Origin of the sequence: Pseudomonas indica NBRC 103045, from assembly GCF_002091635.1 — a bacterium.
GTDB lineage: Bacteria > Pseudomonadota > Gammaproteobacteria > Pseudomonadales > Pseudomonadaceae > Pseudomonas_M > Pseudomonas_M indica.
The window spans coordinates 1-57033 of sequence record NZ_BDAC01000011.1; the positions used below are offsets into that span (position 1 = coordinate 1).

The 57033-nt window shown below is 61.8% G+C and carries 52 protein-coding genes; 33 read left to right on the plus strand and 19 right to left on the minus strand.

Annotated elements, in window-relative coordinates; translation table 11 throughout:
* Window positions 1-224: 224 nt before the first annotated feature.
* Window positions 225-1832, minus strand: coding sequence for an ATP-binding protein (locus PIN01S_RS14120; RefSeq protein WP_084336324.1), 1608 nt, complete (start codon window positions 1830-1832; stop codon window positions 225-227).
* Window positions 1829-2548 carry a response regulator gene (locus PIN01S_RS14125; RefSeq protein ID WP_084336325.1) on the minus strand — a complete coding sequence of 240 codons (720 nt, stop codon included), beginning with the start codon at window positions 2546-2548 and terminating at the stop codon, window positions 1829-1831. Before PIN01S_RS14125 ends, PIN01S_RS14120 begins: the two co-directional genes overlap by 4 nt.
* 801 nt (window positions 2549-3349) lie before the next feature.
* Between PIN01S_RS14125 and PIN01S_RS14130 the strand changes: the two genes are divergently transcribed.
* From PIN01S_RS14130 to PIN01S_RS14160, 11 genes are all read left to right on the plus strand, one after another.
* Window positions 3350-6238: a ribonucleoside-diphosphate reductase subunit alpha gene (locus tag PIN01S_RS14130; RefSeq protein WP_084336326.1), complete on the plus strand. Its 2889-nt coding sequence runs from the start codon at window positions 3350-3352 to the stop codon at window positions 6236-6238.
* Between the two features lie 436 nt (window positions 6239-6674).
* Window positions 6675-7922 (plus strand): ribonucleotide-diphosphate reductase subunit beta, encoded by a 1248-nt coding sequence (locus tag PIN01S_RS14135; RefSeq protein ID WP_084336327.1) that lies wholly within the window; start codon window positions 6675-6677, stop codon window positions 7920-7922.
* A gap of 446 nt (window positions 7923-8368) precedes the next feature.
* Window positions 8369-8659 (plus strand): WYL domain-containing protein, encoded by a 291-nt coding sequence (locus tag PIN01S_RS14140; protein ID WP_084336328.1) that lies wholly within the window; start codon window positions 8369-8371, stop codon window positions 8657-8659.
* 149 nt (window positions 8660-8808) lie between these two features.
* A complete protein-coding gene (locus tag PIN01S_RS14145) occupies window positions 8809-9804 on the plus strand; it encodes an HNH endonuclease (RefSeq protein ID WP_084336329.1) in 996 nt (331 codons plus the stop codon).
* 37 nt (window positions 9805-9841) lie between these two features.
* Window positions 9842-10525, plus strand: coding sequence for a hypothetical protein (locus PIN01S_RS26380; RefSeq protein WP_139198588.1), 684 nt, complete (start codon window positions 9842-9844; stop codon window positions 10523-10525).
* Between the two features lie 188 nt (window positions 10526-10713).
* Window positions 10714-11541 (plus strand): hypothetical protein, encoded by an 828-nt coding sequence (locus PIN01S_RS26385; RefSeq protein ID WP_139198589.1) that lies wholly within the window; start codon window positions 10714-10716, stop codon window positions 11539-11541.
* Between the two features lie 157 nt (window positions 11542-11698).
* The gene (locus PIN01S_RS26390) at window positions 11699-12052 is read left to right on the plus strand and encodes a hypothetical protein (RefSeq protein WP_139198590.1); all 354 of its coding nucleotides are present in this window, start codon (window positions 11699-11701) and stop codon (window positions 12050-12052) included.
* 450 nt (window positions 12053-12502) lie between these two features.
* On the plus strand, window positions 12503-12955 hold the full coding sequence (locus tag PIN01S_RS14150) for a BRO-N domain-containing protein (protein ID WP_084336330.1): 453 nt from the start codon (window positions 12503-12505) through the stop codon (window positions 12953-12955).
* Window positions 12956-13041: 86 nt separating this feature from the next.
* Complete coding sequence (locus tag PIN01S_RS14155) at window positions 13042-13578, plus strand: REP-associated tyrosine transposase (RefSeq protein WP_084336331.1); 537 nt, start codon at window positions 13042-13044, stop codon at window positions 13576-13578.
* A gap of 11 nt (window positions 13579-13589) precedes the next feature.
* The gene (locus PIN01S_RS26395) at window positions 13590-14504 is read left to right on the plus strand and encodes a hypothetical protein (RefSeq protein WP_139198591.1); all 915 of its coding nucleotides are present in this window, start codon (window positions 13590-13592) and stop codon (window positions 14502-14504) included.
* Window positions 14505-14669: 165 nt separating this feature from the next.
* Window positions 14670-15014: a cupin domain-containing protein gene (locus tag PIN01S_RS14160; protein ID WP_084336332.1), complete on the plus strand. Its 345-nt coding sequence runs from the start codon at window positions 14670-14672 to the stop codon at window positions 15012-15014.
* 176 nt (window positions 15015-15190) lie between these two features.
* Here PIN01S_RS14160 and PIN01S_RS14165 read toward each other — a convergent pair whose 3' ends face one another.
* The gene (locus PIN01S_RS14165) at window positions 15191-15496 is read right to left on the minus strand and encodes a hypothetical protein (protein WP_084336333.1); all 306 of its coding nucleotides are present in this window, start codon (window positions 15494-15496) and stop codon (window positions 15191-15193) included.
* Window positions 15497-15632: 136 nt separating this feature from the next.
* Here PIN01S_RS14165 and PIN01S_RS14170 point away from each other — a divergent pair, with 136 nt between their 5' ends.
* Together PIN01S_RS14170 and PIN01S_RS26400 are read left to right on the plus strand one after the other, a co-directional pair.
* Entirely contained in the window at window positions 15633-16757 is a 1125-nt protein-coding gene (locus PIN01S_RS14170; protein ID WP_139198592.1) for a hypothetical protein, read from the plus strand.
* Between the two features lie 52 nt (window positions 16758-16809).
* The gene (locus tag PIN01S_RS26400; RefSeq protein ID WP_139198593.1) at window positions 16810-18357 is read left to right on the plus strand and encodes a hypothetical protein; all 1548 of its coding nucleotides are present in this window, start codon (window positions 16810-16812) and stop codon (window positions 18355-18357) included.
* Between the two features lie 19 nt (window positions 18358-18376).
* On the opposite strand, the gene PIN01S_RS14175 is transcribed toward PIN01S_RS26400, so the two are convergent.
* Window positions 18377-19408 (minus strand): sterol desaturase family protein, encoded by a 1032-nt coding sequence (locus PIN01S_RS14175; RefSeq protein ID WP_084336335.1) that lies wholly within the window; start codon window positions 19406-19408, stop codon window positions 18377-18379.
* A 198-nt stretch (window positions 19409-19606) separates the two neighbouring features.
* Between PIN01S_RS14175 and PIN01S_RS14180 the strand changes: the two genes are divergently transcribed.
* Window positions 19607-21613: a peptidase U32 family protein gene (locus tag PIN01S_RS14180; protein WP_084336336.1), complete on the plus strand. Its 2007-nt coding sequence runs from the start codon at window positions 19607-19609 to the stop codon at window positions 21611-21613.
* Between the two features lie 194 nt (window positions 21614-21807).
* Here PIN01S_RS14180 and PIN01S_RS14185 read toward each other — a convergent pair whose 3' ends face one another.
* Window positions 21808-22650, minus strand: coding sequence for a CAP domain-containing protein (locus PIN01S_RS14185; RefSeq protein ID WP_425287686.1), 843 nt, complete (start codon window positions 22648-22650; stop codon window positions 21808-21810).
* Window positions 22651-22788: 138 nt separating this feature from the next.
* On the opposite strand from PIN01S_RS14185, the gene PIN01S_RS14190 reads away from it, so the two are divergent.
* The gene (locus tag PIN01S_RS14190) at window positions 22789-23190 is read left to right on the plus strand and encodes a hypothetical protein (RefSeq protein WP_084336338.1); all 402 of its coding nucleotides are present in this window, start codon (window positions 22789-22791) and stop codon (window positions 23188-23190) included.
* A gap of 127 nt (window positions 23191-23317) precedes the next feature.
* Window positions 23318-23866, plus strand: a complete 549-nt coding sequence (locus PIN01S_RS14195; protein ID WP_084336339.1) for a hypothetical protein — start codon at window positions 23318-23320, stop codon at window positions 23864-23866.
* A 42-nt stretch (window positions 23867-23908) separates the two neighbouring features.
* Here the strand turns inward: PIN01S_RS14195 and PIN01S_RS14200 are convergent, their stop codons facing one another.
* Entirely contained in the window at window positions 23909-24538 is a 630-nt protein-coding gene (locus PIN01S_RS14200; protein ID WP_084336340.1) for a hypothetical protein, read from the minus strand.
* 305 nt (window positions 24539-24843) lie between these two features.
* On the opposite strand from PIN01S_RS14200, the gene PIN01S_RS14205 reads away from it, so the two are divergent.
* From PIN01S_RS14205 to PIN01S_RS14240, 8 genes are all read left to right on the plus strand, one after another.
* Complete coding sequence (locus PIN01S_RS14205) at window positions 24844-26196, plus strand: CSLREA domain-containing protein (RefSeq protein WP_169715830.1); 1353 nt, start codon at window positions 24844-24846, stop codon at window positions 26194-26196.
* 72 nt (window positions 26197-26268) lie between these two features.
* Entirely contained in the window at window positions 26269-27627 is a 1359-nt protein-coding gene (locus PIN01S_RS14210) for a choice-of-anchor Q domain-containing protein (RefSeq protein ID WP_084336342.1), read from the plus strand.
* Between the two features lie 138 nt (window positions 27628-27765).
* The gene (locus PIN01S_RS14215; protein ID WP_169715831.1) at window positions 27766-29121 is read left to right on the plus strand and encodes an arylsulfotransferase family protein; all 1356 of its coding nucleotides are present in this window, start codon (window positions 27766-27768) and stop codon (window positions 29119-29121) included.
* Window positions 29111-29437 (plus strand): hypothetical protein, encoded by a 327-nt coding sequence (locus tag PIN01S_RS14220; RefSeq protein WP_212633090.1) that lies wholly within the window; start codon window positions 29111-29113, stop codon window positions 29435-29437. Before PIN01S_RS14215 ends, PIN01S_RS14220 begins: the two co-directional genes overlap by 11 nt.
* Before the next feature lie 67 nt (window positions 29438-29504).
* Complete coding sequence (locus PIN01S_RS14225; RefSeq protein WP_084336344.1) at window positions 29505-30221, plus strand: hypothetical protein; 717 nt, start codon at window positions 29505-29507, stop codon at window positions 30219-30221.
* Window positions 30218-31354 (plus strand): sulfotransferase, encoded by a 1137-nt coding sequence (locus PIN01S_RS14230; protein WP_212633091.1) that lies wholly within the window; start codon window positions 30218-30220, stop codon window positions 31352-31354. Before PIN01S_RS14225 ends, PIN01S_RS14230 begins: the two co-directional genes overlap by 4 nt.
* Window positions 31355-31394: 40 nt before the next feature.
* A complete protein-coding gene (gene cysC / locus PIN01S_RS27135; protein WP_084336345.1) occupies window positions 31395-32882 on the plus strand; it encodes an adenylyl-sulfate kinase in 1488 nt (495 codons plus the stop codon).
* A gap of 104 nt (window positions 32883-32986) precedes the next feature.
* Window positions 32987-35422 (plus strand): helicase-related protein, encoded by a 2436-nt coding sequence (locus tag PIN01S_RS14240; RefSeq protein WP_084336346.1) that lies wholly within the window; start codon window positions 32987-32989, stop codon window positions 35420-35422.
* 7 nt (window positions 35423-35429) lie between these two features.
* Here PIN01S_RS14240 and fliB read toward each other — a convergent pair whose 3' ends face one another.
* On the minus strand, window positions 35430-36566 hold the full coding sequence (gene fliB / locus PIN01S_RS14245; protein WP_084336347.1) for a flagellin lysine-N-methylase: 1137 nt from the start codon (window positions 36564-36566) through the stop codon (window positions 35430-35432).
* Window positions 36567-36694: 128 nt separating this feature from the next.
* On the opposite strand from fliB, the gene PIN01S_RS14250 reads away from it, so the two are divergent.
* Together PIN01S_RS14250 and PIN01S_RS14255 are read left to right on the plus strand one after the other, a co-directional pair.
* A complete protein-coding gene (locus tag PIN01S_RS14250; RefSeq protein ID WP_084336348.1) occupies window positions 36695-36976 on the plus strand; it encodes a peptidylprolyl isomerase in 282 nt (93 codons plus the stop codon).
* A 260-nt stretch (window positions 36977-37236) separates the two neighbouring features.
* Window positions 37237-38898, plus strand: a complete 1662-nt coding sequence (locus tag PIN01S_RS14255) for a hypothetical protein (protein WP_084336349.1) — start codon at window positions 37237-37239, stop codon at window positions 38896-38898.
* A gap of 59 nt (window positions 38899-38957) precedes the next feature.
* Here PIN01S_RS14255 and PIN01S_RS14260 read toward each other — a convergent pair whose 3' ends face one another.
* Together PIN01S_RS14260 and PIN01S_RS14265 are read right to left on the minus strand one after the other, a co-directional pair.
* Complete coding sequence (locus PIN01S_RS14260) at window positions 38958-40079, minus strand: hypothetical protein (protein WP_084336350.1); 1122 nt, start codon at window positions 40077-40079, stop codon at window positions 38958-38960.
* A gap of 263 nt (window positions 40080-40342) precedes the next feature.
* Window positions 40343-40603 carry a hypothetical protein gene (locus PIN01S_RS14265; RefSeq protein ID WP_084336351.1) on the minus strand — a complete coding sequence of 87 codons (261 nt, stop codon included), beginning with the start codon at window positions 40601-40603 and terminating at the stop codon, window positions 40343-40345.
* Between the two features lie 273 nt (window positions 40604-40876).
* Here PIN01S_RS14265 and PIN01S_RS14270 point away from each other — a divergent pair, with 273 nt between their 5' ends.
* The gene (locus PIN01S_RS14270; protein WP_084336352.1) at window positions 40877-41278 is read left to right on the plus strand and encodes a VOC family protein; all 402 of its coding nucleotides are present in this window, start codon (window positions 40877-40879) and stop codon (window positions 41276-41278) included.
* Window positions 41279-41451: 173 nt separating this feature from the next.
* Window positions 41452-41787 carry a DUF2025 family protein gene (locus PIN01S_RS14275; RefSeq protein ID WP_084336353.1) on the plus strand — a complete coding sequence of 112 codons (336 nt, stop codon included), beginning with the start codon at window positions 41452-41454 and terminating at the stop codon, window positions 41785-41787.
* A gap of 8 nt (window positions 41788-41795) precedes the next feature.
* Here the strand turns inward: PIN01S_RS14275 and trhA are convergent, their stop codons facing one another.
* Window positions 41796-42413 (minus strand): PAQR family membrane homeostasis protein TrhA, encoded by a 618-nt coding sequence (gene trhA, locus PIN01S_RS14280; RefSeq protein WP_084336354.1) that lies wholly within the window; start codon window positions 42411-42413, stop codon window positions 41796-41798.
* Window positions 42414-42560: 147 nt separating this feature from the next.
* Here trhA and PIN01S_RS14285 point away from each other — a divergent pair, with 147 nt between their 5' ends.
* The gene (locus PIN01S_RS14285; RefSeq protein ID WP_084336355.1) at window positions 42561-42758 is read left to right on the plus strand and encodes a hypothetical protein; all 198 of its coding nucleotides are present in this window, start codon (window positions 42561-42563) and stop codon (window positions 42756-42758) included.
* A gap of 106 nt (window positions 42759-42864) precedes the next feature.
* Window positions 42865-43386 (plus strand): ankyrin repeat domain-containing protein, encoded by a 522-nt coding sequence (locus tag PIN01S_RS14290; RefSeq protein ID WP_084336356.1) that lies wholly within the window; start codon window positions 42865-42867, stop codon window positions 43384-43386.
* A gap of 11 nt (window positions 43387-43397) precedes the next feature.
* Here PIN01S_RS14290 and PIN01S_RS27140 read toward each other — a convergent pair whose 3' ends face one another.
* The 6 genes from PIN01S_RS27140 to moaA all read right to left on the minus strand — a co-directional run bounded on the left by PIN01S_RS27140 (window position 43398) and on the right by moaA (window position 50343).
* Window positions 43398-45341, minus strand: coding sequence for a serine/threonine-protein kinase (locus tag PIN01S_RS27140; protein ID WP_244506009.1), 1944 nt, complete (start codon window positions 45339-45341; stop codon window positions 43398-43400).
* Window positions 45342-45516: 175 nt separating this feature from the next.
* Window positions 45517-46863, minus strand: a complete 1347-nt coding sequence (locus PIN01S_RS14300) for a choice-of-anchor Q domain-containing protein (protein WP_084336357.1) — start codon at window positions 46861-46863, stop codon at window positions 45517-45519.
* Window positions 46864-47183: 320 nt separating this feature from the next.
* Entirely contained in the window at window positions 47184-47633 is a 450-nt protein-coding gene (locus tag PIN01S_RS14305; protein ID WP_084336358.1) for a ferritin-like domain-containing protein, read from the minus strand.
* A gap of 118 nt (window positions 47634-47751) precedes the next feature.
* On the minus strand, window positions 47752-48348 hold the full coding sequence (locus tag PIN01S_RS14310) for a hypothetical protein (RefSeq protein ID WP_084336359.1): 597 nt from the start codon (window positions 48346-48348) through the stop codon (window positions 47752-47754).
* 87 nt (window positions 48349-48435) lie between these two features.
* Complete coding sequence (locus PIN01S_RS14315) at window positions 48436-49263, minus strand: transporter substrate-binding domain-containing protein (protein ID WP_084336360.1); 828 nt, start codon at window positions 49261-49263, stop codon at window positions 48436-48438.
* Window positions 49264-49347: 84 nt separating this feature from the next.
* Window positions 49348-50343: a GTP 3',8-cyclase MoaA gene (gene moaA, locus PIN01S_RS14320; RefSeq protein ID WP_084336361.1), complete on the minus strand. Its 996-nt coding sequence runs from the start codon at window positions 50341-50343 to the stop codon at window positions 49348-49350.
* 222 nt (window positions 50344-50565) lie between these two features.
* Between moaA and PIN01S_RS14325 the strand changes: the two genes are divergently transcribed.
* Window positions 50566-51207 (plus strand): TetR/AcrR family transcriptional regulator, encoded by a 642-nt coding sequence (locus tag PIN01S_RS14325; protein WP_084336362.1) that lies wholly within the window; start codon window positions 50566-50568, stop codon window positions 51205-51207.
* A 419-nt stretch (window positions 51208-51626) separates the two neighbouring features.
* Here the strand turns inward: PIN01S_RS14325 and PIN01S_RS14330 are convergent, their stop codons facing one another.
* The 3 genes from PIN01S_RS14330 to PIN01S_RS14340 all read right to left on the minus strand — a co-directional run bounded on the left by PIN01S_RS14330 (window position 51627) and on the right by PIN01S_RS14340 (window position 54982).
* Window positions 51627-51944, minus strand: a complete 318-nt coding sequence (locus tag PIN01S_RS14330; RefSeq protein ID WP_084336363.1) for a hypothetical protein — start codon at window positions 51942-51944, stop codon at window positions 51627-51629.
* 329 nt (window positions 51945-52273) lie between these two features.
* Window positions 52274-53758, minus strand: coding sequence for a sodium/proline symporter PutP (gene putP / locus PIN01S_RS14335; protein ID WP_084336364.1), 1485 nt, complete (start codon window positions 53756-53758; stop codon window positions 52274-52276).
* A gap of 471 nt (window positions 53759-54229) precedes the next feature.
* Window positions 54230-54982, minus strand: a complete 753-nt coding sequence (locus tag PIN01S_RS14340) for an AraC family transcriptional regulator (protein ID WP_084336365.1) — start codon at window positions 54980-54982, stop codon at window positions 54230-54232.
* Window positions 54983-55663: 681 nt separating this feature from the next.
* Here PIN01S_RS14340 and PIN01S_RS27605 point away from each other — a divergent pair.
* Both PIN01S_RS27605 and PIN01S_RS14350 read left to right on the plus strand, forming a co-directional pair.
* Complete coding sequence (locus tag PIN01S_RS27605) at window positions 55664-56227, plus strand: methyl-accepting chemotaxis protein (RefSeq protein ID WP_423814487.1); 564 nt, start codon at window positions 55664-55666, stop codon at window positions 56225-56227.
* 3 nt (window positions 56228-56230) lie between these two features.
* Window positions 56231-56929 (plus strand): hypothetical protein, encoded by a 699-nt coding sequence (locus PIN01S_RS14350; RefSeq protein WP_084336366.1) that lies wholly within the window; start codon window positions 56231-56233, stop codon window positions 56927-56929.
* The last annotated feature ends 104 nt before the right edge of the window (window positions 56930-57033 follow it).

The window sequence follows — 57033 nt, forward strand, 5'->3', positions numbered from 1 at the left end:
GGTGCCGGCCTCACCCAGACCGCCCCTCTCCCCGCCGGGGAGAGGGGGGACGCCTAGTTGTGAGAGGGCGGAGCCGAGCCGGGCGCATTTTCTCAAGATAACCACCACCCGTAGGAGCCAGCTCTGCTGGCGAAACGTTGGCAGAACCTGTTCGCAAGCCGGCCCACTCAACAAAGGCAGGCCAGATTTCGTGGGACAAACCGTCCGCCCATCCCCCCTTCCGCCTACTCCTCCTCCCCCTGCCGACGCGGCCATACCAGGCTGAACTGCGCGCCGCCGAGGTCGCTGCGGCCGATCAGGGCGCGGCCGCCGTGCCAGTAGATGATCCGCCGCACGATGGAAAGCCCCAGCCCATGCCCACCGGAGGCCCGGGTGCGGCTGTCGTCCAGGCGCAGGAAGGGGCTGAAGATGCGCTCCCACGCCTCCTCCGGTACGCCCGGCCCGTCGTCTTCCACGTCCAGGCGGCAACGCCGTTGGCCAATCCGGTAGCTCACCCGCACCCGCGACTCGGCGTGGCGCATCGCGTTGGTCACCAGGTTCTGCAAGGCCCGGTGCAGGTAACGCGGCTCCGCCTCGACCCAGGCCCCGCCCTCCGGCGCATCCTGCGACGGCCCCTGCTCCACCCGCACGCTGGCACGCAGCGGCGCCAGCTCGGCGATCACCTGATCGAGCAGCGCATGCAGATCGACCTGCTGGAAGTTCAGCGCCGGCGAGCCCTGCTCCAGGCGCGCATAGACCAACATCTCGTCCACCAGCCGGTCGAGGTCCTGGATGTCGCTGTCCATGCCCTCCATGTACTTCTGCCGCGCCTTCTCCGTCTCGGCGTCGGCGATCATCTCCAGGCCGAAGCGCAGCCGCGCCACCGGCGTGCGCAACTCGTGGGACACCGCGCGGACCATCTCGCGCTGCACCGAGAGAAGCTGCTGCAGGTGCTCGGCCATGTGGTTGAAAGCCGCCGCCAGCCGCCCCACCGAATCCGCCCCGCTGGCCGGCACGCGCGCCTCCAGGCTGCCGCCGGCGATACGCGTGGCGGCGCTCTCCAGATCGGACAGACGACGCTCCAGGCGCCGCACCAGCAGGTAGACGATCAGCCCGATCAGGCTCAGGCCGAGCACGCCGATCAGCACCAGCAACTGCGGCGGGTAGGGATTCATCTGGTACAGCGGGCCGATTTCCAGCACCCAGGGCGTGTCGACGATGCCGGCGAAGACACGGATCGCATCGCCGCCCTTGTCCAGCGCCATCACCGTGTCGCCCTCGTCGATGCGGCGGCGCTGGTCCTGATCGAGATCGGCCTTATCCAGCGTCACCAGATGCAGCTCGAAGCCGAACTGCTTGGCCGCCTTCAGGTCGGCCAGCCGCGTGGGCTGCTCATCGACGGGGAAGCGCACCAACTCGTCGATCAACAGATAGATGGTGGCGCGGGCCAACTGCTCGCTGATCTGCTGCACCGAACCCACCAGCAGCAGGCCCTCGGCCTGGCTGACCAACGCGTAGACCTTGGCTGCATGCGGCCCGGTCTGCTCCACCAGAATCTGCCCCCGGAACAGCCGGGCGCGGGCACCGCTGTCGATGCCCTCCTCAGCCAGCGGCCGGACCTCCAGCGGAATGCCCAGCAAGCGTCCCCAGAGCGCCGTGGCCCGGCGTCGCTCCACGGCATTCATCGGCGCCAGATTGTCGGCCATCAGGCGGAAGGTCCCACGCGCCAGGCTCTCGCGGTACTGGTCCGAACGCACCTCGTTGACCAGATGCAGCGCGCCGACACCCAGCAACGCCACCAGCACCAGGGCGGCCAGCATGCCGCCGTAGATGCGCAGGAAGATGGAGTTCACAGCACCGCCGCTTCGCCGACGAACAGATAGCCCTTACTGCGCACCGTCTTGATCAGACGGGGATGCATCGGGTCGTCACCGATTTTCGGGCGGATGCGAGAAATGCGCACGTCGATGGAACGGTCTTGGCCGTCGTACTCGATTCCGCGCAGAGAATTGAAGATTTCCTCTCGGGAGAGAATGCGCCCGGCATTGGACGCCAGCAGCCAGAGCAGATCGAACTCGGCACTGGTCAGCTCGATGCTGCGCTCGGCCAGCCAGGCTTCGCGCATGGCGTTGTCGATCACCAGCGGGCCGAAGGTCAGGCGGCGCTGCGCGCCCTCGCCGGCCGACTCCGACGGCCCCTCGCTGCGCCGCAACAGGGCCCGGATGCGCGCCAGCAGCACACGCGGACGCACCGGCTTGCACACGTAGTCATCGGCGCCCATTTCCAGGCCGAGCACCTGGTCCATATCGTCGGTGCGCGCGGTGAGCATCAGGATCGGCCCGTCGTAGCCGTCGCGCACCTTGCGGCAGATGCTCAGGCCATCCTCGCCGGGCAGCATCAGGTCGAGCACCACCAGGTCCGGCTGCTCGCGCACGATGCGTTCGGCAGCCTTGGCGCCATCGGCCTCAATGGCCACCTTCAAGCCGTTGCTTTCGAGATATTCCCGCGTCAGCTCGGCCAGACGGCGGTCATCTTCGACGATCAGGATTTGCCAGCCTTCATGCTCCACCGCTGTCTCCCCATCAGGACTGCAAAGCGGCGGGCATTGTAGCAATGAGCGGGGCGCGGAGCCCGCCCGACGTTCGCCGGCCTCCTCCATTTTAGGAGAGCCGACGCTACTTCCAATGCCTCCTGCCTCCCTATAAATCGTGACAAACCGCACAAAGCACAGCCCATGCCAACAGGCAATCCCAAACACTATATGTAGTGGTAGCCTCTTGCAGCTGCGACATCCGCGCACGGGGCCGTCATCAGGACGTCAAACCACGACGAATGGCCAAGCCCAGCCACCACGCGGCCTCCACGGAGTTACCCCAAAAAGACCCACAATTCACCCACAAGATATCCACAGGCCCGCGTTGTGCCCTCACCTTGCAATACCCCGGATAGCGCATTATCTTGTATCGCTATTGCGATAGACCCCTACATCTTGGGTCTCACCTTAAAAAGAAGCACTAGACTGGATTCACACGAAAGGCCCCATGAAAAGGGCCTTTCGGCATATAAAGTGCAGCACATTTTCAACCCCGACGGCCCGCGTGCGCCGTCTCCGAGCCGGATGGCGCCGTGAGCGCCGGGCAGCCGGAAAGTGCATAGCCCGAAACAGGGCATACCACTAGGGGTAGTGGTCGCGAAGATGGTTTTCGCGGCCCGACGCTGGAGCCAGGAAGGCACTTGCGGTCCGTGCCTTCGCTCCACGTCGACGATTTGCATGCCCGGTCGGAGTACCGGCATGAGTCGTTTTGACCAAGGGAATGACGGCCGGCACGCCAGTGCCTCCGATACATAAATTAGAAACGTGGAGAACCCCATGCAGACAGACACTACTCGCGAGAACCCGCAGGCCATCGCGCCGCAGGCGGCCGATTCCAATCTGGATCTGGCGGCCACGGCACCGGGCCAGCTGCGCGTGATCAAGCGTAACGGCACCGTGGTGCCGTACACCGACGACAAGATCACCGTCGCCATCACCAAGGCGTTCCTCGCAGTAGAAGGCGGCACCGCCGCCGCCTCGTCGCGCATCCACGACACCGTGCGCCGCCTGACCGAGCAGGTCACCGCCACCTTCAAGCGCCGCATGCCCTCCGGCGGCACCATCCACATCGAAGAAATCCAGGACCAGGTCGAACTGGCCCTGATGCGCGCCGGCGAGCAGAAAGTCGCCCGCGACTACGTGCTCTACCGCGAAGCCCGCGCCCAAGAGCGCAAGCGCGGCAGCGCCGAGCAGCCGGCCCAGCCGCACCCGAGCATCCGCGTCACCCGTGCCGACGGCAGCCTGGTCGCCCTCGACCTGGGCCGCCTGCAGACCATCATCCGCGAAGCCTGCGAAGGCCTCGCCGAAGTGGACGGCGCGCTGATCGAACGCGAAACCCTGAAGAACCTCTACGACGGCGTCGCCGAGAAGGACGTCAACACCGCCCTGGTGATGACCGCCCGCACCCTGGTCGAGCGCGAGCCGAACTACTCCTACGTCACCGCCCGCCTGCTGATGGACACCCTGCGCGCCGAAGCGCTGGGCTTCCTCGGCATCGCCGAAGCCGCCACCCACCACGAAATGGCCGACCTCTACGCCAAGGCTCTGCCGGCCTACGTGGAAAAAGGCGTCGAGTTCGAGCTGATCGACCCGAAACTCAAGGAATACGACCTGGCCAAACTGGGCGCCGCGCTGAACCACGAGCGCGACCAGCAGTTCACCTACCTCGGCCTGCAGACCCTCTACGACCGCTACTTCCTGCACAAGGACGGCATCCGCTTCGAGCTGCCGCAGGTCTTCTTCATGCGCGTCGCCATGGGCCTGGCCATCGAAGAGCCGCAGAAGAACGAGCGCGCCATCGAGTTCTACAACCTGCTGTCGTCCTTCGACTACATGGCCTCCACCCCAACCCTGTTCAACGCCGGCACCCTGCGCCCGCAGCTCTCCAGCTGCTACCTGACCACCGTGCCGGACGACCTCTCGGGTATCTACAACGCCATCCACGACAACGCCATGCTGTCCAAATTCGCCGGCGGCCTGGGCAACGACTGGACCCCGGTGCGCGCGCTGGGCTCCTACATCAAGGGCACCAACGGCAAATCCCAGGGCGTCGTGCCCTTCCTGAAAGTGGTCAACGACACCGCCGTCGCCGTCAACCAGGGTGGCAAGCGCAAGGGCGCTGTCTGCGCCTACCTGGAAACCTGGCACCTGGACATCGAGGAATTCCTCGAACTGCGCAAGAACACCGGTGACGACCGCCGCCGCACCCACGACATGAACACCGCGAACTGGATTCCGGACCTGTTCATGAAGCGCGTGTTCGACGACGGCCAGTGGACCCTCTTCTCCCCGTCCGACGTGCCGGACCTGCACGACCTCACCGGCCGCGCCTTCGAAGAGCGCTACGAGTACTACGAAGAGCTGACCAAGTACGGCAAGATCAAGCTGTTCAAGACCATCGCCGCCAAAGACCTGTGGCGCAAGATGCTCTCCATGCTGTTCGAGACCGGCCACCCCTGGCTGACCTTCAAGGACCCGTGCAACCTGCGCAGCCCGCAGCAGCACGTAGGCGTGGTGCACAGCTCCAACCTCTGCACCGAGATCACCCTGAACACCAACAAGGACGAGATCGCCGTCTGCAACCTGGGCTCGATCAACCTGGTCAACCACATCGTCGACGGCAAGCTCGACGTCGAGAAGCTCGGCCGCACCGTGAAGACCGCCGTGCGCATGCTCGACAACGTCATCGACATCAACTACTACAGCGTGCCGCAGGCGCGTAACTCCAACCTCAAGCACCGTCCGGTCGGCCTCGGCCTGATGGGCTTCCAGGATGCCCTGTACCTGCAGCACATCGCCTATGGCTCCGACGCGGCCATTGAGTTCGCCGACAAGTCCATGGAAGCCATCAGCTACTACGCCATCCAGGCCTCCTGCGACCTGGCCGACGAGCGCGGCAGCTACTCCACCTTCGACGGCTCCCTGTGGTCCAAGGGCATCCTGCCGCTGGACTCCCAGCAAATCCTCATCGAAGCGCGCGGCCAGAAGTACATCGACGTCGACCTGTCCGAGTCGCTGGACTGGGCCCCGCTGCGCGAGCGCGTGAAGAAAGGCATCCGCAACTCCAACATCATGGCCATCGCCCCGACCGCGACCATCTCCAACATCATTGGCGTGTCGCAGTCCATCGAGCCGACCTACCAGAACCTCTACGTGAAGTCGAACCTCTCCGGCGAGTTCACCGTGATCAACCCCTACCTCGTCCGCGACCTCAAGAACCGCGGCCTGTGGGACCCGGTCATGGTCAACGACCTGAAGTACTACGACGGCTCCGTGCAGCAGATCGAGCGCATCCCGCAAGACCTGAAAGACCTGTATGCCACCGCCTTCGAAGTGGAGACCCGCTGGATCGTCGAAGCCGCCAGCCGCCGCCAGAAGTGGATCGACCAGGCCCAGTCACTGAACCTCTACATCGCCGGCGCCTCGGGCAAGAAGCTGGACGTGACCTACCGCATGGCGTGGTTCCGTGGCCTCAAGACCACCTACTACCTCCGTGCCCTGGCCGCCACCAGCACCGAGAAGTCCACCATCAACACCGGCAAGCTCAACGCCGTGTCCTCGGCCATCGACGAAACCCTGCAAGCCGCCCCGGCCGCCGAACCCGCCCCGGCCCCGGTACCCAAGGCCTGCAGCATCGACAACCCGGACTGCGAGGCGTGCCAGTAAGAGCAGCGGCAAGCTTTAAGCGGTAAGCCACAAGCAATGCGCCGTAACCGCCGCGCCCGACGCGGCATCCCCTCTCCCCCCTGGGGAGAGGGCCAGGGTGAGGGGACGGACCAAAAACCACCTCTAAAACCCAAAGCCGTACACGCAACACCGCCGCGCCCAGCGCGGCATCCCCTCGCCCCTCTGGGGAGAGGGTTAGGGTGAGGGGGCGGACCAAAAACCACCTCAAAAAACCAAAGCCGTACACGCAACACCGCCGCGCCCCAGCGCGGCATCCCCTCGCCCCTCTGGGGAGAGGGCTAGGGTGAGGGGGCGGACCAAAGCCCAACACAAAGACCTCACCCCACACAGAACTCCGCCTTTGCGTGCACAAACCCAAAGGCAACCGCAACAGTCCGACCGGCAACGCACCGGTCACCGACCAGGAGGAACCCACATGCTGAGCTGGGACGAATTCGACAAACCCGAAGAAGGCACCGCCGCCAAGCCGGCCGCTGCGCAAGCCACCGCCGAACTGAGCATCGAAAAACTCGACAGCGTTGGCGATGCCGCCGCCCATGAAGCCCGCGCCGTGGCCGCCGACGACTCCGACGCCGTGGCCCGCGCCAAGGCCGCACTGAACGAACTCGACGTACAGGAAGGCCTGGAAGACCTCGAAGGCGCCGCCGCCCGCGTACGCGTCGACGAAAAGCGCATGATCAACTGCCGCGCCGACCTCAACCAACTCGTCCCCTTCAAGTACGACTGGGCCTGGCAGAAATACCTGGATGGCTGCGCCAACCACTGGATGCCCCAGGAAGTGAACATGAACGCCGACATTGCCCTGTGGAAGAGCAAGGACGGCCTCACCGAAGACGAACGCCGCATCGTCAAGCGCAACCTCGGCTTCTTCTCCACCGCCGACTCCCTGGTCGCCAACAACCTGGTGCTGGCCGTCTACCGCCTCATCACCAACCCCGAGTGCCGCCAGTACATCCTGCGCCAGGCCTTCGAAGAAGCCATCCACACCCATGCCTACCAGTACTGCATCGAGTCCCTGGGCATGGACGAAGGCGAAATCTTCAACATGTACCACGAGATTCCCTCAGTCGCTAAGAAAGCCTCCTGGGGCCTCAAGTACACCCGCTCGATCTCCGACCCGAACTTCAACACCGGCACCGTCGAGACCGACAAGGAATTCCTGCGCAACCTCATCGCCTACTACTGCGTGCTGGAAGGCATCTTCTTCTACTGCGGCTTCACCCAGATCCTCTCCATGGGCCGCCGCAACAAAATGACCGGCACCGCCGAACAGTTCCAGTACATCCTCCGCGACGAGTCCATGCACCTGAACTTCGGCATCGACGTGATCAACCAGATCAAGATCGAAAACCCGCACCTGTGGGACGCCGCCATGAAGGACGAAGCGACCCAGATGATCCTCCAGGGCACCCAACTGGAAATCGAATACGCCCGCGACACCATGCCCCGCGGCGTACTCGGTATGAACGCCGCGATGATGGAGGACTACCTCAAATTCATCGCCAACCGCCGCCTGACCCAGATCGGCCTGAAAGAAGAATACCCGGGCACCACCAACCCGTTCCCGTGGATGAGCGAAATCATGGACCTGAAGAAGGAGAAGAACTTCTTCGAGACGCGGGTGATTGAGTATCAGACGGGTGGGGCGTTGAGCTGGGATTGATAGTCGCCTCATCCCACTAGAGGGGCGCAAGGAAGCGTTTCTCGGCTTCGAAATTACTCGGAGCCAAAAACAAGAAACCCACGGAGGCCCTCCTACAGGCCACCGTGGGTCTTGACCGTGCTGGTGAACAAAGCCCACCTGTACGGGCCGCGACTGACGTGAGGCATCAATCGCTTCGGCATTTAGGCAAATGCGCCGGGTGATTATGGTCAACGAACGGGCGGTGTCAACGGCTTCGGATGAGAGGTATTCGCCATGAGCGGAGCTCCCACCCCGCCGCCCGGCTTTAAGGCAGTGTTTTGCATGTCCTTTAAGCATTGGCGGAGCGGCAAAGAGGTGCGAAGAAAAGACGGAAAACCGTTTTGCTTCTTCGTAAAGCTGTAGCCCCTTTGGGGGGTAGCTAACGCTACCCCCCAACACCCGCCCTTAGAAAGAGGCCATTAGCCATGATCGATTTGATAACGAACGCTATCCGCAATCAACAAGTACTTTCCTTCACATACGATAGCCTGCCACGTATCGTTGAACCGCATGCCTTGGGAATCTCAAGAGCAGGGAATAATGTTCTTCGTTGTTATCAAACTCAAGGAAGGCATATAACCCCCGGCCATGACTGGGATTTGTGTGAGGTCGCCAAAATGAAAGATCTCCAGCTCACCGGAAATTGCTTTAATGGACCTCGTCCAGGTTACAAGCGCGGCGACAAGCACATGGCTCAAATCTTTGCCGAACTGTAACCTAGCAAACGAAGCACTCAAGGCGGAGACACTCTTCATCGTTCCCACACTCCGCGTGGGAATCCTACTGGGACGCTCCGCCCTCTCACTGAGTTCAAGGAAGAACTCATAGACCGTAGTCGCTACCTCACCGAATCGGGAGGCATAAAATGGCAGCTGCAGATAAATTCAAACAACCAGTAATTACTACTTTGGCCAAGCGCGCAGCAAACCGCTGCTCAAACCCAGAATGCGGTGCTATAACCAGTGGTCCGACAGACAACCCAGATGAGTCAATAAATATTGGTGAGGCAGCCCATATTTACGGTGCAAACCCTGGCTCAGCTCGCTATGATCCGAGCATGACAGGAGTAGAGCGCAGTGCCATTTCGAACGCTATTTGGTTATGCGGCAATTGCCACAAGCTAGTTGATGATGATCCGAACAAATATCCAGCCGGCCTTCTTTTTGAATGGCAACGTGAACATGAACGCCGCATCTCAGAGCAAGTTGAAAAATCTGGGAATGCATTAAGAGAACGCTATGAACAGCGCCATCTTGAAGAGTTTGGGCGCCTTAGCTATCTAGCCGAAAGACTTATACTCGAAAAAGGTGATTACTGGGAGTATCAGCTTACTGCTGAGGTCCTTCGTTACGAACTTGCACCCACAGTAAAACGGTGGACTGCACTTAAGCGGGGCCTCTACGTTAAACCAGTAATTCGTGTTGAAAACGAAAGCTTTATACATTGGCTTTCGGATCGAATGAATGAAATTCAAGGAATTACTCATGCTTTCAGCGAGCTAACCAACTCGGAACTTACCCGAGCATGGGGCGAGCCCGGAATACCTGGCAATGACATAAATATTGTTACGACATGTCGCTTATATGCAGAAATCTGCAATAGTACCCTTTCTTGGGAAGAGACGGTGCGTTTTGCCCGTACCAGCGAGGAATTTTCAAGCGTCCAAAATTTACTTATTGGAATTGCAGGCAAAATCATTGAAGAGTGCGCAAAAATACCTGAATTCCTCATTAATATGATTAATGAAAAGCCAACCACTGGACTTTTTCGCTTATCACTTTCCCTTACATTACCCGATGATTGGTCAGAAAAAATAAGCAAAGCAATGGAACAGGCACTATTCGCGACAAGATTTTCTTAGAGGAAATTGGACAATCGACCACAAACAAGGAAACCACATGGCAGAACAATCAAACTTCATAACCAGCACCACAGAAGCGATTAGAAGCATTCCCGATCTAATAGATGCAATACTTCAGGCCCTCAGCGAGCCATATGGCTGGATCACATTAACGGCCATAGCATTCTGGTTATTTTTTAACAGAAACTTATTGAAATTTTTCAGCAGCCACCTCAACCGAGAAAATAAACGTTTTGAATATATTTCCAGCTATCTAGAAAAGTCTGAACTAGCAAACAAACTTACCCTTGAGGCCATATGTGACGCGCGAGACGCACACTACTTCAATCAGGCAACCGGAATATTTGCTGAGCGGTCAAGGCGCGAATCTTTAATCCTATTTCATAAAAAACATTCTCACCACATAAACTGGACCCATATTAGACGCGCCTTACCCTACATAGAAACCAGTAACAAGCAGCTAATATCCATCAGAAAGATGAACGCCTCAGATATATTTGGATACTACTACAACCTAATAACTGGCTTTTTCTGCCTTCTCTTCAGTGCCGCCATATTTATTGCGTTCATTACAACTCAAAACCCAACACCAACTTCCCTGCTCTTTGTCTTTTTAGGAATAGTACTTTTATCAATGCTTGGATTATTCGTGCTCTCTCAGACATTTCCAGAGCAATCCGCAAAGAAAATAGAGAAGCTTTTATTCGAAGAATCACAGTGACAGGAATCAATCCATTACCTCTGATCGTTCCCACGCTCTGCGTGGGAACCCCGCCCGGGACGCTCCGTATCCCTATTCAAGAGTCTGGCGGCTTATCATCGCCTGAGTGGGAATAACAAACATCATAGCCGCTTATAAAAATCCCCACCAGAAAGAAACCTGACAATCCCAAACAGAACTACACCAATATGAAAAAAGAAAAACAAACCATCCCCCTCCCTAATGAAGAGAAATCCACCTCTAAAAACCAAACAAACCCAGAGAAGAGAGCCCCTTTAAAACTACTTACAATCCCGATCATAACCACACTTATAGGTTTCATTTCGTATTGGGCACCTTATGTTACGGGGCTAACCTACTATCAAACACTTCTTTCAGCCCAAAACATCCCATTCCACTTGTTCGAAAGACAATCAAGCGACTACTTTATCTATGCACATTATGCTTTTATAGAGGCATCATCCTCTTGGATAAGTCTTATTTTCAAAGACACCAAGATATTCCTCTTCATTATGGGTGCATTTGCCGCACTAGGGCTTGAGTTTTTTATTTTGAATTGGCTATCCAACTGCAAAAAATCCAAGCAGCTAGTAACAAAATTAGACTCAAACAACCTTCTCAGCATCCCTCTTGCCATACTTCTACTTGCTTTTCTTGCCGCATTCCTAATTACATTTTCCCCAGTTCTAATTTTAATAATATTAATCATCCCAGGAATTATCGGGGAATACGCAGCAGAGCAGACAGTTAAAGAAAACAAGGAAATCTATTCACAAGGATGCATTGAGAACAAAAAGGACTGGCACTGCACAGCAGTACTCGATAAGAACCAAGAGATATTCAGAGGCTTTTTAATTGCATCATCAAATGAAAGAATCGCATTGTTCCTGGATGGAAGAACAATCATTTTTCCGCTAGATGATAAGGTTCTGGTTTCCGTTCCGCCTCCAGACAATACACAGAGCACTTCCTCATTACCGGAAAATACTTCGCCGCAAAACTCGAAGACACAATAGGCTGGGTTTGATCGACCCCATCGTAATTGGATCGTGACGCGGAGCGTCACAGGCTGCATTCCCACTCAGAGCGTGGGAACGATCAAAAAGACAACGACTTTGAAATACATGATCTGCCATAACTTCTCATAACCACTCCAAGAGTGAACCTCTCATTATGAATCTACGCATTGCCACACTAACCCTCGGCCTCTGTCTCGCCCCCCTCATGCACGCAGCCGATTCCAAAGAAGATCAATCTCGATATCGGGGTGCGATCGCATGTATTGATCGGCTCTTCTTCGACGGAGGCTATCAAGAAGGGGATATTGAAAGAGAGAAACTTATCAATGAATTTCTTTCTCACTACCAACTTCCTGCATATGACGAAGCTATCTATACCCAGCGCAATGGTCCAGGCTCAGATATAGACATGCAGGCTTACATCGCTGGCTATGACTTATGCTCACAAGATGTGGATTATGTCGACGCCCTCGGCGAACGCTATGGATATCAAATACCTGAAGAGTAATTGATCGTTCCCACGCTCTGCGTGGAAACGCCGCCCGGGACGCTCCGCGTCCCGCCTGCCGACGCTGCCTCCTGTCTCACCAAGCCCCAAGCGTTACGCCGAAGCAGAAGAACCGATCACGCTGGCCCAGTGGATCGTGACGCGGAGCGTCACAGGCTGCATTCCCACGCAGAGCGTGGGAACGATCGAAATCAAACCGCCATTATCAACCGTGAGATAGGCAGCATTTCCAGGCATTCCCCTCCGGCAACTCGCTACGTTTCTTGACCGCCCCTGGCCCAATTCCTACCCTCCAGCCCCAGCGCCTAAGAAACGCTTCACATAGCGGTAATACTGCTCCCGAAAGCAGCGGTGTATCCCTTGAGGACATGGATATGCCTGTATTTCTTCATATCAACGCAAACGCTTCCCCCCTCCCGCCCTCTTCCTCCTCCACCCCTGAGGTGTGCCATGTCTGAAGAGGTGCTGGTCCCCACCGTTTTCACTCGCCACAAACGCCACCTGCGCGCCGTGCTGCTGGAGGACCAGTGCTGGTTCTGCGCCCGTGACCTTGGCCGGCTGATGGGCATACCGCTGTTGGAAGAGCGCGTGCACCGTAGCCTGGACGACGACCAGCACTGCCGCGCCTGGCTGCGCGACGGCCAGGGCGAGTACGGGGATGAGTTGTTGATCAGCGAGTCCGCCCTCTACGCCGCGCTCATTCACTACTACCACCCGGAAAACCGCTGCATCCGCCAATGGATCACCCAGGAGGTGGTCCCGGCCCTGCGCGACCAGCACCGGCAAGACCACCACCAACCCCGCCGCGAAACCCTCCACGGCCCGAGCCAGACGCTGACGGTGCTGCACTGGCAAGGCATGGTCTGGGTGCCGTACCGGCAGTGGCCCTCGCTGGAGCGGTAGGCATACCACCGATCGTTCCCATGCTCCGCGTGGGAATGCCGCCCGGGACGCTCCGCGTCCCCTTCACCCCGTTCAAGGAGGAACACATGGGTCGCAGCCGCTACCTCATCACCGAACCGGACCAGCCGCACTTCCTGACCTGCACGGTGATGGAGTGGCTGCCGCTGTTCACCCGCCCTGCCCTGGTCGACATCCTGCTCGATTGCTGGCGCTACCAGCGGGCTCACCAGGGCCTGCGCCTGTACGGCTATGTGGTGCTGGAAAACCACCTGCACTTCGTGGCCCAGGCGCCGGAGCTGGGCAAGCGGGTCAGCGCGTTCAAGTCCTATACGGCGCGGCGGATCATCGACTATCTGGAAAGCAACGGCGCCGAACGGCCGTTGCAGCGGCTGCGATTCGCCAAGCGCGCTCATAAGGTCGACCGGGTCTATCAGCTCTGGCAGGAGGGCTCGCATGCGGAGCTGGTGTGCAGCGAGGCGGTGATGCGGGAGAAGCTCGACTACATCCACCTCAACCCGGTGAAACGCGGCTATGTGGACCGGGCGGAACACTGGCGTTATTCCAGTGCCCGGAATTATGCCGGCGCGGAGGAGTTGATCGAGGTGGACAGGTGGGACTCGTGACGCGGAGCGTCATGGGCTACATTCCTACGCGGAGCGTGGGAACGATCATTCCGAAAAACCGAGAACTCATTCAAAGCAACATAAGCCATCACACAACAATTTCTATGAGAAAAACCTTAAAGTACTCATCCATCACACTACTAATACTGGCTCACCTAGCAACAACCGGCTGCCAGACAAATCACAATAAAGGCATCCACTCAACCCAATCGAGTCGAGAAGAACAATTAAACGAAGCAATACGTTTCTCTCAAGAACTGAGAAACTCTTTCATCCACCGCGCCTTCGATGCCAATATTGAACAACTCACAGGGAATATAGAAATCTCTTTCAGCCTTGACAAAAATAACAATTTGCTAAACTGCGAAACACGCCCAGGCAAAAATGACACGAGTAATCTCGAAGATTCCAGCAAAGAGCTTTCCATAAAAATGGCGCATCTCTGCTGGTCACTCGTCCCACCCGAAGTGCCCAAACGTAAACCAGAAAATGAAATAAGCAAATTTAAAATCAACCTAACCTTCACTCCTGACAACGACAATGGCGAGAAAATACTCATAGCCCAAAACATTCGGCAAAGGCAAAAGTACGCACAGAGCCAGTTTGCCTGGAACAATATATTCGCCGATCAGAAAATTGATAGCATAGGAAGTGCCATATTTAAAATAGAAACCAACACCTTTGGCAACCTATTGGATTGCAATGTTCGTCTCGACGCACACCCATTAAGAGAAAATGGATTCAAGCAGGACAAAGCCTTACGCAAAACTCTAAAAGAGCGGTGCATGCAACTTGACACCACTAAATTTCCGTTTCTAGCAAAAGACAGGGGTAATATCACCACGTTTGTGAGAGTTGAATATACCCCTTGGCGAAATTACTTATCCTCAAAAGCAGCAATCCAGATGGATCACCGGGGGTCGTGACGCAGAGCGTCACAGGGATGCATGCCCACGCGGAGCGTGGGAACGATCATGACGATCAGCGACCGCACTGCGCCTACAGGCACTTGGGCGTCGAATCCAGGCATTCTCCGAGCGGGCGTTGGGCCTATGGTGACGGGCCGTTCATCCCATCGATCTGGAGCTGATATGTCCGACTTCATCACCGTGCTGCGCGAAACCTGCCCCACGCCCGTGCTGGACGCCACCAAGTGGAAGCGCATCGGCGGCGACCCGCATACCGTGAACCTCAACGCCTACGTCTCCCAGGACGGCAGCAAGATCATGGGCACCTGGATCTGCACCCCCGGCAAGTTCGAGGTGAATTACGAGAAGTGGGAGTACTGCCATTTCCTCGACGGCTATTGCGTGATTACGCCGGAGGGCGAGGCGCCGGTACACCTGAAGGCAGGCGATGTGTTCGTGATCGAACCCGGTATGAAGGGCACCTGGGAAGTGGTGGAAACCGTGCGGAAGTATTTCGTTTTCGCCTGATTCCGCTGTTCGTCACTCATCGGGGCGGTATCGGCTATCGTCACTGCGAGGCCGGTAGCCTACTGCCACCGCACGCATCGAGTCCCTCGTCGTGAGCGAGCCCCCAGGCTCATGCAAGTCAATACGAAACCCTAGCGGCGCCGGTGCTGGCCGGCGCCCTTGGGTTGATCGCTTTCTTACGGAATCGACCATTGCCCCGAGAACAGGCAGGTCAGCGCTTCGATCCCGCTGAACCTGTACCAGGGCCGCGGGTCGGCGCAACTGGTCGCCATCGAGGCGACTGTCATGCCCTGGGCGTTTACGGAAGTGCTGTCCACTTGGGCGAACACCGATGGGGTCGTTTGCTGCGATTCACCGACGACCACTGCCGGCGCCTCGACCAAGGCGGGCGAACGGACCACGCTGGCCTGGGCAGGAAGCGTCGCCACACCGAGGGCGGTCAGGGAGAGGCTGAGGCATAGAGCCTGCTTGATCTTGTTCATGATGACGTCCTTTTGGCTGATACCGCCTAACCTCGGCGGTCCATAAGACGGTACAACGGCGCTTTTCCAGGCCCTATAGAACAGGCGAGCTAATGGCGTTTGGATGGCATTTTCTGACGCACGCAGAAGTATCAGGGTGACAGCTCTGGCCCGACGCTCTACCATCCCCGGCGCCAGCCAACTTGCGCAAGGAAGCCCAGTGGAAAGATGGAGTGATCGTCCCGCACCGGAATTAAATGACGACCTGATTGATAAATTAGTAATTCTGAGTACGGAATTTTTCAAAAATCATTCGTCTCAGATCGCCAAGTTCGCTCCGCCGATAGTAGGGTTCGCCCTCTTCTTGCGGTATTTCCATACCCACCATTTCTATCCCAGTTTCGACCTGCTGCAATTCTCATCATTGCTGCTCGGTGCCGGCATGGTGGGGTTCGCCATCATCGGCACATTGTGGCTCTGGCTGCTGGCGCCCGGATTGTGGATTTTCCATGGATTCATCGAGAAGCAGGATATCCGCCAAAGCATCAAAGCCTCGTTTCCCGCTCATGAAAGCAAACGTATTGGACATGTGTTTCTACTGGTGTTTCTGTGCTTTGTCGGCCCCTACAGCCTTTGCTCTGTGATGCTTGCATCCGTACTGATCTTCTCTCCAAGCCTTTACTTGATTGCGCTCCTGGGACTGAGCCTGCTGATCGCCTTGCTGTTCGGCATCGCTATTCAATTTGTATTCAAGCTACCGAAATATTCCTTCTTTCGATACACCTTCAATGCATGGGCAGCGGTTCTAATAGTGAACGCCATGGCATTCACCTTGATCGCCGATACCAAGAACTTCATCGATGATTTGAACGGCGACCACTTGAAAATTCTGGCCATCTACCTCATTCCGCTGGGAGCCTGCTTAACGGCGGCCATATGCGCCATGGGTAGTTTCGGCGGGCTCAGGTACGCGGCTCATTTCTCGTTGCTCTTCGCATTAATCATCGCTTTTTACAGCGGCATCCTGGCCGGTCTGCCAGACCGCACCATGAAGAGCCTGGGCCTGGGAAACTATCAGGCAGAAAGCATTGTGTTGGAGCCTCAATACTGCAGCGAAACAATGCTCAAGAATTTACCTCTCACCCCGGATTGCAGCCTGACGGATGTGCACGTGGTCTGGTCTCTGGGGGAAACGCTGACACTGATCCTCGGAAGCAATAACGACGCCCGACAGGTTCAAATTCCGTCACGATTTTTGAAGACTATCATTCGCCAAGAATGATGAGGCCGCTCAAATACTAACAGAACCAAACTCAACAAAACCCGAAAGAGCCATGTTCAAAAAAAACACTCCCAACACTACAGCGCTTGAACAAAAAATTGCCGAAACGCAGAAAGAACTTGAAATAAAAATAGAAGAGCTTAAAAACAGCCATCTAGAAAGGATAGAGAGCATAAAATATGATCTAACTAGAGAAATCCTGAGCCAGTCAAACGAGCCGATAAACAAAGTTATAAGACTCCTTGCCTACATAAGTGGAATTTTTGTTGTTGGAATTGGTTTATTTACCTTACTTATCGGTAATAATTTAAGCGCCGCACTGGAAAGCCAAATGAGACAACGCATAGAAAGCTGGCTCTCACTGGACACTGAAACATCTATCGCCAGCAAAACCTTGGACGAATATCGCACCAGGGCCTTATTAGACTCGTATATGATTCAACTAGCACGTGAAAAATCACAAGGCCGACAATTTTCAACTCTAACCTTCAAAAAAGGCGACGAAAAAAGACTACTAAGCATAATCGAATCAACAAACTCTGATACAGCAGATTTCTATGACGCACTTAAGCTACTCTCTACTGCACGCGGAATCTGGGGACTCCCTTTTGCTAATAACGACACAGCTGAAAGGCTCAGAAAAATATTTCAAAGAACAGATTTCGACCCCACCAGAAAGTTTGAAATCCTACAAGCATTCGAAAGAGATCAAGCATTAACAGAAGTAGCCATAGATTTAATAAAAAATCCAGATACGCACCCTACCGTGCGTCACCAAGCATTTTTAATGCTCAAAAACCATAATATAAACTCCTCAGCAGGCCAACTAGCTTTTCAGTACGCGTTAGCCACCATAAGCACCAGAGAGAATTTCAACCACACTAGTAGCACCGCGGAATATTTAGCCACCGTATCACCATTCCACGCAGCCCTTGACAACTATATAGAATATATAAAAACTCTTTCGCACGAAGAACAAATGGCAGCCAATGTCAAACTAGCCGCAAGCTGGATACAGAATCTCCCCTCCCCGAATCTGAACATACTAAATAATGCTTTAGGCGCTGAAAATCCTGCTCGTGAGAAAATCAGGCAGCGCGTATCCCTTGCACTATCTGCCGCGATAGATGCCGGACTTCAATTAGTCGTTGCGGAAGACTTTACAAATAAACCTAATCTCACACTTCAATACCATCACACATCAGGCACCCGCGAAAGCTTCTTAGAATTCCCTATAGATAAATTACTAGAAGACGAATTACTCATAAATAATCTCGTTGAGCTCCAGAAGAAAAAAAACCCAAGCAAGATCGTTAACTTTTTCAACATCACTTACAAGAACGAAATAATCTCAGCATTGCGCGGCGAAATCCCCTCTCACATTTTAGGAACAACAACGAACCCAGCATCGAGCAAATTTCTCGCCGGCACATTTCTAAGCTCTAAAGAAGGAAGAATCATTTTTGTCTGGAAGGATGAAAATATGGAACAAAAAGAATACATCTTAAAAGACCATTCCATCTTACAAAAGGTCTTTGTTCGCTATGACAAAAGCTTTATCAAATATGAAAGTCTAGATTCATTCAGTTGGATGCTTTAATACTGGAAGAAAGCGAAACTTAATCAGAACTTCTGTATCTGATTTCAATCTCTGGTTGCCGCTTCGAGACTATCTTGCGCGCCGTATCGACGAACGGCATGACGATCAGGCTATACAGCGTCAGGTAGCGGTGGGCGTCCTGTTCCGCCGTGCCGAACTTGATCTCCTCCGGCTTGGAGGTGGTGACGTAGAGGGTGCCGAACATCCAATCCCAGAGGGACAGGTTGGTGCCGAAGTTCTTGTGGAAGTGCTTGGGCGCGTCGCTGTGGTGGATTTGGTGCTGGGCGGGGCTGTTCAGCACGTGCTCGACCACCGGCCCGAACGAGAGCCAGACATGGCTGTGGCGCAAGTTGGCGGCCAGGGCGTTGCAGATGAACATCAGGTAGGTCACGCCGAACAGGGTATAACGGCTGATCTCGCCGCCGCAGGCATACCAGAAGGCGCCGATATAGGCGCCGATGCAGACGGCACCGACCAGTTTGCTCACCACCTTTTCCAGGAAATGCACCCGGCTCGCCGTTGCCGGGACCAGTACGGGTGCCGAGTGGTGGACCTTATGGAACTCCCACAGCCAACTGCAATGAAAAACCCGGTGGACCCAGTAGTGGACGAAGTCGTTGACCAGGAACAGGCCCAGTCCGTACAGCAGCGACAACGCAAGGTTCTGCCCCAGCTGCGGGCGCGCGCCCCACAGGTTGGTGAAGAAGGCGATGTAGTCGCCGGAGCGCAGGATGTAAGGGTCCACCAGGCCGACGATGGGAACCACCAGCGCCACTTTCAGGACGGCTCGTACGAAGTAGTAGCGGTAATCCAGCAACGCCGAGCGATGCCAATGCACCTTACCGCCGCCGATGAATTGCCAGAACGAGTCCGCATCGGTCAGGCCGCGCTGTTTGCGGTAGCGGAACAGGCCATAGGCCACGGCGTAAGAGATGCACAGGAACAACACGCCGAAGCGGCCGTTCAGATCGAAGATGCCGGAGAACTGGGCTGCGATCGGTGCGATCGCCCACGCGCTCAGGTAGTGATGCAGGGTCTCGAAAACGCCCATATACGCACAGGCCGGCCCGATTGGAAAAGGTGGCGGATTATAGGGGTAAGCCTAATCGTTCGTATATGAGAGCGTGTCTCAGCTAAACAACGGTGCAGTTCTCGGCTCCCGCCGCCCGGCACCCCACGGATGCCTCCCGCCCCCTGGCCCGTTACAATGCGCGCCTTGCCCGTGCCTTGCCTGATAAAGAAGAAAACCATGTCCTTGCCCAAACACCATCTGGAACTGCTCAGCCCTGCCCGCGACGTGCAGATCGCCCGCGAGGCGATCCTGCATGGGGCCGATGCCGTGTATATCGGCGGGCCGAGCTTCGGGGCGCGGCACAATGCCTGCAACGAGGTGAGCGATATCGCCCAGTTGGTGGAATTCGCCCGCCGCTACCACGCGCGGGTGTTCACCACGCTCAACACCATCTTCCATGACGATGAGCTGGAGCAGGTGCGCACCCTGGTGCACCAGCTCTATGACGCCGGCGTGGATGCACTGATCGTGCAGGACATGGGCATCCTCGAGCTGGACATCCCGCCCATCGAGCTGCACGCCAGCACCCAGACGGACATCCGCACCCTGGAGCGGGCGAAGTTCCTCGACCAGGCCGGTTTCTCCCAACTGGTGCTGGCCCGCGAGCTGAACCTGAAGGAAATCCGCGCCATCGCCGACGAGACGGACGCGGCCATCGAGTTCTTCATCCATGGCGCACTGTGCGTGGCCTTTTCCGGGCAGTGCTACATCTCCCACGCGCAGACCGGCCGCAGCGCCAACCGGGGCGACTGCTCCCAGGCCTGCCGCCTGCCCTACACCCTGAAGGACGACCAGGGCCGCGTGGTGGCCTATGAAAAGCACCTGCTGTCGATGAAGGACAACAACCAGAGCGCCAACCTGCGCGCCCTGGTGGACGCCGGCGTGCGCTCGTTCAAGATCGAGGGGCGCTACAAGGACATGGGCTACGTGAAGAACATCACCGCCTATTACCGCCAGCGCCTGGACGAGATTCTCGAAGACCGCCCGGACCTGGCCCGTGCTTCCAGCGGCCGTACCGAGCACTTCTTCGTGCCCGATCCGGAAAAGACCTTCCACCGCGGCAGCACCGATTACTTCGTCAACGAGCGCAAGGTCGATATCGGCGCCTTCGATTCCCCCACCTTCACCGGGCTGCCGGTGGGCCATGTGGAGAAGGTGAACAAGCGCGATCTGATCGCTATCACCCAGGCGCCGCTGTCCAACGGCGACGGCCTCAATGTGCTGGTGAAGCGTAAGGTGGTGGGCTTTCGCGCCAACATCGCGGAGCTGAAAGGCGAGTTCATGGAAGACGGCGAGAAGCGCTGGCGCTACCGGGTGGAGCCGAACGAGATGCCCGAGGCGCTGGCCCGGCTGCGGCCGGACCATCCGCTCAATCGTAATCTGGATCACGACTGGCAGCAGGCGCTGCTGAAGACCTCCGCCGAACGCCGCATCGGTGTGCGCTGGCAGGCGACACTGCGCGAGGAGCGTCTGGAGCTGACCGCCACCAGCGAGGAAGGCGTGAGCGCCACGGTGCGGCTGGATGGCCCCTTCGGCGCGGCGAACAAGCCGGAGCAGGCTCTGGAGCAGTTGCGCGACCTGCTGACCCAGTTGGGCACCACCATTTATCACGCCGAGGGCGTCGAGCTGGATGCGCCGCAAGCGTTCTTCATCCCTGCTTCTCAGCTCAAGGCGCTGCGTCGCGAGGCCATCGAGGCGCTCACCGAAGCCCGCGTGGCCGCCCACCCGCGTGGCGGGCGCAAGGCGGAGAGCGATCCGCCGCCGGTGTACCCGGAGGCACATCTGTCGTTCCTCGCCAACGTCTATAACCAGAAGGCCCGCGACTTTTACCACCGCCACGGCGTGCAACTGATCGACGCGGCCTACGAGGCGCACGAGGAAACCGGCGAGGTGCCGGTGATGATCACCAAGCACTGCCTGCGCTTCTCCTTCAACCTATGTCCGAAGCAGGCCAAGGGCGTCACCGGCGTGCGCACCAAGGTCGCGCCGATGCAGCTGGTGCACGGCGATGAGGTGCTGACGCTGAAATTCGACTGCAAGCCGTGCGAGATGCACGTGGTCGGCAAGATCAAAGGCCACATCCTCGACCTGCCCCAGCCCGGCAGCGCGGCCGGCCAAGTCGTTGCCAGCATTACGCCTGAAGATCTGTTGAAGACCATCCGTAACCGTCCTGGGCGGGCGTGACGGGCTGAGACTTCTGGTCCGTGAGCAAACCGGGCGCTATGCGTAAGGCCGAAAATCCGCCCCCTCACCCCAGCCCTCTCCCCAGAGGGGCGAGGGGGCAATTCGTGTGGGCTCACAGCTTTCGTGTAGGGGCGAATTTATTCGCCTGGCGGAGCATCACCGTTCTACCCAAATGCCATGGCCCAAGCCGCCACTCAAGGCGTGCCGAACACCGCCGTCCAATAGATGCCCGCGTCGCTCTTCGGGTCCACTGCGTAGGCCGCGCCTACTTCGCTGAACTGCGGGTTCATCAGCACGGCGCAATGGCCGGGGCTGGCCAGCCAGCCGTCGACCACCTTGCGGGCGGTGTCGAGGCCGGCGGCGATGTTTTCGCCGATCTGCCGGCCGTTGTAGCCGGCCAGCTCCGCCCGGTCGCCAGGGGTGCGGCCGTCGCGGTCGCGGTGGTCGAAGAAGTTGCCGTTGGCCATGGCCCGGCTGTGCGATTCGGCAGCCGAGCCGAGGGCGGCGTTCCAGGTCAGGGGGGCTGCCGCGCTGAACGACTGGCCGCCACACTGGCGCGCCTGGGCGCGCGCCGTGTTGAGCTGTTCGAGCAGTTGCTGCCCTTCCGCTTGCCAATCGCCCAGGCGCCCGGTTAGCAGGGGGCGCGCCAGCACGATGCGCCAGTCACGGTCTTGTCGGCTCACGCCGATATCGACGAACTGTGGATCGAGCACCACCTGGCAGAAGGTCTCCCGCAACGCCTTCATGGCCGACTGCGCATCGCGCGGGCCGGACAGGCTGATCGCCTGGACGTTGACCATCGGGTAGCCGGTACCGGCCAGCGCCTGCTGCAAATCCCCCACGCCACCGGCCGACAGCACCAGGCGCGAATCGGGCGCCAGCGGCGGCAGCGGTTCCGAGGCGCGGCCGGCACAACGCTGGACTTCGCTGCGGTAGACATTGATCGCTTCGACGAGCTGCGCTTCCTCGGCCGCCACGGCGGCAGCGCTGGCGACCAGCCCCAGCCACAGTGCAGCGAAGCATGAAAGGAACGACATGGCGCGCATGGAACTCTCCTTCGACCTGATTGCAGCCATGATGCGGGACGGAGCCGTCTCGCGCCATGGCTGGATTGCCGCGTGGAATGATCACCGGCCATGGGCAATCCCGCAGCCAGCTGGCTATGATCATGCGTCATGACCCAGTCACCGCCCCTCCGCTCCCCCTGCCCGCCCGGCACCTGCAACTGCGGGCGCGAGCAGTTGCTGGAAACGCCCGGCAGCGACGTACGCATCCTGTTGCTGACCCGCAACGAGGAAAAGCGTCTGCTCGAGCGGCTGGAAAACCTGCGCAGCCTGGACGACTTGCGCCACCTGCAACGGCGGATGTACGAACAACTCGGCATCCGCCTGAGCATCGAGCCCGGCTACAACGAGGTGCGCACCATGCGCGGCTTCGACATCCGCCTCGACGAACATCCCGGCCTGTGCCGCAAGACCCGCCAGTCGATCCCCGCCGCCGTCCGCCGTGGGTTGGAGAAACACCCCGAAATCGCCTACCGCCTGCTCGACGCCCACGACCTGCTGCGCGATGCCTGAGTCCCAAACCACCTGTAGGAGCCAGCTCTGCTGGCGAAAGAAAATCTGGATGAGTGAAGCGCGATCCGAGCCAAGAGATCATTGTGCTAGCATCCTGCGCCCTTCATTTATCCCGAACGGACTCATCATGCTCAATCGCTTCATTCCCTTTGCCGCTGCCACCCTGATTCTCCAGGGATGCGGTGTTTCCATGCCTCGCTACGAGCCGAACTTCGACAACGTGCAGACACTGAAAAGCCAGGCTCCGCTGGTCAAGCTCGGCTCATCCGAAGTCGTGGCCGATTCGGGCCAGGACTCGCTGTCTGCCCGTGCCAACCCGATCCGCAGCCCGGAAGGCTCGGTAAGCAAGCATGTGCAGAATGCGCTGGAAAGCGAGCTGCGCCTGGCTGGCCTGCTCGACCCGGCGTCAGCGCGCCGCTTGGATGTGCGCCTGCGCCGTAGCGAGTTGAACGCGCCAATTGGAACCGGTAACGGCGTAATCAGCGCGGATTTCGATCTGCGTGACGGCGACCGCTCGCTGTACCGCAGCAACAAGACGGTCAGCGATACCTGGGACAGCGATTTCGTGGGCGCCATCGCCATCCCGGCTGCGGCGAACGCCTTCAATCCGCTGGTCCGCAAGCTGCTGGCCGAACTCTATCGGGACCCAGCGTTCATCCAGGCGATGAAGGAATAGAAACGGACATCGGCGCGCCCGCAACGGGCGCGCCGAACCCGGTCAACCGCGAAGCGGAAAAGGAATCTGCGCGTATTTCAGGGTCTGCCGATCGACCATCCGCTTCAGCAGGGCCGTGAGCTGGCGACGGAAGCTGTCGTTAACCGCTTCGGCCGGCGTGTAACCCATCATCGGAATGAACACGAGGCCAATCCAGGTACGGATCGACTCGTCGTTCCGCTCATTGGATACCGGCTGCCCTTCCGGATCGAGCACTTGCAACGTCATGGCGTATTCGTCTTTCACCGTGGCCGGAATCACCAGGAAGGTGAAACCGGAGATGAAGCCACCGATCATGGCCGCGCCAGTCGAGCCGCTGTTATACACGTCCAGCTTGAGGGTGTAGTCGCCCGGTTGTTTCTGGAATTCGTCCAGGGTGTAGCGGCTGAACAGACCGGAGTCGCGAAGCGTAGCCTCCAGTTGAGGCTTGAGCATGTCTCGTGCCTGGGGAAGCGCTATGGCCTTGGGGTCGCCGGCTTTGCCTTGGTAGAACGTGAAGTCCACGAACACGCTGGGGCGTTGCTGGTAGCTGGCCATAGACGGCAGCTGGGTTTCCGGAACCTTGTCGCCGGGAAAGCTGGCACAGCCAGTCAGAGCAAGGACCAGTGCCATGCCCAACATCTTCAGCTTCATTTCGATTCTTCCTTGTCAGATAGGGGTTTCCGCCGCTCCAGGCTCCCCATCGCAGCGGAGGCGTCACTTTATTGAAGGACGGATCTAATATCAATTTGCCAACATTTCTCGTGAAGCGAAAAGGTCGCCACCTCACACTTCCGCCCCCGCCTCATGGTTGAGCCGGCCCGTTGCGACCGTTCAGCGGCTTGCCCCGCTCCGCTTCGAATCAAATCCCCAAGCTCCACTCTAAGCCGTGCCGTACCCTCCCGCGGAAGTTCGCCGTCTCCGCGTTTCCCATGGACATTGCGCAAGGAGATGCCCCTATGTCCCGTTTCATTTCTTCGGCGTTCAAAGCAATTCCCTTCACGCTCCTCAGTGCTGCCGGCACGACGGCCGGGGCTGTCGATTTCCTGGTCACCACCGAGAAGGACCAGTTCGATGGGCAGTGCAATGCCCATTGCTCGCTACGCGATGCGGTGCAGGCGGCGAACGAGTTCCCCGGTGCGGACCGCATTCTGCTGGGGGCTGCGACGTACGTTCTCGATCGAGCGGCACCGGACGAGAACGGCATTCCTCTCGAGGAGGACGACAACCTGAATGGCGACCTGGATATCCGTGACGAACTGGTCATCCAGGGGCTCGGCGAAGCGCGTACGGAAATCCGCGGCGAAGCGTTGAACGACCGGATCGTCGAGGTACGACCCGACGCCAAACTCACCCTCGCTCGACTGAAGATCAGCGGCGGAGCCGGCCACATCAACGGAGGCGCGCTGGAAAACCACGGCGAAGCCATCCTGAACAGAGTGACGCTCAGCGATAACCAGGCCCTTGCCCGCAGGGCCGACGATCCGGGCAACGGTGGCGCCATCGCCAACTTCGGAACATTGGGGATTTTCTCGTCGATGCTCGTCAACAATGAAGCCAAGGCTGGAGAGGATACCGGCTATGGCGGCGCGCTGTTCAACCAGGGCGATGTGTTCGTGCGAGACACCCTGTTCAGGGATGGCCGTGCGAACAACGTCTGGGGAGAGAGTGGTTCAGGCGGGGCCATCTATAACGTCGGTCGGGTCGATATCGCCCGCAGTACCTTCATCGGCAACTGGGTGGGCGAATTCGGTAGAGGGGGCACGCTCGTCAATGATCGGGCAGGCGTTGTGAAATTGACCAACACCACCTTCAGCGACAACGTCGCCATATCGCCGGTGATCGTCAACGAACAGCCGAACCAGGCCGGCACTCCCAGCCTGGAGCTCGTTAACGTCACGGTCGTCGATAACATCGGTATCGGCGTTTACAACGGCGGCAGGCTGCGTATCCGCAACAGCCTTATCGCCGGTAACTGGGATGAGATGGGGGAATATACGTACCCCTGCTGGAACAGCGGCAATCGCTATCGGTACGAGGCTATCGGCCTGGTGCTGGGCAATGGCGGAGGCAACTGCTCTGCCGATCGCTACGTTGAAGAGCGCTACACCCTCACCCGCCTGGTCCATCCGTTGACCGCGTTCGACGAACGCACCTACGTCCATGCGCTGCGCTACAACAGCATGGCCCTGGACGCCGGGATCGGCTCCTGCACCAGCCACGACCAGCGCCGCCGTCCGCGCCCGCGTGACGGCGATGGAGACGGCGTAGCGGTGTGCGACCTGGGGGCCTACGAACGGGCCAGGCCCTGAGCGGACACCAACCGAGCCCCGCGCAGGCGGGGCCCTCTCTTCCTGTCTCCGCCACGTCAAGGAGATGCCACCATGCTCCGCCTCCATTCGTTGACAACCCTGCCGGCAGCCTGCCTGGCGCTGACCAGCACGACGCTCCTGGCCGCCGATTTCATCCCCACCACCGACCGCGACGAATTCGATGGCCTCTGCAACGCCCATTGCTCCCTGCGCGATGCCGTGCACGCGGCGAACGGCCTGCCGGGGGCGGATCGCATTCTGCTCGATGGCACCTATGTCCTCAGCCGAGCGGCCCCGGAAGGCGTTCCGCCCGACGAGGACGACAACCTCACCGGCGATCTGGATATCCGCGATGAGCTGGTCATTCGCGGCCGAAGCGAGGCGCTCAGCGGGGTTCGTGGGGAGGGCCTGAACGACCGGCTTGTCGAGGTGCAGCCCGGCGCCCGGCTCACCCTCAAACGGTTGACGCTCGGCGGCGGCGCGACCAGCCAGTACGGCGGTGCGCTGGAGAACCATGGGGAAACCCTCCTCAACCGGGTCACCGTCACCGGCAACGAGGCGGATGCCGGGCTCGCCGGCGAGGGGCAGGTCGGCAGCGGTCACGGCGGCGCCGTGGCCAACTTCGGCACGCTGGGCATCTACGCCTCGACCTTCAGCGATAACCGCGCCGATGGCGGCAATGAGGAAGAAGGCCGGGGCGGCGCATTGTTCAACCAGGGAACGCTGCTGGTCCGCGACTCGCTGTTCCGCGGCAACCGTGCCGAAGGCGGCTGGGAGGAAGGCGGTCGCGGTGGCGCGCTGTTCAACCTGGGGCAGGCGGATCTGGCGCGCAGCACCTTCATGCAGAACAGGATCGGTGAGTACGGCCGGGCCAGCGCCTTGCTCAACGCCGGAGTCGGGCAACTGAAAGTGACCAATTCCACCCTCAGCCAGAATGCGCCGGTGCACGGGGCCGGCGTGATCACCAACGAGGCACAGGACGCCGCAGGAACGCCCCGGCTACAACTGATCAACGTCACCCTGGCCGATAACCTCGGACTCGGCCTGTTCAACGGCGGCGACCTGCTGATCCGCAACAGCCTGATCGCCGGCAACACCGACGGCTGGGGCGGCTACGCAACCCAATGCCAGAACTTCGGTACCACCTACACCTACCGGGCCGTGGGCCTGTTGCTCGGCACCACAGCGGGCAACTGCACCGGCGAGCGCTCTATCGAGAACCGCTACACGCTCACTCGCCTGCTCCACCCGCTCTCGGCCTTCGACAAACGCACCTACGTGCATGCGCTGCGGCAGGGCAGCCTGGCGCTGGATGCGGGGATCGGCTCCTGCACCTCGCACGATCAACGCCGCCGTCCGCGCCCCCGCGATGGCGATGGAGACGGCGTAGCGGTGTGCGACCTGGGGGCCTATGAACGGGCCAGGCCGTAGGCTCGTGCCGCCATCCAGCCCTGCGGTTCGTCCAGGCGCAGCGCTGCCTTCTGAACACAACAGGACGATCAGGGTCCGACTCCATGGGTGCAGCCGAACGGCGCTCCCCCTTCCCGCTCAATGCACCCTGGAGGTTGGATGGACAAGGCGGATCGCGCCGGCTTTGCCGTTTTCTGCGTGGCTATCGTGTTTCTCGCGTTCGTGGTCGGGGCGTTCCTGATGCTGTCCAGGACGTTCCCCTTCCGCTATTTCGACGACGCCTACAAGGCGGCCCAGGCGACCCTCAGCCAGTTATCGGCCACCGACCTGTACACCGAGACGCACCTGTGGCGCGAAGCACGCCGTAGCGAACGCGGCGTCACTCTGCACGATCCGCAGCGGGCCTACCCCGGCGTGACGCTGTATACCTCCGGCGATGGCAGTTACGCGCAACTGATCGACATGGACGGCAAGGTGCTGCACCGCTGGGAGCTGCCCTACCGCGAGATCTGGCAGGAGAACCCCGAGGGCCGTGCCCCGCGGCCGGAAGATCGGATCTACTGGGACAAGGCGCGCCTGCTGCCCAACGGTGACTTGCTGGTGGTGATCACCGCCGACAACGACACGCCCTGGGGCTACGGGCTGATCCGCATCGACCGTGACTCGAAGCTGATCTGGGCCTACCACGGCGCGACCCACCACGATCTGGTGCTCACCGACGACGGCCGCATCGTCACCCTGAGCCACGCCTTCAGCGAGGAGGACATTCCCGGCCTGCACGGCCTGGAGCAGCCCTGGCTGGACGACTTCCTGGTGACGCTGGACGCCGCGACCGGCCGCGAGCTGAGCAAGGTCTCGTTGGTGCGCGCCTTTCTCGATTCGCGCTACGCCGAGCCGCTGTACCAGACGCCCAGCTACGCCGTGGCCGACCCGCTGCACGCCAACAGCGTCGATTATCTGGACGCCGCGCGCAGCGCCGTTTTCGCCCCGGCCGCCGGTCGGCCCGGCCAGGTGCTGATCTCGTTCCGCAACATCAGCGCCGTCGCCCTGGTCGACCCGATATCCGGCACGCTCAGTTGGGCGACGCGCGGTCCGTGGATCGTCCAGCACGACGCGCGGGCCTTGCCCAACGGCAATCTCAGCCTCTTCGACAATGCCGGCAACTACCGCGAACGCAACATCTCGCGCCTCATCGAGGTGAACCCCAGCAGCCATGAAATTGTCTGGAGTTACGAGGGAGACGATGCGCACCCCTTCGAGAGCTATGTGCGCAGCTCTGCCGAGAGGCTGCCCAACGGCAACCGGCTCGTGACCGAATCCGACGGCGGCCGGCTCTTCGAAGTGACGCCCGACGGCACGCTTGCCTGGGAGTTCGTCAACCCGGTGCGCGGAGGCGAGAACGACCGCTACATCCCCATCGTCTCCTCAGGACAGCGCCTCGCTTACGGAGAGCTCGACGCGGATTTTCGCCGCCTCCTCGATAGCCCTGAACAAGGTGAACGCCATGACCCCTGATACCCAGCGACACGCCAAGCCTTTCGCCCTCGCCGCCGTCGCGCTCTGCGCCACCCTGCCGCTGGCCGCCCACGCCTATGTCGGGCCAGGCGCCGGGCTGGGCCTGCTGGCCGCGCTCTGGGGGTTGCTCGCCGCCGTCGGGGTGGCGGTGCTGTACGTGGTGATGTGGCCGATCCGCCGCATGCGGCGCCGGCGCAAGGCGGAACAGGCCGCCGCGGCGAACGCGTCCCGGGAGCCCGCACCCGCGCAGCAAACGGCCAGCGACACCCACCCGGCCCCCGCACGGCGCAGCGAGACCGAATCGATGCGCCCCTGAGCGCCGCCCCGGCACACGAGCCCGCAGAAGCGCTCCCGTGTGCCAGCAGACCTGACGAGAGGATGCCATGGGACTACTGGACCTGCCCGCACCGCTGTTCGCCGCCCTCGATGACGGCATGGCGCTGGTCTTTCCACCGGCGGCCCGCCTGCTGCTCTGGGCCGCACTGGCCGGTGCCGGAACGCTCCTCCTGTACCGCTGGCTGTCGCCCCAGGCCGCCATCGGCAGGGCCAAGCGCGAGGCCCGCGAGGCGCGCCAGCGGCTGCAAGAATTCGATGGCGAAATCGGCGAGGCCGGCCCGCTGATCCGCGGCCAGTTCCGCGCCGCGTTCAGGCATCTCGGCCTGGTTATCTTGCCGACGCTAATTTCCATGTTGCCCCTGCTCGCCCTGCTGAACTGGATCGACAAGGCCTACAGCTACGACTACCCGGAGGCGAACCAGGCGCCCAGTGTCAACGTGGTGCCCGCCCCCTTCTTCGCCGAATGGCTGGGCGATGGCGACACCCCGGTGCTGCGCGTGCGCGCCAGCGGTGCCGACGCCCTGGATATCCCCGTGACGGCGCCGGTGCCGGTGATCGAGCGGCGTCATTGGTGGAACTGGCTGGTGGCCAACCCGCTGGGTTATCTGCCGGACGATTTCGCCGTGCAGCGTGTCGAGATCGGTCTGCCGGAGCGTTCCTACCTGCCCTTCGGGCCACCCTGGATGCGCTCCTGGCTGGCGCTGCTGCTGCCCGGAATGCTGTTCGTCTCGCTGCTCACCTACCGCTGGGCGCGCATCGAATGAGCGCGGCGAGCAAAGCCGCGACGGCAGACAACCCCGGCTTCAGCGTACCGACCTGGATGCACCTGCTGGGCGGCTGGGTCCACCGCAAGCCGCAGACCTGGATCACCCTCGGTAACCTGGAAACCCGTCTGGTGCAGGACGCCATCGACGATCTGCGGGTCGATCGCCCGGTCTACGTGGCCGGCCTGGCGCGCTCCGGCACCACCATCCTGCTGGAGAAGCTGGCCGCACACCCGTCGGTGGCCAGCCACCGCTACATCGACTTTCCGCCGGTGCTGACGCCCTATTGGTGGAACCGCTGGCTGGCGCTGGTACCCAAGAGCGAGGAAACCGCCCGGGAGCGCGCCCACAAGGACGGTATCGAAGTCACCTCGCAAAGCCCCGAGGCGTTCGAGGAAATGCTCTGGATGGCGTTCTTCCCCGATACCCACGACCCGACGCACAGCTCGGTGCTCGGCCGCGACGCAACCAATCCAGCCTTCGAACGCTTCTACGACGAGCACCTGCGCAAGCTGCTGGCGGTGCGCGATCGCCAGCGCTACGTGGCCAAGGGCAACTACAACCTGGTGCGCCTGGGCTACCTGCACCGACTCTATCCCGAGGCGCGCTTCATCCTGGCGATCCGCGAACCGGTCTGGCACATCGCCTCGCTGATGAAGCAGCAGAAGCTCTTCGTCGCCGGCGAGACGGCCGAGCCCCGCGCGCTGGAGCATATGCGCCGGGTCGGGCACTACGAGTTCGGCCTGGACCGCCGTCCCATCAACGTCGGCGACGATGCCGCCAGCGCCCGGATCATGGCGCTGTGGGAGGCGGGCCAGGAGGTCGAGGGCTGGGCCCGTTATTGGGCGGCGGTGTACCGCCACGTGGCCGACACCCTGGACGCCGACCCGGCGCTGCGCGAGGCCTGCCTGGTGGTGCGCTACGAAGACCTGTGCGCCGCGCCGCAGGAAACCCTGGGCAGGGTGTTCGCGCACAGCCAGTTGGACATCCAGCCGGCGGACCTCGAACGAGCGGCCACGGGACTGCACGCGCCGGGCTATTACCGACCGGATTTCAACGAAGAAGAGCGGGCACTGATCGAGGCGATCACTCAGCCGGTCGCCGCCCGTTTCGGCTACGCTCCACGCGGTTGAGCGAGACCGCCGTTCCCATTCGCCAGTGAGGGCTTCTGCCATGCGTCATACCTCCGCCACTCCGGGCCCCTGCCTGCAACCAGCACCCGCGCTGTCGGGCCATCTGCCGGTACTGGTGAGCGGTGCGCCGGACATCGGCACCCAGGTGTTGGCCGAACGCCTGCGCGACGCCGTCGGATCGGGCAGTCCGTCGTTCCACGTCGGTGAGCACCCGCCGCACTGGCTGGCACGCATGAGCGACAGCGGCCCGCAACCGCGGGTGCTGCTGGTGGTGGATGCCCAGCGGGGCATCGATACCGAGGCGCATCGTTTCGGCCTGCTCGCCTCGCAATTGGGCATCCGTCGGTTGCTGCTGGCGGTGACCGGCATGGAACGGATGGACTGGCGCGAAGACGTCTTCGCGCGCCTTCGCCACCAGTACCGCGCCTACGCCGAGCGGCTGGGAATCGAACAGCTCACCGCCATTCCGCTAAGCCTCAAGGGAGACGACAACATCGTCGAGCCGTCCGGCAGGCTGTCCTGGTACCAGGGTCCGACGTTGCTGGCGCAGGTGCAAGCCGAGGCGAAGCTGCCGTCCGGCGAGCGGCCGGAGGCCGCCGATGCGCCGTCGCAGGTCTCCGATCAGTTCGCCGCCCACCTGCTCTGGCTGGATGACCAGCCGCTGTATCCGGGGCGTGTCTATCGCCTGCGCCTAAACGACCGCGAGGTGGATGCGCGGGTCAGCGAGATCAAGCACCTGCTCCAGGTCGACACGCTGGAGCGGATGGCGGCCAAACGCTTGCGGCGCGACGACCTGGCCTTCTGCAACCTGGCGCTGGACCAGGCGCTGCCGTTCAATGCCGCGGGCGAGTGCCCAGCCACCGGCACTTTCCGGCTCTACGAGCGCACCCAAGACACCCTGGTGGCGTGCGGCCTGATTGCCTTTGGCCTGCGCCGCGCCACCAACCTCCACCGTCACGCCATGAAGGTGGACAAGGCCAGCCGTGCCGCGGCCAATGCGCAAAAGCCTTGCGTGCTCTGGTTCACCGGCCTGTCCGGCGCGGGAAAATCGACGGTCGCGGACCGGGTGGAACAACGCCTGCAGGCGGCCGGCAAGCGCACCATGCTGCTGGACGGCGACAACGTGCGCCATGGCCTCAACCGTGACCTCGGCTTCACCGACGAGGACCGGGTGGAGAACATCCGCCGGGTCGGTGAGGTGAGCAAACTGATGGTCGAGGCCGGCCTGATCACTCTGGCCAGCTTCATCTCGCCGTTCCGCAGCGAGCGGCGCATGGTTCGCGAGCTTCTGGAGGACGGCGAGTTCCTCGAAATTTTCGTCGACGCCCCGCTGGAAGTTTGCGAAGCCCGCGACCCGAAGGGCCTGTACAAAAAGGCCCGGGCCGGCGCCCTGCCGAACTTCACCGGCATCGACAGCCCCTACGAGCCCCCGCAGGCGCCCGATTTGCGCCTGCCCGCCGGCGAGCTGGACGCCGACACCCTGGCCGGGCAGGTGATCGATCTGCTGCGCCGACGCGGGATGCTCTAGCGTTCACACCCACTAGCGAACACCCCCCTGCCTTTCCATGTGATCGTATCCTTGCGCGGCGTTGTCCAAACTCCGTAAGCCAGTGATCAGTGGAGGCGTCGATCATGTCGAAGGGCGAATACCAGCAGCGCAAGGCCATTCGCCTCGAACGGCTCCAGCGCTTCCTCGCCTGGGCCTCGGCGACCTACCCGGACTTCGTGGCGAAGAAGAACCACCAGGAACAGTGGTTCACCCCCTATATCGGCTACCCCTATCCGCAGTTCGGCCGTGCCGCCAAGGCCTTCTGGCTGGGGCTGGAGGCACCTGCGGTAGACGCAACCCTGCAGGCGCCGGAGCCGCAGAGCCTGCTCTGGCGGATACTGGCCAACGACCGCAACGACTTCCACTGCACCGTGGACCTGTTCGAGGTGGAGAAGACCTTCGACTGCGGCCCGGTCCAAAGCCTGCTGGACCCGGACTGGGCCCTGGCGCTGGCCGACAGCGACTCTGTCGACGCCTTCGCCGAGCATGTGCGCCAGCAGGTCGAGACGAAAGTGCGGGGCCGGCTGAAGCGCCTCGAACCGGCTCTCCTGGCGCTGCCGGTAGCGGACCGTGCCCGCGTACTGGAGCGGATGCGCCCCGCCCTGGCACGGCTGGACGATTTTCTCGCAGTGGCCGTGGACACCATCAACGAGGTCCGCCATGAGCTGCGCTACGTGGTCGAGCTAAGGCATGGCGATCTTGTCCTGGAGGTGCAGCGGCGCATTCCGTCGGGCCAGGGCCATGTGCTTGGCGAGGAAGAAGTCCGCGAACTGAAGGCCGTCGACCACCGTGAATTGGCGGACAAGTTCGCCCTGCTGCGCGAAGAGGCCGGCGACTTCGACCTGCGCCTGCTCGGGCACCGGCGGCTGATGGAAATCTTCCAGTTGGAGCCGGGCAAGCTGCGTCGGGCGCTGCGCACGGCGATCCGCGATCACCGCGAGAAGATGGCCTTCGCCGAGTTGCTGGCAAGCGATCCGCGCTTCGTGCACTACCACAAGCTCTATCCGGCCCGGCGCCTGACCCGCCAGTGGACCGCCCTGCTCGGCCCGACCAACAGCGGCAAGACGCACCGGGCCATCGAGGCGATGACCCGGGTCACCCACGGCATCTACCTGTCGCCGCTGCGCTTGATGGCGCTGGAGAACCAGGAACGCATCGAAGCCATGGGAGTGCCCTGCTCGCTGGTGACCGGCGAGGAGGAAATCATCCGCGAGGGCGCGACCCACTTCTGCTGCACCATGGAAGAGTTCGCCCGCTTCCGCCAGCAACATTGGGATGTGGTGGTGATCGACGAAGTGCAGATGCTCGCCGACGACCAGCGCGGCTGGGCCTGGGTCGACGCGCTGGTCAGCGCCTATGCGCCGACGCTGTTGATGACCGGGCCGGCGCTGATCGAGCCCTCGCTGCGCACCCTCTGTGCGCTCTGCGAGGATCGCCTGGAGGTGAAACGCACCAAGCGCCTCTCGCCGGTGGACGTGGCAAGGCACGCCACCACCCTCAAGCATCTGGAGCCCGGTTCCCTGCTGGTGGCGTTCAGCCGGCGCACGGTACTGGAGCTGAAGGCGCTGCTGGAGATGTCCGGCAAGACGGTCTCGGTGGTCTACGGCGCGCTCTCGCCGGAAGTGCGCCGCGAGCAGGCCCGGCGCTTTCGCGAAGGCGAGGCGGACATCATGGTGGCCACCGACGCGGTGGGCATGGGCCTGAACCTGCCGGCGCATACGCTGTGCTTCTACACCGACGAGAAGTTCGATGGTCTCCAGACCCGCCAGCTCGGCGTGCAGGAGGTCAAGCAGATCGGCGGGCGCGCCGGGCGCTTCGGTCATCACGACCAGGGCTGCATCACCGCGCTGGACCCGCAGGTGCTGAAATCGATCCGCCGGCTGTTCAACAGCCCGGACCAGCCCATCGACCTCGCCCAGTTCCAGGTCCGCCCGTCCATCGACCACCTGGCGGCGATCTCCGACCTGATGAACGAGCCCAGCCTGCTGCGCGCCTGGCTGACCTTCAACCGCAACATCAACTACGGCGAATCCTTCATCTCGGTGCTGCCGGACGAACTGGCCGAGTGGATCAAGCTGATCGACCTGCCCGACGTCCCGCTGTGGCTGCGCTGGGTCTTCGCCTGCACGCCGATCCGCGGCGGCCTGGACAGCCCGGCCAGCAGCCTGGCCCAGCGCTGGCTGAAACAGGTGGCCCAGGGCGAAGCAATCGAGCTGCCGCGGCTGTTCCTCGAAGCCGACCTCGCCAGCCTGGAAAGCACGCTGCACATCATCGAGGCCTACCTGCACCTGGCGCGGACGCTGCCGGACCAGTTCCCCGCCCTGGAGCGGGCCGAAGAGCATCGCCACCTGCTCAACGAGGCGATCACCCGTGAGCTGTCACGCCGGCGCAAGCCCCGTCGCGGCGACCACCGACGCATCGGCGGCGACACGCGCAACTGCGGGAAGTGCGGCCGGCCGATGCCGGTGCTGAGCCGCCAGTTCCGCCTCTGCGAGGGTTGCTGGCGGGAACGTCACTGAAGCGGCTTCAGTCCTCCGGCAATAGCGCAATCAAAGCAGCCAGATAACCCGCACCGCGTTCGCCGATGGCCTGACGCAGCGCCTTTTCCGCCGAGACGGCCGGGCTGTGGCTGACCGCCCGGCAGAAGCGGTACACCACTTCGACGATGACGGCGGGCTCCGGCGCCCTCCCCGCTTCCGGATCGACATGGGCCAACAGCAGGTGGCGCAGAGTCAGGGTCCGGACGGCCAGATTCGCGGCCCACTCGACCAGATTCAGGCCATAGTCCTGGCCGGCGCTGGTGATGGACACGAACGGAAAGCCGATGCGGGTCATTTCCGCCGCGATGAAGCGCTTCAGGATCGCATCGAGTGCGCTGCGCACCTCGCCCTGATAAAGGCCGCGGTACGCGTCGCCGGACGACAGCGTAGCGGCACGACGGCGCAAGGTTTCCGCCACCTTGGGCTGTTGAATGGCCTCTGCCAGCACTTCAAGCAGCGGATCGGCGGCGAGCAGCTCGACCGGGATCGCCAGCGAACCGGCTTCGGCCATCAGACGGGGAATCGCCCCGGCCCACTGGGAATGAGGCAAAGGCTCCAGGCGCTCGGCCAGGGTGAATACACGTACCAGCGCCTGGCCGGTGGTCGTCCCGGACTCCAGCACCAGGTCCAGAAGCGCTTTCACCACTGCGCGTCGATCGGTGGCCTGCAAGTCTTCGAACGACTGGTCGCGCACATCGCCGAGATGAAAATCGTCCTGCTGGGCCTCTTCCAGGCGGAACGGGTCCTCACCGTAGAGGCACAGGCGCGCGACTTCGGGACAGCCCATGCTCGCGGCCTTCACCAGCGAACCATTGATCAGGCGGAACATGCGCGGGAAGTTGGCGCAGATGTTGGAAAGGGCCTTCTCGCCGTGCTGCGCATGTACCTTGCAGGCTCCGCCTGTCAGGGCGACACAGTGGCCGTCGGGCCCCTTGGCGATCTGGTAGCCATCCGAATCCTTGACGATCAGGTTCTCGTAGAGCGGCAGCGCCTGGCCGAACAGGCCCCGGTCGCGCTCGCTGACGGAAATGCGCCAATCCTTGCAGCAGGTGTCTTCGCAGCGATCCACCAGACAGGCAAAACGCTGCACATAGTTGAAAACGTCGACGGATAGTGTGCCCACGGTACGCTCCGGGTTCCTGTTTCGATCCTGGAGGATGGGTGGACTCCCACGGAAAAGGGTTCCCTGCCGCGGCGTTGACCAATCGCCGGTTTGCGCTAGGCTGTGCGTTTCTTCCAAGGAGATACCCCATGGCCCGCGCCACTGCCCGTCACATCCTGGTTTCCAGCGAAGCCAAGTGCAACGAACTGAAAGCCGCCATCGAAGCCGGCGCCGACTTCGCCCAGGTCGCCCGCGAACACTCCACCTGCCCCTCCAGCCGCAACGGCGGCGACCTCGGCTCGTTCGGCCCGGGCCAAATGGTCAAGGAATTCGACACCGTGGTATTCAGCGCCCCGCTGAACGTCGTCCAGGGCCCGGTCAAGACCCAGTTCGGCTACCACCTGCTGGAAGTGACCAGCCGGCAGGATTGAACTCTTCCGAATGATATCGAGGGAGAACCAGCGCTACTGCGTTCTCCCTTGTGTCTAAACAGACCATCGATATGCTATGCGCTTGACGCTCTGCGAAGCGCTATGTCCATCCACCCGATCTGCAAAACCAACGTCTCGCGCAAGTTTTTCTTGAAGCGGATCGCATAAACTCGGCGTCCATTTACGATTCCGGCTATGCGTCTGATCGCGCGGCTGCCCTGTTTGCCACGAAACAGCGCTATCGATAAGGAGAAAGAACGATGAAGGACAAGAGAACGCTGCTGTTGATGAGTGTCTTGCTGGCCTTGCTGGGTGTTTATCTACTCAAGTCGCCAATCGAAAACTACCTTGCGGACCAGCCGCCCCAGCCAGAGTCCCCTGCATCTCAAGAGCAATTGCTGCCAGGGGAAAATGAAATCCGAAAAATCGACGTCGCTCAGGGAGACGATGGCTACTTCTATGCCACGGTCCATTATTTTTTCCGTGGCGATCTTTCCAATCCCAAGATCAGGGTCATGGCTGATAGCCCGGATGCCGATGCGAGCAGGTTCTGGAACAGTGAACAGCTTGTTGATATTCAAAAAGGGGAAAACAGCGTACGGCTGGAGGTCTTGAGACCCGCGACGCCATACAAGGAATTCACCAGCAAGAAGATCGTCGTGTCGATGAACAGCGGTTTCGCTGCTGCGCAAACGACCAAAGAAATCGATTTCCCAATTGAATGGACGGACTCGTCCACCTACATGCGAAATCGTGAATTCGCGAAAAAGACCATCGATGAGCTATATGCCGAAGCAGTCGAACTGATCGATCTTGCGGACGCCAGGACATTCCAGACCGCCAAGAAAAACTTGGAGAGAGTCCTGATCAAGGACTCACAATACATCGATGCCTACCCGGAGCTCGCCCGCTTCTCGATGAAAAACAACTGGGGACCGGAGGGTTTGAAGCAAGCCGAAACCTACTTGATCAGCGGGCTGAAGCTGAATGGCAACCATGCGAACTCGCATGTCCTTCTCGGATATGTCTATGTCCACCAGCGCCGCTTCGACGAAGCGAAAGCAGAGTTCGAAACCGCTGAGAAAATAGGTACGAAGAATCTCTGGCTCTGGGCAAACTGGGGTGAACTCCACGCTATGCAGGGTGAGTCCCAGAAGGCGATTGACATGTATCTGCGGGCCACAGACACACCGCGCCCATACGACACCTATGATAGGGCTAGGCTGGATGCCTACTTGAAGCTGTTCAGACTACTGACCTCTCCGGAGCAACTTGCAAAGGCAGATGAACTGTATCGAAAGCGTGCAGATGAGTATCCGAGCATTCCTTGCTTCCGCACCGATTACGCTGCGTTCAGGCTAGAGAGGTTTGATGATTACCAGGGTGCGATAGCTGAAAGCCGCAAGGCTATCGACAATGGTTGCGAGTCACCACGCTCCCGTCAGGTGATGGGTCTTGCCAATTATGTCGCCTGGTCCAATACCCTGGACGAGCAACGGGAAGCGTATCTCTCGCAGGCACAGTTGTTCTTTCCTGAATCGCCACGACTCATTTATCAGTTGGCTAGAAGCCAAACTACCAACAAGGCCATCGGCGAACTGAAAAAACGCGCCGTCAGTATCGACTCGAAAGACAACGAAAACTTTACTGCGCTCGCCTATGCCCTGATCGAAAACGATGTGGCCTCGGCCCGCCGACTGATCGAGCTTGGCGCAGATCCAATGAGCCATGTTGGAGATGAGGACTATCCCGTAGCGATGGCTCCCGTCTTTTATCAGCACAAGGAAGGCGTGCAGTTGATGCTGGAGTCAGGCGTCGATTTAAGTGCCGTGAAGTACAGGGGTATTTCTGCTTTGGGTTATGCGGAACAACTGCAGAACCCCGAGATCATTCATTTGATCAAGAGCAAGCTGAAAATCTGAACCGTCAATACGGGGCTTTTCTCACGCAACGATCCGATATCGGTGCGTGAGAAAGCAGCTCATTGGGGAACATATCGCTGTTCCGAATGAGGCCCATCGATAGTAAGAGAAATAAACCGCGCAGGCGCGAGCTTCGCCTGGAAGAATTCGGTGATTTCCTCCTTCTCCTCCGGTGTCAGCGACAGTGCAAGGCTGTTCGGCCAGCGCCCCTGCTGGAATGCCGCCAGCTCCGGGGCGTTCCGGGAGCGCAGGAGTTCCAGGGCATCGCTCCACCAGGTGCGCTTGCAGGCCAGGGCATAGGGGTTGTCCGGCATGGCGCAGCCGAAGGCCAGGCTGCGCCCGACCTCGCGCAAGGGCTCTTGCAGGGTTCGCAGCTTCCACTTGGCCTGGAGCTTGTCGAGGGGCGATGGGCGGGGTTTTTCGGTGGGAACGTCCAGGCAGAGGTCGATGAGTTCCGGCGTGTACCGCTCGCCGTACATCTCGAAGAACACCGAGATCATTTCGTGGAAGAAGCGCTTCGACGCGGAATAGTGGCGAATGCTTTTCTTCGCCTCGATCAGGGTCTTGCAGTAGAGCGAAAAGGACAGGGCGATCTGCCCGACCACGCTGTCGGCGATGCCGAAGCTCTGCCAGCGATCCAGGCGGCGGATGGCATCCCGTACCAAGGGGCGGTTGCTGGCGGCCAGGCCGTAGACGCCGGACGCGCACAACCTGAGATCATGCGCCGGCATGCCCCCCTGGGTAACGAGTCCCGCGACCAGGCCGGCATATTCGGGCAGGTGCATGGCTTCGCCCCAGGTATGCCGGATTTCATCCACCACGCAGGTGTCATGGTCGATATTGGCCAGCAAGGTCGATGGGTCGGCGAGGAAAAACGTGTCCGTGTCCATGAACAGCGTCTTCTCGGCGTATTCCAAGCCCATTTCCATGACACAGGCCTTGCGCCGATAGATGCATCGCCCCTCCCCCAGCCACCTGTCCAGGACCTCACGGGACAACGAAACGATTTCGACCGGCCAACCCGAGAAATGCCGGGGCACGTCCGTCATCACCCGAATGGGAATGGAGCTGCGCTCCCGCCCTAGACGCGCCAATGCGGTGAGAATGGAAAACTTGGTTTCGAGGCGATGGTTGCGTTGATCGCCGTGGCAAAAATAGAGGATCTGACTTTCCGACTTCATCGCTGACCGTACCTGAATGGCAACAGGGACCGAACGTTCGGGGCACCCACGACGGGTACCGACGAGGCCTGCCGCTACAGTATTTGTCCGAGAAGTTGGCTAACTTAGTTCAGCACTGCGGAGTCGTGACGAATTTCTTCGGCATCTGATAGCAACCTCACATCACAATTGCCAACCATAAAGGTTTTGGCAGCGTGGCTGCCGCCACGGACAGGAGGATGCGCGGAGAGGAACGGGGCAGGCTCGATACCTGCCCCTTCGGCTCATGCCGCCTGAGCGTAGAGCGCCCTACCGTGGTCGAGGCACTGGTCGACCAGCCATTTTCCATGAGCGATGGAGGCGTGCTGGGCTTTTTCCAAGTCGGCCAGGAAGGCGTGGTCCAGGGGCAACGGGAAGCGCCGCGTGGTCCGTCCCTCGGGATCGGTGATGCGGCATCCGCCAGCCCAGGGCGTCGGGCTGCCCGCATACTGCAGGACCTCGGCAGTGATGATGTAGTCGCGGTAGGTGCAGTGCATCGTGCTCATTGGCTCACCTCACATTGCTGAGGGCTCTGCCACATCACGGTGGCTCGGCCGGGTTGTCCCCCTGTGGCAAGTTGGCAAATCGCGCCAGCGGCCCGGTACGCGATAACGACCAAGCCGTCTTGGGAGGGTACACCCCGATCGGCATTCGTGAAGTGCCGATGGTCCGAACGTATCGGCAAGATTTTTTCACGCTGTTTGTCGATCGACGCGCTCCCGGTTCGACAATGATACGAACCGCCCCAATCACGGCGCCCTCACACAAGGAGCTTCCCCATGGTGACCGACATTTTCGTCAACCTGCCCGTCAGGAACCTGCAGCAGTCCATCGCGTTCTTCACCCGGCTGGGCTTTACCTTCAATCCCGAATACACCGATGAGACCGCCACCTGTATGGTCGTGGCCGAGCACATCTACGTGATGTTGCTGGTGGAAGAGAAATTCCAGGGCTTCACGCCGAAGCCGTTGTGTGATGCGCGGAAAGCTACCGAAGTGCTGGTGTGCCTGTCGCTGCCGGACCGTGCCGAGGTCGATGGCATGGTGGAAAAAGCCGTGGCAGCTGGAGGACGTACCTACCACGAGCCGCAGGACCACGGCTTCATGTATCAGCATGGTTTCGAGGATCTGGACGGCCATATCTGGGAACTGGTCGCGATGGCGCAGGCAGCGGAACAGTGACGGTATCTGGAGCGTTCGCAGCGCCGCCCGGCTCCGCGAACGCTCCGGGACAATTCGCCGCATCCCCCGCCCCGACCGAGCGCTTACACTGCCGCCCGACGACGCCCGGCAGAAACGCGTCGCATCTGCTTTGTGTGTAGACCTTCCCTATCGCCCCACAGCGAGGTTTACCCATGGCCATCACATCCGCCGATATCTGCACCGCCGCCGACCGCCTCAAGGGATTCGTCGGTTTCAACCGCAAGACCGGCAAGTACATCGTCCGCTTCAGCGAGGACTCGTTCGGCATGGACGTCGACGAAGACAGCATCGCCCTGGCCTGCGAGTTCGTCTGGTGCCCGGCGGAGGGCGACGTGGCGCGTCTCAGCCGCGAGCGGATTCGTCTGTTGCTGGAGCAGAACATCAACGACCGCCTGGACCTCGGCGAACCGCTGCTCACTTACCTGCGCCGCGAAGACCTGCCGGAGATTCTCGCCCGCCGCCAGGTGCTCCAGGCGGATGCCGGTTGAACCGATGTCTAGAGGACATAGCGCCACACCGCCACGAAGTGCAGCAGGCTGCCGGCGATGACGAACAGGTGCCAGATACCGTGCCAGTGGCGGAAACGGCTGTCGTAGGCGAAGAACAGGATGCCCACGGTGTAGGCCACGCCGCCACTGGCCAACCAGAGGAAGCCGGGGGTGCCCAAGGCGTCGATCAGCGGCTCGACGGCGATCAGTACGATCCAGCCCATCACCGCGTATATCACGATGGAGAGGATGCGCGCCTCCGAGCGCGGCTTGATTTCCTGCAGCATCCCGATCACCGCCAGGCCCCAGACGATGCCGAACAGCGTCCAACCCCAGGCACCCTGCAAGGTCACCAGGCAGAACGGTGTGTAGCTGCCGGCGATCATCAGGTAGATGGACAGGTGGTCGAGCTTGCGCAGGACCACCTTGGCCCTTCCGCGAAGGCTGTGGTACAGCGTCGAGATGCTGTACAGCACCACCAGCGAAAAACCGTAGATGGCGACGCCGACGATCTTGCGCGGGTCGCCGCCGAGACCGGCCAGCACCAGCAGCCATACCGCGCCGATCGTCGCCAGCACGGCGCCGACCAGATGGGTCCAGGCGTTGAAACGTTCCCCGTGATACATGTGTTGCAAACCCTTGCTCATTCATCCAGCCGGGCACGATACCCGAGATATTCGTGCCTGTAGCACGCCGAAAGGTGTGTCGCCGCAATCGCAGGCTTTCGCCACGGGTATGCTGGTGCGCCGAACCTGCCCAGGAGGAGATCGACAATGAGCCGTAGCGACTTTCACCATGAACACGCCGAGCGGGCCCATGCCGAGGCCGTGCGTCTGCTGGCGCAGCGCGAAGCCCTCGGTGGACGCTGGCTGGCCTGGGTCGCCACGGAGCTGTACCGGCTGAGTCCAGCGGAGTATGTCGCCATGGTACGCCGCGAGCTAGAGCGGCTGGCCGCACAATCGAGTGTCTAACCACACAGACAGTTCTGTGAACTAATCAACCCCATCGAGAATGCCAATGAGGCGCTCGGAGAGGCCGTCGTTATGCTCGGGGCACCGATTGCACAGGAGCCGTAGCATGACTGCCAGAGCGCACGAACCCTCCCACCTCGACGACGAAACCCTGGACTTCGCCACCCGCGTGTTCGATTACGCCCGCAGCGGGGACAGCGAGGCGCTGGTCACGTTGCTGGAACAGGGCCTGCCGCCGGACCTGCGCAACCACCGCGGCGACAGCCTGCTCATGCTGGCCAGCTACCACGGCCATCTGCAGACCAGCCGGATATTGCTGGCCCACGGCGCCGACCCGGACCTGCGCAACCAGAGCGGACAGACGCCTCTGGCCGGCGCGGTATTCAAGGGCGACCTGCCGATGATCCAGTTGCTGCTGGAGCACGGCGCCGAAGTGGACGGCACGACGCCGGATGGCAAGACGGCGCTGGCGATCGCCGCCCTCTTCGACCGGGTCGAGGCGATCGACCTGCTGCTGGCGCATGGCGCCGATCCGCAGCATCGCGATGCCAACGGCCTCACCCCGCTGGACGCCGCCCAGCGCATGGGCGCCCTCAAGGCTGCAGAGCGCCTGCTATATGCCAGTTAAGCGGCGAGCCGCTAGAAAATGCTGTTCCAGAAGCGTTTGAAGGCGTTCGGTTTCGGCGCCTCCGGCTCGCTCGACACCTCCGGCTCGGCTGGAGAAGCGGGCTCGACCTCCGGCCGCGCCGCCGCCTGCCCCCGGCGCATGCGTTGCTCGTGGCTATCCCACAGCTTGAGCAGATCGGGGCTGTCCGGCCGCGCCTCCAGGCCGTGCTTAATGTAAGCCCGCGCCAGGTCGTAATCGCGCCGTCGATAGGCTTCCTCGCTGAGCCTGCCATAGACCAGCGCTACCCGGTTCAGGCCATCCAGCGCCTGGGGCTGGGCCGGGTCGAGCGCCAAGGCCTGGCGGAAATAGAAGACCGCACTGTCGTCGTCGGGAGCCAACCAGTGTTCTTCGACGAAGCGCTGCTCGGCCAGGCGCAGGTAGCCGTCGATACGGGCCTGCCGCACCCGCTGCAACCCTTGCTCGGCCTCCTGATTGCCTTCGTCGATCAGCAGGACCTGGCGGAAGAAGTGTTCGGCGTTGTCTTCCGAGGGCTCTACCAGGCGGCCAGCGGCCAGGCGCTGCTCGCCCTGCTCCAGCAGGTCGGCGATCTTCATCCGTTGATGCACGTAGAGTCCGGCACTGCTCGCGCCGGCGACCAGCAATAATCCGCCAAGCGCCCAGGCCAGCCAGAACATGACCGGACGGCGGTGGCGTTCGCTCCGGGCGACGGGTACAGGTTCGGGGTCGGACGCTGGCCCTGGCTCAGGCTCGAGTCCCCAGGTCGGCTCCAGATCGGGCGGAGGTGCCGATTCCGCCGCCTCGACCTCCGGCATCCGCCGCGGTACCTCTTCCGGCTCCGCCGAAGGAACGATGGCTTCGGGCTCCGCTTCCGGCTCGGCCGATTCGACTATCGGCTCGAATGCAATCACCGGCTCGGGCTCGGGCTCGGGCTCGGGCTCGGGCTCGGGCTCGATTTCAGGTTCCGGCTCTCGCTCCGGTTCGGCAATGGCCTCTGGCTCGAATTCCGGCGCGGGCTCCACTACGGCTTCCGGTTCGGGCTCAGGCTCGGCGATACGTTCCGGCTCCGGCTCGGGTACCGGCTCCGCGACAGGCGTCACGACAGCCGGCATGGGTGGTGTATTGGGCAACGGAACGAAACGGGTCGCGTCCACATCGACATTCGCCAGCTCATCCAACGCCTGCAACAACGCGCGGCAACTGGTGAAGCGTTCATCGGGGCGCTTCGCCAGCATGCGGTCGAGCAGCGGCTGGTAGGCGACCAGATGGATCGGCAACGGCGGCGGCTCCATCTGCACGTGGTTCATGACCGTCTGGGTGTAGCTGGGGCCGCGGAACGGATTGACCCCGGTGAGCATTTCCTGGAGCACCACGCCCAGGCTGTAGATGTCGGTGCGCGCATCCAGGGGCAGGCACTGGGTCTGCTCGGGACTGCTGTAGGCCGGGCTGCCGATGGCGATGCCGATACCGGTCAGCTCGCTGTCCATTTCCAGCGCCTTGGCGATGCCGAAGTCGGTGATCACCACCGAGCCGTCGTCGCGGAAGAGGATGTTCGCCGGCTTGACGTCGCGGTGGATCATGCCGTGCTCGTGCACCACGGCGAGCCCCGTGGCGATCTGGCGGACGATGTCCAGTGCCCGCTTCGGATGGAAGATTTCCCCCTTGCGCTGGGACAGGTCGCCGCCGCCCACGTATTCCATGGCCAGGTAGTAGCGGCCATCGGCCAGTTTGTCGATGTCGTGGATGGTGATGATCGAGGGGTGATGCAGCGAGGCGACGATGTGGCCCTCGCGGATGAAACGCTTGTTGAACGCTTCGTCGTTGGCGCTGAGCAGCACCTTGACCGCCACTTTGCGATGCAGCGACTCCTGGGTCGCCAGGAAGACTTCAGCCATCCCCCCAGTGCCCAACCGGCTATGCACGATATAGCCGGGTATCTCGGGTAATCTCACGTCCATGGAAGAATCCGCGCGCGTCCGGTGATTGATTTCTCGGCAAGCCGGACCCCGTACTACCCGTTCGTCTCCGACCTGAGTTAGTAAGAGAGATCCGTTTTTCGATAGTTCCCAAGTGCCGCCATTCCCGAAATAGGAATGGCGGAACCTGTAACGAACGTCACGTTTATCGCATCGATCAGGGGCGGATACGCTCGTAGGCGCCCAGGTCGCACACTGCCACCCCATCTCCATCGCCATCCTGCGGACGGGGTACGCCGCGCTGGTCGTGGCGGGTGCAACTGCCGATGCCGGCATCCAGTGCCGGGCTGCCCTTGCGCAGCGCATGGGTCTGCGTCGTGCCTTTGTTGTTCGACAGCACGTGCAGGACCTTGCGGAACGTCAGCGCATCATCCACCAACACATCGGCGGTGCAGTTGCCGGTATCGGCGCCCAGCAGCAGCCCGATGGCCCGATAGGTGCCGAGGGTCGCGCAGTTGGCCGGCGATCCGCCGAGCCGGTTGCCGGCGACCAGGCTGTTGCGGATCAGCAGGTTGCCGCTGTTGCTCACGCCCAGCCCGTCGTTGCCGGCGATGGTCACGTTGACCAGGCGCGCCTGGACATTGGCATCCTCGGCGAAACGGGCGAAGCCATTGGTCAGCACCCCGTTGGTTTCGATGCCCTGATTGCCGCTGAGGGTGCTGTTGGTCAGCAACAGTCGGCCGCCGGCGCGGTTGGCGATGGCGCTGCCGCCCCCTCCGAACAGGGGCACGCCCGCCGCGTTGTCGACGAAGGTGGTGCGGGCCACGTCGGCGACGCCTTCGTTGTACAGCGCGCCACCCTGGCCGTAGTCCCCATCGCTGTCGGTCACGCTGTTGCGGCGCAGGGTGCTGTCGCGCAGCAGCAGGTCGCCCCGGTTGAAAATCGCGCCGCCGCGACCGAAGAAGCCCTCGTCGCCGTTGGAATTGTTGCCCTCGAACAGGGCATGGCTGACGCTCAGGCTGGCGAAGTTGGCGATGGCCCCGCCCTGACCCTGGATACCGGCATCGGCACGGTTGTTCAGGAAGCTGACCCGGTGCACCACGGTTTCCCCGTCGTTGCGGACGGCGCCGCCGTAGGTATCGGCCAGGCCGTCGCGCAGGGTCAACCGGCGCAGCTGCAGCCGCGCGTCCGGCAGCACTTCGATCAGTCGCTCGGTGCTGCCCTGGATGACCGAACCATCCTGCGACGCGCCGACCAGGGTGATATCGCCCCGGATATCCAGATCGCCCCGCACACCGTCGTCCTCGTCGGGGTCGGGGTCTTCGTCGGGATTCCAGACGGGGTCGGGCAAGGTCAGGCTGTAGGTGGCCTCGCGCAGGATGACGCGGTGCGAACCGGGCATGGCGTTGGCCCGGTAAAGCGTTTCACGCAGCGAACAGGCCGTGGTACAGCCGGGGTCGAAACTGTCGCTGGTCTTGTCGACGACGAAATCCGCGGCGGTGGCCGCGAACGGAGCGGTCAGGCAGAGTGCGCCCAAGGCGCGGAAGAAAGGGAATGCGGGCATGGCACAGGCTCCATCCAAGTGAAAGATTCCTTGTCGGAGACTGCCCGGCTTCCGGCAGACAACGAGGTTGGCCGGCGGGTCGGGATGGCCGGCCGGCTCTACGTAGACCGATGGGGGACGAAGGGGTTCTCCGGAAGCGGCCCTTACCAGGTACCGACCGTCGCCTGGTTGCCAGGCTGATGCACAGACCGCTTTTGGTAGGAGCCAGCTCTGCTGGCGAAAACTTCTGCGCGGCTCGTCTATGAATCTCCGCGTGGGAGCGAACTCATCCGCGAATGACCAGCAGCCGGCTCACGAATGAATTGGCTCCCACGGCCGGGTCAGCTGGCGCGGGCCAGGTTGCGCAGGGCCTTGACCTCGTCATGGTTGCGCTGAACGCCCTGGCACTGTTTTTCCACCAGCAGGCGCACGTTGGCCGGCAGGTCTTTCTCCAGCGCTTCGCGGTAGGACTTCAGCGCCACGTCCTCGCCACGTTCGCATTCGTTGAGAATGGCTTCGTCGCTCTTGCCGGTGATCATGGATTTCAGATCGACCCAGCGCCGGTGCAGGTTGCCGGCGATGCTCGAACTGGTTTCGGGTTCGCCGCCCAGCGAACGAACCATCTCCTGCAGTTCGCGCGCCGCCTCGGCGCAACCCAGGGCACGCTGGCTGAAAGTGCTTTTCAACTGGGTGCTCTTGATCCCTTCGGCGCACTCACGGAAGCCTTTCTCGCCGTCCTTGCAGGTTTCGATCAGGTCGTTGAGTACCGAAATCACGTCTTTGTTGTCCATTTCGCTCTCCTCTGAATCAGAAGGTGCTCATCGGCCAAACCGCTCTGGTCCGGCCGCCTGTTAGGGTGGACTGCCCGTTTTCGGGAAAGGTTCAGGGGGTTCCGATGGGAGGGACAGATCACTCGCTCCCGGTCAGATCATGGAGGTAGGCGAGCACCGAAGGTGGCTCGTAAGCCTGCATGCGTGCAACCTTGTCGCGGATGAAAGCGTCGAACAGGTCCGGGTCCTGGAAATAGACGCCGGTGAAGAGCGCCATGTAGGTCTTGCGGCCATCCCAGAAGGAAAACATGTTGCCGACAGGGCGACCGTGGATGGTCAGCAGGTAAAGCCGCGCCCCCTCGCCATAGCGATGGGTCAGTTCGATCGGCGTCCTCTCCAGCTCGCTGAGCTGTCGCCCGAGCGCGAAACCCAGCTCCCAGCCCGTGGCATCGCCCAGCGAGGACTGGGCGGTGAAATGCCGGTTGAAGCTGTTGATCAGGTAGAAGTCGCCGGCCCCCGATTGCTCGTAGGACAGTTCCACTCCCTGGCCGGCGTAGGTCATCGTCTTATGGAAACGCCCGGGGCGGGCAAGCGTCAGCGTTACGCCGAAATCCCGGAAGTCCTGCTCCGTCAGCAGCAAACCGCGTTCATCCCCGCCGAGGTCGCTGCCCATGCTGCAGGCTGCAAGCAGGCACACCACCACGAACGCGGCCGCGCACTTCATCACATGGCTCATCGAAACATCCCTGTCGATCCATCAATGGCGGCGGAGCATGCCATAGCCGCGCGCCAACATGAATCTCCCGCTTCGCTTTCTCCGACGTCACGGCGTGCCGGTCGCCTGCCTGGCCTGCTGCCGTTTGAGGAAGTCGATCTTCCATTGCTCCATGCCGAGGAATTCCGAGTCCAGGTTGGCCTCCACACCGTGCGCCTGCTTGAGGGCGGCGATGGCGTCGTGGCGCTCGGCCAGGAAGCGGTCGAAACGCTCGATCAGCGCTGGATGGCGCGTGCTGACGAGATAGAAACTGCCCCGGGTATGCGGCAGCGCGGGATCGAAGACCAAGGCGCCGGGCCGGGCCCGGATATGGTCGAGATAGTGCGTGGCCACCACCACGTTGTAGTAGGCGCCGTCGCTGTCCTTGCGCAGGGCCTGGCGGATCATCTGGCGCAGGTCGGCACTGTGCACCAGGACGGTCTGCCCGCTGGCGATGCGCTCGCGATAGGCGGCGGGCGTCCAGCCCTCCACCAGGGCCAGGCGTTCGAGCGTATCGACACCCTGCCCGACCCGCCGGGGCGCCACCAGCACGCCGTCCACGTAGTGCACCACCGGTCGGCTGTAGTACAGGGCGCGACCGGCCTTGGCGGGGCCGGCCCACTCCGGGCTGTCCGGGTACTTGAGGTCGATGCTTCCGTCCAGCAAGGCCTGTTGCAGGTCGGCCACCGGCAGCGGCCGATAGATCACCTGCACGCCGCTATCGCGGGCGAACAGGTCGAGCAGCTCGCGGGCGAACCCCTGGTATTCCCCGTGCGCATCGACCTGGTAATGCGGCGCGAACGCCGCCTGCTCGACGCCGACCACGTAGGTCTGCGCCGCCGCATGGCCGGCCGCCAGGGAAAGAATGAACAGACTGCAGAGTGCCTTGGGCGTCACGATGCCTCCCGATTGATTGTTATTGTCGAGACGGAGGGCCGCACGGCGATGCGGCCGAAGAAGCGGGGACGGAATGCGCGGCGGTCAGCCGCCGGTCATGCTCATGAACCTCACCACCTGCACCTGCTCGTCGGCGGAGAAGTGATGGCGCTCCGGCTTCAGCCGCAGCGCGTCGATCAGCGCGGCGCGCAACCGTTCGCTGTCGCCCGGATGGCGGCGCAGCAGGCGCTTGAGATCGAGTGCGCCCTCGTGCCCCAGGCAGAGCACCAGTTTGCCTTCGGCGGTGACCCGCACGCGGTTGCAATCGCCGCAGAAATTGCGGCTGTGGGGTGAGATGAAGCCGACCTGGGTGTCGCTGCCCAGAACCTGCCAGTAGCGCGACGGGCCACCGGTACGATGACTGCTGGGCAGCAGTTGGAAGCGTTGCTCCACCAGCGCACGAACCTCGTCGCTGGTGCACAGGGTGATCTTGCGTTCGTGGCTGGATACCGAGCCCAGCGGCATTTCTTCGATGAAACTGATGTCCAGGCCTTTTTCCACGGCGAAGGCGACGAGATCCTGCACTTCGTCGTCGTTGCGCCCCTTCTGCACCACGCTGTTGAGCTTGATCCGGCTGAAGCCGGCGGCTCGCGCCGCCTCGATGCCCGCCAGTACCTGGTCGAGACGGTCCCGGCGGGTGAACGCGGCAAAACGGTCGCGGCGCAGGGAGTCGAGGCTGATGTTCAGGCGGCGGACACCCGCACGGCGCAGGTCGGCAGCCATGTGACCGAGCTGCGAGCCGTTGGTGGTGATCGCCAGGTCGTCCAGTTCGGTGCGTGCCCCCAACTGTCCGAGCAGGCCGAGCAGCCCCTTGCGCACCAGCGGCTCCCCGCCGGTCACGCGGATGCGTCGCACGCCGAGGCCGATGAAGGCATCGGCCACCGCATAGAGCTCTTCCAGGCTGAGAATCTGGGCGCGCGGAGCGAAGACCATGTCTTCGCTCATGCAATAGGTGCAACGGAAGTCGCAGCGGTCGGTGACCGACAGACGCAGGTAACTGATGCGCCGACCGAAGGGGTCGATCAGGTGGATGTCGCTCATGGCGGTTCTCCTTACTACTCAAGGAGCCGGAAAGGGCATTCGGGCCGCAATGCCGCGAATGGAAACAGAAATTCATATTTTTGTATACATAAAATGCGACAGAAGGCCGCGCCCGAACCCGGACGGGCACACCGGCCGTCGGCTTGAGCCACGCGCAAGGCCGGTGCTAGCATGCCGCGATTCGCTGCCCGGCTGGGCAGCGCCAGGAATCGACAAGGGCCTATGACCAGTATTCGCGAGCGCAACAAAGAGCTCATTCTGCGCGCAGCCAGCGAAGAGTTCGCCGACAAGGGTTTCGCCGCCACCAAGACCAGCGACATCGCCGCCAAGGCCGGCCTGCCCAAGCCCAACATCTATTACTACTTCAAGTCGAAGGAAAACCTCTACCGCGAGGTGCTGGAAAGCATCATCGAGCCGTTGCTGCAAGCCTCCGCACCGTTCAACCAGCCGGGCCATCCCGCCGACGTGCTGCGTGCCTACATCCGCTCGAAGATCCGCATCTCCCGCGAACTGTCCTACGCCTCCAAGGTGTTCGCCAGCGAGATCATGCACGGCGCGCCGCATCTGTCCGCCGAGCAGACCGAACAGCTCAACCGCCAGGCCAAGCACAACATCGCCTGTATCCAGAGCTGGATCGACCAGGGCCTGATGGCCAAGGTGGACCCGCACCATCTGCTGTTCAGCATCTGGGCAGCGACCCAGACCTACGCCGACTTCGACTGGCAGATTTCCACCGTCACCGGCAAGGCCAGCCTCGACGACGCCGACTACGAAGCCGCGGCCGATACCATCATCCGGTTGGTGTTGAAAGGCTGCGAAGTCGAGCAGGCGCCGGCCGGCGGCAGCCAGGCCAGGAGTGCTTGAGGACAGGCCCAAATCTGCTGTTGTGGCTTGAGATAGAGCCCTCTAGCACAGCCGCTGACAGGTGCGTGACGCCTCCCTCTCCCCCGGCCCCTCTCCCGTAAACGGGATAGGGGAGATTTCGTGCTGCCCGGCGTAACGAAGTAATCCTGACGCTCTGGCATTGCCAGAGAGATTGCAGAAGAGGTGGGACCAACTCCGACGCCCCGTCAGGAGGCCGAGCGGAATCGTCGTGTAGGGGGTTGAGCGGCCTGGATACCGCGAGAGCTGCGATTGGCCAGGGATGACCCTTCGCAGGGGGCCGCCGAGGTCGGGCCCCCGGAACGGCGATGGAGGGAGGGGAGTCGAGCGAAGCATGACGGGGACGCCTAGTTCCGGATGCCGGGGCAAGCCCTCTTGGTTACTTCTAGGCGATTCGCCCCTCACACCGGCTCCGGCTCGAATGGCATTTCCTGCTGCTCCAGCTTGACCAACGCCTGGTGCAGCTCCGCTCGCGACAGGCCGACGTGCAGTTCGAAGTCGTGATCGTCGACCTGATGCCCCGAACAGAGCAGCCGCGCCGCCGCGCGCAAGGCGGCATATTCGCGGCGACTGAGAAGGTTCGGGGAAACGGCCTGGACCGCCTGGTAAAGCGCCTCGTGGACGCGCTCCGGCTGGCTGGAGGTGATCACCAGGTCGTAGCTTTGCTGGAGGTTGTACAAGGTGTCGACGATGGCGTCGTGAACGGCAGTCGATGGCATGGCGGATATCCCCTGTGTCTGCAAAGGAATCGACGCGACCTTCTGGCGGTGTGCCGAACGGCTCCGCCCTGCGTGACGAGCCCGGAATACTGCAACATCCATCCCACTACGAATGTGCCCAATGCCACATTTTCACCCAAGAAACACGCCATTGCCTTACGCAACCGCTAGGAACGCAATCGCCCGCAGCCGTATAAAAACAGACGGGCAAAAAAAACCGGTCGGCAGCGATGCACGACCGGTGAAGCACTATCGAAACGTTGCCTGGCCCGGGGAGTTGAAGCCTCCCGCCTGGGCTCAGTCGGCGGCCGGGGCCGCCGTGAGGGCGATCAGCCCGCCTGGTATTCCCGCTCGGCTTCTTCGAAGCGCTTGAGCATGGAAGCCGACGGCGCCTTGTCCAGTAGGCTGAACACGACGATGCCGATGCTGGCGAAGAGGAAGCCCGGAATGATTTCGTACAGGCCCAGCCAGCCGAACTGCTTCCAGACGATCACGGTGATCGCACCGATCAGCATGCCGGCCAGGGCGCCGTTGCGGGTCATACGGTTCCACATCACGGAGATCAGTACCACCGGGCCGAAGGCGGCGCCGAAACCGGCCCAGGCGTAGGACACCAGGCCCAGTACGCGGTTTTCCGGGTTGGAAGCAAGGAAGATGGCGACCAGCGCCACCAGCAGCACCATGCCACGGCCGACCCAGACCAGTTCGCGCTGGCTGGCGCCTTTACGCAGGAAGGACTTGTAGAAGTCTTCGGTCAGGGCGCTGGAGCACACCAGCAGCTGGCAGCTCAGGGTGCTCATGACCGCGGCCAGGATGGCGGACAGCAGGACACCGGCGACCCAGGGGTTGAACAGGACCTTGGCCAGCTCGATGAACACTCGCTCGGGGTTCTCGGACACCGCACCGGCAACGTCCGGATGGGCCGAGAAATAGGCGATGCCGAAGAAGCCCACGGCGACGGCGCCACCGAGGCAGAGGATCATCCAGGTCATGGAGATACGACGAGCCTTGGCGATGGACTTCACCGAATCGGCGGCCATGAAGCGCGCCAGGATGTGCGGCTGGCCGAAGTAGCCCAGGCCCCAGGCCATCAGCGAGATGACGCCGACGAAGGTGGCGCCCTTGAGCATGTCGAAGTTGGTGGCGTTCTGCATCTCGATGGCGGCGAAGGTCGGATCGATACCGCCGGTAGCCAGCATCACCACGACCGGAGTCAGGATCAGCGCGAAGATCATCAGGCTGGCCTGCACGGTGTCGGTCCAGCTCACCGCGAGGAAGCCACCCACGAAGGTGTAGGCGATGGTGGCCGCGGCGCCGGCCCAGAGGGCGGTCTCGTAGGACAGGCCGAAGGTGCTCTCGAACAGACGGGCACCGGCGACGATGCCGGAGGCGCAGTAGATGGTGAAGAACACCAGGATCACCACGGCGGAGAAGATGCGCAGCACGCGGCTGGAGTCTTCGAAGCGGTTGGTGAAGTAATCCGGGAGTGTCAGGGCATTGCCGTTGTGCTCGGTCTGCACGCGCAGGCGACCGGCGACGAACAGCCAGTTCAGGTAGGCACCGACGATCAGGCCGATGGCGATCCAGCTTTCCGACAGGCCGGAGAGGTAAACGGCACCCGGCAGGCCCATCAGCAGCCAGCCACTCATGTCCGAAGCGCCCGCGGACAACGCGGTGACGAAGCTGCCGATGCTGCGGCCGCCGAGGATGTAGTCGGAGAAGTTGTTGGTGGCGCGATAGGCCGCCAGGCCGATCAGTACCATCAACGCGATGTAGATCACGAAGGTGACTAGCGTGGGTGTGGTGATGCTCATGAGCACTCCCTGAGTTTGTTTTTATCCAGACACGGAGGGTAGCCCGTGCCCTTGGTTGGCAGTGGACGCCCGCTTCTGACGGGTATCCGCCGGCGGGGCTGCGCCCCGTCGATACGAAAGCGGGCGAGTGTCCAGGACACCCGCCCGCCCTCTGATCACTCCGCGTCCGCCAGTGCAGCAGCGAAGCCGTTCCTTTCCCGGCAACGAACGCCGGCAATGTCGAATTCTCCGATGATCCGCCGCGCCCCGTGCCTCCTGGCCCGGGCGAAGTCCCGCCTGATCCGGCTCCCCTGCCGGATTGGACGCAGCCGTCCTCGCGTGGCTTCAAGCCATACGCCGGGGCCTTGCAGGGCAAGGACCAGGGCGGCTGGCTGGCGAATGGGCGGAATTTAGAGATTCGGGGAGGGGCTTTCTTGCGAGAAACTCTGGAGTTTTGTCGAAAAACTCCGAATGTCCGACAAGCCGCCGATTTCAGTCCGTCCCGCGCATGCGCTTCGGCGTCAACCCCAGGTAGCGCCGCATCGCCGAGGTCAGCGCACTCTGGCTGGAAAAACCGCACTCTTCGGCGATCCGCACCAGCGGCAAGGGGCTTTCCCGCAGCATCCGCGCCGCGCGGTCGAGACGGGTCTTGAGCAGGTACTGATGCGGGGTCAGCCCGACGCTGTCCTTGAACTGGGCGTGGAAGTGGCTGGGGCTGAGGCAGGCGACCTGCGCCAGTTCGGCGACGCTGATGCGCCGCGCCAGGTGCTCGCCGATGTAGGCGTCGAGGCGTTCGAGGTCGAGCGGGCCGACCACCCGCGTCGGCTGCTCGCCGAACAGGCGCAGGTGCAAGGCACGCAGCAGCACGCCACCCAGCGAGCGGGCCAGCAGCGGGTCGTTGCCGTAACGCTCCAGCTCCGCGCCGGCGTAGCTCAGCAGGTTCTGGAAATCCGCATCCAGCGCCGGATAGCGCGGAATGTCGAACAGTCGCAGGAGCAGGTCGCGGTCCTCGGGGGACACGCCCTGCTCGTCCAGGTCGATGACCAGCATGCGGTTGTCGCCCATGCCGGCGAAAGAGTGGTCGGCATCGCCCGGCACCAGGCAGGCGCGCATGCGGCAGACTTCGCCGCCGCGCCCGCTGACGTCGAACTCGGCGCGGCCGGCCAGTGACAGCACCAGTTGGTGATGGCCGTGGGCATGATCGTGAGCCTGTTCATCCAGGCGGATCAGGCGGGTACAGAACATCGAAACTCTCGGATGAAACGTGCAAGGGCGAACTTTACCGAGTCGAAGGGGGTGGCGTCAGCCCAGCCGACAGGCGGAACCGGTTCGTTCCGGGCTCGACTGGCCAGTATCTTGCTATTACCCGGTCATTCCACTGTCACGGAAGGAGCCGTGCCCTTGCTCTCCTCGCCCCGCTTCGCCGCCTCTGATCGCAGCCACACCGACACAGGTTTCTGGTTGATCGCCGCCCTCTGGCTCTGCGGCATTCCCCTTGCGACGGCCGGCCATGTCTGGGCCGCGCTGGCCACCCTGGCCATCGGCCTTTTGCTTTATCAACGGCAGCATCGGCGCCAGCAAGCCCTGTGGGACCGGCTGCAAAGCGCACTGGCGCAATTGGGTAGTGCCGGCCCGTCCGAACTGCACGCGCTGATCGTCGCCAGCGGCCAGGCGCGCCATGCCGCCGAGCGGCTGCGCAGCGAAGTACAGTTCGCCGGCCAAGCGCTCGATGAGATGGCCGCCCTGGCCGAGCGACGCAGCGCCGACCAGGGCCGGCAGGTCGAGTGCATCGCCCAGGCCAGCGGCGAGATCGGTCACACCCTGGCGCAGATTCATCGGCTCGGCCAACAGGCGATGAGTGCTCTCCGCTCCGCGCACCAAAAAAGTGAAGCCGGCCGCCACGACGCCCAATCGGTGGGCAACGCCATGAGCGGCATCCGCGCGAGCCTGGGCCGTACCGCCAGCGCAGTCAGTCAGCTCCTGGACCACGCCAGTGCCGTCGAAAAAGCCCTGCACAGCATCCAGAGCCTTGCCAGGCAAACCCAGTTGCTGGCCCTCAACGCGTCCATCGAGGCAGCCCGTGCCGGCGAGCACGGCCGCGGCTTCGCGGTGGTCGCCGACCAGGTGCGCCAGTTGTCCCAGGCCAGCGACCAGGCGGTCCAACAGATCGCCGGCGTGGTCACCGATATCGGCCAGGCGGTGCGCAGCGTGCACCATGAAGTCGAGGAACACCGCCAGTTGCTCGACCACGGAGCCGGGCAGAGCGAAGCCCTGGCGGAAGATTTGCATCAGCTCGCCGACCAGAGCCAGCGCAGCCTGACCGAACTGCTCAGCCTGCAACAGGCGTTGGACGAACATGAAGCGGCCAGCCAGGCCCTTCACGAACAACTGGAGCGGATCGGCGAAGCGGTGAACCTGCAGCGCGAGCAGAGCCACGCACTGCATGGGTTGACCCAGTACCTGACCCGCCTGACCACCGATGCGAGGTGATGCATGGAAATCTGGCTCGCCGCCGGACTCGGCGGCTTACTGCTGGTGCTCGGCCAATGGCTCTGCCGATTGGCTACGCAACGCCATCACAGCACGCTCGACCAGCTCGACAACCAGGCCCTGCAACTGGCGCTGGAGCTGTTGCAGAACCTGCAGAAACACCGTGGCCTGGGCAGCCAGAACGACGACATCGGCCGCCGTCAGCGCGAAGCCATCGCCGCCCAGCTCGACGAGCTGTGGCAGCGTTGGCCGGCCGAGGCCCTGGACCTGCCGGAGATCGCCGACGCCTGGCCGCGCCTGCGCGTCAAACCGCAGGATTTCAACGCTCATAATCAGCTGATCGAGTGCCTGCTGGGCGCCATCCATCTGCTCGAACTGCGCCTGGGCGAACGCAACGGACAGATCACCGCCGGCCTCGGCGAGGCCTGCCGCTCGCTGGAAGACCTGGCCCGGCTGCGCGGCCTCGCCGTGCGCGCCGCCAACCACTCGCGCTGCCCGCTGGAGCTGCAGATCCAGATGCGCTACCTGTGCCAGCGCCTGGCCGGCCCGTCCTGCGAAAGCCGCATCCGCGACATCGTTGCCCGCCTCGACAGCGAATTGATCGCCGCGCCGCAGGTACGCCTGGCGCCGGCGGATTGCTTCGCCCTGCTCACCCCGATCATCGACGAACGCCTGCAAGGGCTGCGCCTGAGCCTGGCCTGATCCGGCCCGCTCCGGAGGGAGCGGCCTGTCACAACGCGAGGGACAATCCCCGGGTCCCTCACAGTTCGTTACATCCCATCCTCCCATCGCATTGAAATGTCAGC

Bases quoted from the DNA above. Each gene is read 5' to 3' on its own strand.
- moaA (WP_084336361.1), bottom strand. From the start codon at position 50,343: ATGAGCGACATCCACCTGATCGACCCCTTCGGTCGGCGCATCAGTTAC.
- PIN01S_RS14215 (WP_169715831.1), top strand. From the start codon at position 27,766: ATGGACAAGGCGGATCGCGCCGGCTTTGCCGTTTTCTGCGTGGCTATC.
- PIN01S_RS14290 (WP_084336356.1), top strand. From the start codon at position 42,865: ATGACTGCCAGAGCGCACGAACCCTCCCACCTCGACGACGAAACCCTG.
- PIN01S_RS14220 (WP_212633090.1), top strand. From the start codon at position 29,111: ATGACCCCTGATACCCAGCGACACGCCAAGCCTTTCGCCCTCGCCGCC.
- PIN01S_RS26400 (WP_139198593.1), top strand. From the start codon at position 16,810: ATGTTCAAAAAAAACACTCCCAACACTACAGCGCTTGAACAAAAAATT.
- PIN01S_RS14150 (WP_084336330.1), top strand. From the start codon at position 12,503: ATGTCTGAAGAGGTGCTGGTCCCCACCGTTTTCACTCGCCACAAACGC.
- trhA (WP_084336354.1), bottom strand. From the start codon at position 42,413: ATGTATCACGGGGAACGTTTCAACGCCTGGACCCATCTGGTCGGCGCC.
- PIN01S_RS26380 (WP_139198588.1), top strand. From the start codon at position 9,842: ATGGCAGAACAATCAAACTTCATAACCAGCACCACAGAAGCGATTAGA.
- PIN01S_RS14300 (WP_084336357.1), bottom strand. From the start codon at position 46,863: ATGCCCGCATTCCCTTTCTTCCGCGCCTTGGGCGCACTCTGCCTGACC.
- PIN01S_RS14200 (WP_084336340.1), bottom strand. From the start codon at position 24,538: ATGAAGCTGAAGATGTTGGGCATGGCACTGGTCCTTGCTCTGACTGGC.
- PIN01S_RS14140 (WP_084336328.1), top strand. From the start codon at position 8,369: ATGATCGATTTGATAACGAACGCTATCCGCAATCAACAAGTACTTTCC.
- PIN01S_RS27140 (WP_244506009.1), bottom strand. From the start codon at position 45,341: ATGGACGTGAGATTACCCGAGATACCCGGCTATATCGTGCATAGCCGG.
- PIN01S_RS26390 (WP_139198590.1), top strand. From the start codon at position 11,699: ATGAATCTACGCATTGCCACACTAACCCTCGGCCTCTGTCTCGCCCCC.
- PIN01S_RS14180 (WP_084336336.1), top strand. From the start codon at position 19,607: ATGTCCTTGCCCAAACACCATCTGGAACTGCTCAGCCCTGCCCGCGAC.
- PIN01S_RS26385 (WP_139198589.1), top strand. From the start codon at position 10,714: ATGAAAAAAGAAAAACAAACCATCCCCCTCCCTAATGAAGAGAAATCC.
- PIN01S_RS14165 (WP_084336333.1), bottom strand. From the start codon at position 15,496: ATGAACAAGATCAAGCAGGCTCTATGCCTCAGCCTCTCCCTGACCGCC.
- PIN01S_RS14255 (WP_084336349.1), top strand. From the start codon at position 37,237: ATGAAGGACAAGAGAACGCTGCTGTTGATGAGTGTCTTGCTGGCCTTG.
- PIN01S_RS14175 (WP_084336335.1), bottom strand. From the start codon at position 19,408: ATGGGCGTTTTCGAGACCCTGCATCACTACCTGAGCGCGTGGGCGATC.
- PIN01S_RS14240 (WP_084336346.1), top strand. From the start codon at position 32,987: ATGTCGAAGGGCGAATACCAGCAGCGCAAGGCCATTCGCCTCGAACGG.
- PIN01S_RS14160 (WP_084336332.1), top strand. From the start codon at position 14,670: ATGTCCGACTTCATCACCGTGCTGCGCGAAACCTGCCCCACGCCCGTG.
- PIN01S_RS14185 (WP_425287686.1), bottom strand. From the start codon at position 22,650: ATGTCGTTCCTTTCATGCTTCGCTGCACTGTGGCTGGGGCTGGTCGCC.
- PIN01S_RS14155 (WP_084336331.1), top strand. From the start codon at position 13,042: ATGGGTCGCAGCCGCTACCTCATCACCGAACCGGACCAGCCGCACTTC.
- PIN01S_RS14190 (WP_084336338.1), top strand. From the start codon at position 22,789: ATGACCCAGTCACCGCCCCTCCGCTCCCCCTGCCCGCCCGGCACCTGC.
- putP (WP_084336364.1), bottom strand. From the start codon at position 53,758: ATGAGCATCACCACACCCACGCTAGTCACCTTCGTGATCTACATCGCG.
- PIN01S_RS14250 (WP_084336348.1), top strand. From the start codon at position 36,695: ATGGCCCGCGCCACTGCCCGTCACATCCTGGTTTCCAGCGAAGCCAAG.
- PIN01S_RS27605 (WP_423814487.1), top strand. From the start codon at position 55,664: ATGAGCGGCATCCGCGCGAGCCTGGGCCGTACCGCCAGCGCAGTCAGT.
- PIN01S_RS14285 (WP_084336355.1), top strand. From the start codon at position 42,561: ATGAGCCGTAGCGACTTTCACCATGAACACGCCGAGCGGGCCCATGCC.
- PIN01S_RS14275 (WP_084336353.1), top strand. From the start codon at position 41,452: ATGGCCATCACATCCGCCGATATCTGCACCGCCGCCGACCGCCTCAAG.
- PIN01S_RS14195 (WP_084336339.1), top strand. From the start codon at position 23,318: ATGCTCAATCGCTTCATTCCCTTTGCCGCTGCCACCCTGATTCTCCAG.
- PIN01S_RS14205 (WP_169715830.1), top strand. From the start codon at position 24,844: ATGTCCCGTTTCATTTCTTCGGCGTTCAAAGCAATTCCCTTCACGCTC.
- PIN01S_RS14350 (WP_084336366.1), top strand. From the start codon at position 56,231: ATGGAAATCTGGCTCGCCGCCGGACTCGGCGGCTTACTGCTGGTGCTC.
- PIN01S_RS14135 (WP_084336327.1), top strand. From the start codon at position 6,675: ATGCTGAGCTGGGACGAATTCGACAAACCCGAAGAAGGCACCGCCGCC.
- PIN01S_RS14265 (WP_084336351.1), bottom strand. From the start codon at position 40,603: ATGAGCACGATGCACTGCACCTACCGCGACTACATCATCACTGCCGAG.
- PIN01S_RS14130 (WP_084336326.1), top strand. From the start codon at position 3,350: ATGCAGACAGACACTACTCGCGAGAACCCGCAGGCCATCGCGCCGCAG.
- cysC (WP_084336345.1), top strand. From the start codon at position 31,395: ATGCGTCATACCTCCGCCACTCCGGGCCCCTGCCTGCAACCAGCACCC.
- PIN01S_RS14260 (WP_084336350.1), bottom strand. From the start codon at position 40,079: ATGAAGTCGGAAAGTCAGATCCTCTATTTTTGCCACGGCGATCAACGC.
- PIN01S_RS14230 (WP_212633091.1), top strand. From the start codon at position 30,218: ATGAGCGCGGCGAGCAAAGCCGCGACGGCAGACAACCCCGGCTTCAGC.
- PIN01S_RS14305 (WP_084336358.1), bottom strand. From the start codon at position 47,633: ATGGACAACAAAGACGTGATTTCGGTACTCAACGACCTGATCGAAACC.
- PIN01S_RS14210 (WP_084336342.1), top strand. From the start codon at position 26,269: ATGCTCCGCCTCCATTCGTTGACAACCCTGCCGGCAGCCTGCCTGGCG.
- PIN01S_RS14325 (WP_084336362.1), top strand. From the start codon at position 50,566: ATGACCAGTATTCGCGAGCGCAACAAAGAGCTCATTCTGCGCGCAGCC.
- PIN01S_RS14270 (WP_084336352.1), top strand. From the start codon at position 40,877: ATGGTGACCGACATTTTCGTCAACCTGCCCGTCAGGAACCTGCAGCAG.
- PIN01S_RS14310 (WP_084336359.1), bottom strand. From the start codon at position 48,348: ATGAGCCATGTGATGAAGTGCGCGGCCGCGTTCGTGGTGGTGTGCCTG.
- PIN01S_RS14225 (WP_084336344.1), top strand. From the start codon at position 29,505: ATGGGACTACTGGACCTGCCCGCACCGCTGTTCGCCGCCCTCGATGAC.
- PIN01S_RS14330 (WP_084336363.1), bottom strand. From the start codon at position 51,944: ATGCCATCGACTGCCGTTCACGACGCCATCGTCGACACCTTGTACAAC.
- PIN01S_RS14340 (WP_084336365.1), bottom strand. From the start codon at position 54,982: ATGTTCTGTACCCGCCTGATCCGCCTGGATGAACAGGCTCACGATCAT.
- PIN01S_RS14145 (WP_084336329.1), top strand. From the start codon at position 8,809: ATGGCAGCTGCAGATAAATTCAAACAACCAGTAATTACTACTTTGGCC.
- PIN01S_RS26395 (WP_139198591.1), top strand. From the start codon at position 13,590: ATGGGCTACATTCCTACGCGGAGCGTGGGAACGATCATTCCGAAAAAC.